At 72.2% G+C, this 53,189-nt stretch carries 63 protein-coding genes and 1 pseudogene (1 of these 64 running past the window's edge); 35 read left to right on the top strand and 29 right to left on the bottom strand.

What is annotated here, in order from left to right; translation table 11 throughout:
• Together QSK26_RS09860 and QSK26_RS09855 are read right to left on the bottom strand one after the other, a co-directional pair.
• Positions 1–169 carry the 5' portion of a hypothetical protein gene (locus QSK26_RS09860; protein WP_285774731.1) on the bottom strand. Its footprint begins 221 nt before the window's first position, so 169 of the gene's 390 nt are visible here — the first part of the coding sequence; the start codon lies at positions 167–169; its stop codon lies beyond the left edge, outside the window.
• The gene (locus QSK26_RS09855; protein WP_285774730.1) at positions 154–708 is read right to left on the bottom strand and encodes a DUF4158 domain-containing protein; all 555 of its coding nucleotides are present in this window, start codon (positions 706–708) and stop codon (positions 154–156) included. Before QSK26_RS09855 ends, QSK26_RS09860 begins: the two co-directional genes overlap by 16 nt.
• A 267-nt stretch (positions 709–975) precedes the next feature.
• Here QSK26_RS09855 and QSK26_RS09850 point away from each other — a divergent pair, with 267 nt between their 5' ends.
• A complete protein-coding gene (locus tag QSK26_RS09850) occupies positions 976–1,302 on the top strand; it encodes an ArsR/SmtB family transcription factor (RefSeq protein WP_285774729.1) in 327 nt (108 codons plus the stop codon).
• Between the two features lie 3 nt (positions 1,303–1,305).
• Here the strand turns inward: QSK26_RS09850 and QSK26_RS09845 are convergent, their stop codons facing one another.
• The 4 genes from QSK26_RS09845 to QSK26_RS09830 all read right to left on the bottom strand — a co-directional run bounded on the left by QSK26_RS09845 (position 1,306) and on the right by QSK26_RS09830 (position 5,208).
• Entirely contained in the window at positions 1,306–2,526 is a 1,221-nt protein-coding gene (locus QSK26_RS09845; protein WP_285774728.1) for a cytochrome P450, read from the bottom strand.
• Complete coding sequence (locus tag QSK26_RS09840; protein ID WP_285774727.1) at positions 2,523–3,308, bottom strand: tRNA-dependent cyclodipeptide synthase; 786 nt, start codon at positions 3,306–3,308, stop codon at positions 2,523–2,525. Before QSK26_RS09840 ends, QSK26_RS09845 begins: the two co-directional genes overlap by 4 nt.
• Positions 3,309–3,443: 135 nt before the next feature.
• Positions 3,444–3,800 (bottom strand): ArsR/SmtB family transcription factor, encoded by a 357-nt coding sequence (locus tag QSK26_RS09835; RefSeq protein WP_285774726.1) that lies wholly within the window; start codon positions 3,798–3,800, stop codon positions 3,444–3,446.
• A gap of 34 nt (positions 3,801–3,834) precedes the next feature.
• Positions 3,835–5,208, bottom strand: coding sequence for an MFS transporter (locus tag QSK26_RS09830; protein ID WP_285774725.1), 1,374 nt, complete (start codon positions 5,206–5,208; stop codon positions 3,835–3,837).
• A gap of 14 nt (positions 5,209–5,222) precedes the next feature.
• Between QSK26_RS09830 and QSK26_RS09825 the strand changes: the two genes are divergently transcribed.
• Entirely contained in the window at positions 5,223–5,693 is a 471-nt protein-coding gene (locus QSK26_RS09825; RefSeq protein ID WP_285774724.1) for a LysR family transcriptional regulator substrate-binding protein, read from the top strand.
• A gap of 27 nt (positions 5,694–5,720) precedes the next feature.
• Here QSK26_RS09825 and QSK26_RS09820 read toward each other — a convergent pair whose 3' ends face one another.
• The 4 genes from QSK26_RS09820 to QSK26_RS09805 form a co-directional block, all read right to left on the bottom strand.
• Positions 5,721–6,383: a response regulator transcription factor gene (locus tag QSK26_RS09820; RefSeq protein ID WP_285774723.1), complete on the bottom strand. Its 663-nt coding sequence runs from the start codon at positions 6,381–6,383 to the stop codon at positions 5,721–5,723.
• Positions 6,380–7,480 carry a sensor histidine kinase gene (locus tag QSK26_RS09815; RefSeq protein ID WP_285774722.1) on the bottom strand — a complete coding sequence of 367 codons (1,101 nt, stop codon included), beginning with the start codon at positions 7,478–7,480 and terminating at the stop codon, positions 6,380–6,382. The genes QSK26_RS09820 and QSK26_RS09815 overlap by 4 nt, the downstream gene beginning before the upstream one ends.
• Positions 7,481–7,549: 69 nt before the next feature.
• A complete protein-coding gene (locus QSK26_RS09810; RefSeq protein WP_285774721.1) occupies positions 7,550–8,026 on the bottom strand; it encodes a hypothetical protein in 477 nt (158 codons plus the stop codon).
• 120 nt (positions 8,027–8,146) lie between these two features.
• Entirely contained in the window at positions 8,147–9,133 is a 987-nt protein-coding gene (locus QSK26_RS09805) for a helix-turn-helix transcriptional regulator (RefSeq protein ID WP_285774720.1), read from the bottom strand.
• An 89-nt stretch (positions 9,134–9,222) separates the two neighbouring features.
• On the opposite strand from QSK26_RS09805, the gene QSK26_RS09800 reads away from it, so the two are divergent.
• Positions 9,223–9,639 (top strand): VOC family protein, encoded by a 417-nt coding sequence (locus QSK26_RS09800; RefSeq protein WP_285774719.1) that lies wholly within the window; start codon positions 9,223–9,225, stop codon positions 9,637–9,639.
• A gap of 48 nt (positions 9,640–9,687) precedes the next feature.
• Here the strand turns inward: QSK26_RS09800 and QSK26_RS09795 are convergent, their stop codons facing one another.
• Positions 9,688–10,644: a LysR family transcriptional regulator gene (locus QSK26_RS09795; protein ID WP_285774718.1), complete on the bottom strand. Its 957-nt coding sequence runs from the start codon at positions 10,642–10,644 to the stop codon at positions 9,688–9,690.
• Positions 10,645–10,790: 146 nt separating this feature from the next.
• Between QSK26_RS09795 and dnaE the strand changes: the two genes are divergently transcribed.
• The 5 genes from dnaE (at position 10,791) to QSK26_RS09770 (ending at position 17,379) form a co-directional block, all read left to right on the top strand.
• Positions 10,791–14,027, top strand: coding sequence for a DNA polymerase III subunit alpha (dnaE, locus tag QSK26_RS09790; RefSeq protein WP_502888692.1), 3,237 nt, complete (start codon positions 10,791–10,793; stop codon positions 14,025–14,027).
• 25 nt (positions 14,028–14,052) lie between these two features.
• Entirely contained in the window at positions 14,053–14,958 is a 906-nt protein-coding gene (locus QSK26_RS09785) for an NADP-dependent oxidoreductase (protein ID WP_285774716.1), read from the top strand.
• 73 nt (positions 14,959–15,031) lie between these two features.
• Entirely contained in the window at positions 15,032–16,057 is a 1,026-nt protein-coding gene (locus QSK26_RS09780; RefSeq protein ID WP_285774715.1) for an RNA polymerase subunit sigma-70, read from the top strand.
• An 87-nt stretch (positions 16,058–16,144) separates the two neighbouring features.
• Positions 16,145–16,660 (top strand): pyridoxamine 5'-phosphate oxidase family protein, encoded by a 516-nt coding sequence (locus tag QSK26_RS09775; RefSeq protein ID WP_285774714.1) that lies wholly within the window; start codon positions 16,145–16,147, stop codon positions 16,658–16,660.
• Positions 16,657–17,379 (top strand): alpha/beta hydrolase, encoded by a 723-nt coding sequence (locus QSK26_RS09770; RefSeq protein WP_285774713.1) that lies wholly within the window; start codon positions 16,657–16,659, stop codon positions 17,377–17,379. The genes QSK26_RS09775 and QSK26_RS09770 overlap by 4 nt, the downstream gene beginning before the upstream one ends.
• On the opposite strand, the gene QSK26_RS09765 is transcribed toward QSK26_RS09770, so the two are convergent.
• Positions 17,359–18,390 carry an aldo/keto reductase gene (locus tag QSK26_RS09765; RefSeq protein WP_285774712.1) on the bottom strand — a complete coding sequence of 344 codons (1,032 nt, stop codon included), beginning with the start codon at positions 18,388–18,390 and terminating at the stop codon, positions 17,359–17,361. The genes QSK26_RS09770 and QSK26_RS09765 overlap by 21 nt on opposite strands.
• Positions 18,391–18,422: 32 nt before the next feature.
• Positions 18,423–18,857, bottom strand: a complete 435-nt coding sequence (locus QSK26_RS09760; protein ID WP_285774711.1) for a PPOX class F420-dependent oxidoreductase — start codon at positions 18,855–18,857, stop codon at positions 18,423–18,425.
• A 108-nt stretch (positions 18,858–18,965) separates the two neighbouring features.
• Here QSK26_RS09760 and QSK26_RS09755 point away from each other — a divergent pair, with 108 nt between their 5' ends.
• From QSK26_RS09755 to QSK26_RS09745, 3 genes and pseudogenes are all read left to right on the top strand, one after another.
• Positions 18,966–19,817, top strand: coding sequence for a helix-turn-helix domain-containing protein (locus QSK26_RS09755; protein ID WP_285774710.1), 852 nt, complete (start codon positions 18,966–18,968; stop codon positions 19,815–19,817).
• Between the two features lie 60 nt (positions 19,818–19,877).
• Positions 19,878–20,099, top strand: a pseudogene (locus QSK26_RS09750) (dihydrofolate reductase family protein); the annotation flags it as partial.
• Positions 20,100–20,216: 117 nt separating this feature from the next.
• Positions 20,217–20,771: a hemerythrin domain-containing protein gene (locus QSK26_RS09745; protein WP_285774709.1), complete on the top strand. Its 555-nt coding sequence runs from the start codon at positions 20,217–20,219 to the stop codon at positions 20,769–20,771.
• Between the two features lie 55 nt (positions 20,772–20,826).
• On the opposite strand, the gene QSK26_RS09740 is transcribed toward QSK26_RS09745, so the two are convergent.
• Positions 20,827–21,690 carry a haloalkane dehalogenase gene (locus QSK26_RS09740; RefSeq protein ID WP_285774708.1) on the bottom strand — a complete coding sequence of 288 codons (864 nt, stop codon included), beginning with the start codon at positions 21,688–21,690 and terminating at the stop codon, positions 20,827–20,829.
• Between the two features lie 22 nt (positions 21,691–21,712).
• A complete protein-coding gene (locus QSK26_RS09735; protein ID WP_285774707.1) occupies positions 21,713–22,108 on the bottom strand; it encodes a pyridoxamine 5'-phosphate oxidase family protein in 396 nt (131 codons plus the stop codon).
• Between the two features lie 112 nt (positions 22,109–22,220).
• Between QSK26_RS09735 and QSK26_RS09730 the strand changes: the two genes are divergently transcribed.
• Entirely contained in the window at positions 22,221–22,613 is a 393-nt protein-coding gene (locus QSK26_RS09730) for a winged helix-turn-helix transcriptional regulator (RefSeq protein ID WP_285774706.1), read from the top strand.
• Positions 22,614–22,678: 65 nt separating this feature from the next.
• On the opposite strand, the gene QSK26_RS09725 is transcribed toward QSK26_RS09730, so the two are convergent.
• A complete protein-coding gene (locus QSK26_RS09725; protein WP_285774705.1) occupies positions 22,679–23,599 on the bottom strand; it encodes an MFS transporter in 921 nt (306 codons plus the stop codon).
• 83 nt (positions 23,600–23,682) lie between these two features.
• Between QSK26_RS09725 and QSK26_RS09720 the strand changes: the two genes are divergently transcribed.
• From QSK26_RS09720 to QSK26_RS09700, 5 genes are all read left to right on the top strand, one after another.
• Positions 23,683–24,162, top strand: a complete 480-nt coding sequence (locus tag QSK26_RS09720) for a MarR family winged helix-turn-helix transcriptional regulator (protein WP_285774704.1) — start codon at positions 23,683–23,685, stop codon at positions 24,160–24,162.
• 309 nt (positions 24,163–24,471) lie between these two features.
• The gene (locus tag QSK26_RS09715; protein WP_285774703.1) at positions 24,472–24,795 is read left to right on the top strand and encodes a PadR family transcriptional regulator; all 324 of its coding nucleotides are present in this window, start codon (positions 24,472–24,474) and stop codon (positions 24,793–24,795) included.
• Positions 24,792–25,745, top strand: coding sequence for a hypothetical protein (locus QSK26_RS09710; RefSeq protein ID WP_285774702.1), 954 nt, complete (start codon positions 24,792–24,794; stop codon positions 25,743–25,745). The genes QSK26_RS09715 and QSK26_RS09710 overlap by 4 nt, the downstream gene beginning before the upstream one ends.
• Before the next feature lie 164 nt (positions 25,746–25,909).
• Complete coding sequence (locus QSK26_RS09705; protein WP_285774701.1) at positions 25,910–26,329, top strand: ArsR/SmtB family transcription factor; 420 nt, start codon at positions 25,910–25,912, stop codon at positions 26,327–26,329.
• Positions 26,326–27,036 (top strand): cation efflux transmembrane domain-containing protein, encoded by a 711-nt coding sequence (locus QSK26_RS09700; protein WP_285774700.1) that lies wholly within the window; start codon positions 26,326–26,328, stop codon positions 27,034–27,036. The genes QSK26_RS09705 and QSK26_RS09700 overlap by 4 nt, the downstream gene beginning before the upstream one ends.
• Before the next feature lie 115 nt (positions 27,037–27,151).
• Here QSK26_RS09700 and sigJ read toward each other — a convergent pair whose 3' ends face one another.
• Positions 27,152–28,021 (bottom strand): RNA polymerase sigma factor SigJ, encoded by an 870-nt coding sequence (gene sigJ / locus QSK26_RS09695; protein ID WP_285774699.1) that lies wholly within the window; start codon positions 28,019–28,021, stop codon positions 27,152–27,154.
• A gap of 116 nt (positions 28,022–28,137) precedes the next feature.
• Between sigJ and QSK26_RS09690 the strand changes: the two genes are divergently transcribed.
• Positions 28,138–28,806 carry an NAD(P)-dependent oxidoreductase gene (locus QSK26_RS09690; RefSeq protein WP_285774698.1) on the top strand — a complete coding sequence of 223 codons (669 nt, stop codon included), beginning with the start codon at positions 28,138–28,140 and terminating at the stop codon, positions 28,804–28,806.
• A 178-nt stretch (positions 28,807–28,984) separates the two neighbouring features.
• On the opposite strand, the gene QSK26_RS09685 is transcribed toward QSK26_RS09690, so the two are convergent.
• Genes QSK26_RS09685 through QSK26_RS09675 form a run of 3 tightly spaced genes read right to left on the bottom strand, consistent with a single transcriptional unit; the run spans position 28,985 to position 32,252 of the window.
• Complete coding sequence (locus tag QSK26_RS09685; RefSeq protein WP_285774697.1) at positions 28,985–29,761, bottom strand: ABC transporter permease; 777 nt, start codon at positions 29,759–29,761, stop codon at positions 28,985–28,987.
• Positions 29,758–31,323: a DUF1349 domain-containing protein gene (locus QSK26_RS09680; protein WP_285774696.1), complete on the bottom strand. Its 1,566-nt coding sequence runs from the start codon at positions 31,321–31,323 to the stop codon at positions 29,758–29,760. Before QSK26_RS09680 ends, QSK26_RS09685 begins: the two co-directional genes overlap by 4 nt.
• Positions 31,320–32,252: an ATP-binding cassette domain-containing protein gene (locus tag QSK26_RS09675; protein ID WP_285774695.1), complete on the bottom strand. Its 933-nt coding sequence runs from the start codon at positions 32,250–32,252 to the stop codon at positions 31,320–31,322. Before QSK26_RS09675 ends, QSK26_RS09680 begins: the two co-directional genes overlap by 4 nt.
• Before the next feature lie 135 nt (positions 32,253–32,387).
• On the opposite strand from QSK26_RS09675, the gene QSK26_RS09670 reads away from it, so the two are divergent.
• From QSK26_RS09670 to QSK26_RS09650, 5 genes are all read left to right on the top strand, one after another.
• A complete protein-coding gene (locus tag QSK26_RS09670; protein WP_285774694.1) occupies positions 32,388–33,707 on the top strand; it encodes a sensor histidine kinase in 1,320 nt (439 codons plus the stop codon).
• Positions 33,704–34,396: a response regulator gene (locus tag QSK26_RS09665; protein ID WP_285774693.1), complete on the top strand. Its 693-nt coding sequence runs from the start codon at positions 33,704–33,706 to the stop codon at positions 34,394–34,396. The genes QSK26_RS09670 and QSK26_RS09665 overlap by 4 nt, the downstream gene beginning before the upstream one ends.
• 266 nt (positions 34,397–34,662) lie before the next feature.
• Positions 34,663–35,406: a dienelactone hydrolase family protein gene (locus QSK26_RS09660; RefSeq protein WP_285774692.1), complete on the top strand. Its 744-nt coding sequence runs from the start codon at positions 34,663–34,665 to the stop codon at positions 35,404–35,406.
• 463 nt (positions 35,407–35,869) lie between these two features.
• A complete protein-coding gene (locus QSK26_RS09655; protein ID WP_285774691.1) occupies positions 35,870–37,192 on the top strand; it encodes a sensor histidine kinase in 1,323 nt (440 codons plus the stop codon).
• Entirely contained in the window at positions 37,189–37,830 is a 642-nt protein-coding gene (locus QSK26_RS09650) for a response regulator (RefSeq protein ID WP_285774690.1), read from the top strand. Before QSK26_RS09655 ends, QSK26_RS09650 begins: the two co-directional genes overlap by 4 nt.
• Positions 37,831–37,846: 16 nt before the next feature.
• Here the strand turns inward: QSK26_RS09650 and QSK26_RS09645 are convergent, their stop codons facing one another.
• Complete coding sequence (locus tag QSK26_RS09645) at positions 37,847–38,818, bottom strand: helix-turn-helix domain-containing protein (RefSeq protein WP_285774689.1); 972 nt, start codon at positions 38,816–38,818, stop codon at positions 37,847–37,849.
• A 116-nt stretch (positions 38,819–38,934) separates the two neighbouring features.
• Positions 38,935–39,837: an NAD(P)-dependent oxidoreductase gene (locus QSK26_RS09640; protein WP_285774688.1), complete on the bottom strand. Its 903-nt coding sequence runs from the start codon at positions 39,835–39,837 to the stop codon at positions 38,935–38,937.
• An 84-nt stretch (positions 39,838–39,921) separates the two neighbouring features.
• Between QSK26_RS09640 and QSK26_RS09635 the strand changes: the two genes are divergently transcribed.
• Complete coding sequence (locus tag QSK26_RS09635) at positions 39,922–40,515, top strand: TetR/AcrR family transcriptional regulator (RefSeq protein ID WP_285774687.1); 594 nt, start codon at positions 39,922–39,924, stop codon at positions 40,513–40,515.
• Between the two features lie 83 nt (positions 40,516–40,598).
• Here QSK26_RS09635 and QSK26_RS09630 read toward each other — a convergent pair whose 3' ends face one another.
• Positions 40,599–41,165, bottom strand: coding sequence for a hypothetical protein (locus QSK26_RS09630; RefSeq protein WP_285774686.1), 567 nt, complete (start codon positions 41,163–41,165; stop codon positions 40,599–40,601).
• Between QSK26_RS09630 and QSK26_RS09625 the strand changes: the two genes are divergently transcribed.
• Together QSK26_RS09625 and QSK26_RS09620 are read left to right on the top strand one after the other, a co-directional pair.
• Positions 41,164–41,628, top strand: coding sequence for a hypothetical protein (locus QSK26_RS09625; protein ID WP_285774685.1), 465 nt, complete (start codon positions 41,164–41,166; stop codon positions 41,626–41,628). The genes QSK26_RS09630 and QSK26_RS09625 overlap by 2 nt on opposite strands.
• A 34-nt stretch (positions 41,629–41,662) precedes the next feature.
• A complete protein-coding gene (locus QSK26_RS09620) occupies positions 41,663–41,800 on the top strand; it encodes a hypothetical protein (protein ID WP_285774684.1) in 138 nt (45 codons plus the stop codon).
• 255 nt (positions 41,801–42,055) lie between these two features.
• Here QSK26_RS09620 and QSK26_RS09615 read toward each other — a convergent pair whose 3' ends face one another.
• Complete coding sequence (locus QSK26_RS09615) at positions 42,056–42,544, bottom strand: ArsI/CadI family heavy metal resistance metalloenzyme (RefSeq protein WP_285774683.1); 489 nt, start codon at positions 42,542–42,544, stop codon at positions 42,056–42,058.
• Positions 42,545–42,631: 87 nt separating this feature from the next.
• Here QSK26_RS09615 and QSK26_RS09610 point away from each other — a divergent pair, with 87 nt between their 5' ends.
• From QSK26_RS09610 to QSK26_RS09595, 4 genes are read left to right on the top strand one after another with little or no spacing between them, the layout of a single operon-like run.
• The gene (locus QSK26_RS09610; RefSeq protein WP_285774682.1) at positions 42,632–43,021 is read left to right on the top strand and encodes an ArsR/SmtB family transcription factor; all 390 of its coding nucleotides are present in this window, start codon (positions 42,632–42,634) and stop codon (positions 43,019–43,021) included.
• Positions 43,018–43,785, top strand: a complete 768-nt coding sequence (locus QSK26_RS09605) for an aquaporin (RefSeq protein WP_285774681.1) — start codon at positions 43,018–43,020, stop codon at positions 43,783–43,785. The genes QSK26_RS09610 and QSK26_RS09605 overlap by 4 nt, the downstream gene beginning before the upstream one ends.
• Positions 43,782–44,201: an arsenate reductase ArsC gene (locus tag QSK26_RS09600; RefSeq protein ID WP_285774680.1), complete on the top strand. Its 420-nt coding sequence runs from the start codon at positions 43,782–43,784 to the stop codon at positions 44,199–44,201. Before QSK26_RS09605 ends, QSK26_RS09600 begins: the two co-directional genes overlap by 4 nt.
• On the top strand, positions 44,198–44,698 hold the full coding sequence (locus QSK26_RS09595) for a GNAT family N-acetyltransferase (protein ID WP_285774679.1): 501 nt from the start codon (positions 44,198–44,200) through the stop codon (positions 44,696–44,698). Before QSK26_RS09600 ends, QSK26_RS09595 begins: the two co-directional genes overlap by 4 nt.
• Before the next feature lie 56 nt (positions 44,699–44,754).
• Here the strand turns inward: QSK26_RS09595 and chrA are convergent, their stop codons facing one another.
• From chrA to QSK26_RS09580, 3 genes are read right to left on the bottom strand one after another with little or no spacing between them, the layout of a single operon-like run.
• The gene (gene chrA, locus QSK26_RS09590) at positions 44,755–46,134 is read right to left on the bottom strand and encodes a chromate efflux transporter (protein WP_285774678.1); all 1,380 of its coding nucleotides are present in this window, start codon (positions 46,132–46,134) and stop codon (positions 44,755–44,757) included.
• A 14-nt stretch (positions 46,135–46,148) separates the two neighbouring features.
• On the bottom strand, positions 46,149–46,580 hold the full coding sequence (locus QSK26_RS09585) for a chromate resistance protein ChrB domain-containing protein (RefSeq protein ID WP_285774677.1): 432 nt from the start codon (positions 46,578–46,580) through the stop codon (positions 46,149–46,151).
• Complete coding sequence (locus QSK26_RS09580; protein WP_285774676.1) at positions 46,577–47,152, bottom strand: Chromate resistance protein ChrB; 576 nt, start codon at positions 47,150–47,152, stop codon at positions 46,577–46,579. Before QSK26_RS09580 ends, QSK26_RS09585 begins: the two co-directional genes overlap by 4 nt.
• Positions 47,153–47,289: 137 nt before the next feature.
• Between QSK26_RS09580 and QSK26_RS09575 the strand changes: the two genes are divergently transcribed.
• Together QSK26_RS09575 and QSK26_RS09570 are read left to right on the top strand one after the other, a co-directional pair.
• On the top strand, positions 47,290–47,967 hold the full coding sequence (locus tag QSK26_RS09575; protein WP_285774675.1) for an ABC transporter ATP-binding protein: 678 nt from the start codon (positions 47,290–47,292) through the stop codon (positions 47,965–47,967).
• Complete coding sequence (locus QSK26_RS09570) at positions 47,964–48,749, top strand: ABC transporter permease (RefSeq protein ID WP_285774674.1); 786 nt, start codon at positions 47,964–47,966, stop codon at positions 48,747–48,749. Before QSK26_RS09575 ends, QSK26_RS09570 begins: the two co-directional genes overlap by 4 nt.
• A 54-nt stretch (positions 48,750–48,803) precedes the next feature.
• Here QSK26_RS09570 and QSK26_RS09565 read toward each other — a convergent pair whose 3' ends face one another.
• Complete coding sequence (locus QSK26_RS09565) at positions 48,804–49,079, bottom strand: tyrosine-type recombinase/integrase (RefSeq protein ID WP_285774673.1); 276 nt, start codon at positions 49,077–49,079, stop codon at positions 48,804–48,806.
• 247 nt (positions 49,080–49,326) lie between these two features.
• On the opposite strand from QSK26_RS09565, the gene QSK26_RS09560 reads away from it, so the two are divergent.
• Positions 49,327–49,647 (top strand): Rv3488 family transcriptional regulator, encoded by a 321-nt coding sequence (locus tag QSK26_RS09560; RefSeq protein ID WP_285774672.1) that lies wholly within the window; start codon positions 49,327–49,329, stop codon positions 49,645–49,647.
• 172 nt (positions 49,648–49,819) lie between these two features.
• On the opposite strand, the gene QSK26_RS09555 is transcribed toward QSK26_RS09560, so the two are convergent.
• Positions 49,820–50,056 (bottom strand): hypothetical protein, encoded by a 237-nt coding sequence (locus tag QSK26_RS09555; RefSeq protein ID WP_285774671.1) that lies wholly within the window; start codon positions 50,054–50,056, stop codon positions 49,820–49,822.
• Positions 50,057–50,405: 349 nt separating this feature from the next.
• Between QSK26_RS09555 and QSK26_RS09550 the strand changes: the two genes are divergently transcribed.
• Positions 50,406–51,671: an acyltransferase family protein gene (locus tag QSK26_RS09550; RefSeq protein WP_285774670.1), complete on the top strand. Its 1,266-nt coding sequence runs from the start codon at positions 50,406–50,408 to the stop codon at positions 51,669–51,671.
• Between the two features lie 689 nt (positions 51,672–52,360).
• On the top strand, positions 52,361–52,693 hold the full coding sequence (locus QSK26_RS09545) for a hypothetical protein (RefSeq protein ID WP_285774669.1): 333 nt from the start codon (positions 52,361–52,363) through the stop codon (positions 52,691–52,693).
• Positions 52,694–53,189: the final 496 nt, after the last annotated feature.

Genomic DNA, 53,189 nt, shown 5'->3' with positions numbered 1-53,189 from the left:
CGAGCGCGGCGATCTCGGCCACCCGCGCCAGCGCCCGCTCCATCTGCGGGCCCGACGCCTTCACCACCGGGCGGCGCAGCCGCTCCAGCGTGGAGACTCTCGCCCCAGCCGGCACCTCCACCAGCTCGGCCAGCACCCGGCGCTGCTCGTCATTCAGCAGGTCATGCAAGGTGTCCCACAACCGTTTGGTGGCCTTCTCCCGTTCCCGAGCCGCGCCAGCCGATGCATCTTCGGCATCAGCACCGGGCGGGTGCGCAACTCGGCCACCGCCGCATCGAACAGCGCCTTGGGGCCCTCGCCCGTGGTGAACGCCCGCGCCGCGATCCACCGGGCCAGTTCCAGTTCGACCTGGGCGAAGTCGATCCATCCGCCGACCTTCTCGATCTCCCCGGCGTGGGTGCGCGCGGTCCCGTCACGCTGGCCGTACAGCTTGATGCACGAGGGGTCAGCGATGCCCAACTGCTCAGCGAGGTAGTCCACGACCTCGGCAGGGACCTGACGAGGGTCAGGGAGAAACCGCCGCAAGAACCGGACCACGCCAAGCTGGACACTGAACCCGAGCCGATTGTGATCTCTGCGCTTGGCATCGATCACCTCATGATCGGTGTCATCCAGGAAGAAGTACTTCTCCAGCTGAGCACGCGAAGGCGGCCCCTGAAACGAGGCGAACCGCTCAGCCTGCTCATCGGACAAGAACTCGACCGGCACCCTGAACCTCCTACAGGTCTACGACAAGACCCTCGAAGGGTTCCGGTAGCGATCACCGGCGGTCAAACCGATGCTCACCAGGACAAACGTTTAGCGCACGATCCAGTTCCAATGTTCCTCAGACCCCGTCCACTACAGGGAGTCGAAGTCGCGGAGGATCCGTCCGACGTGCGAGGGTCGCCACGTCGTCACCGGCGTCGTCGAGGGCGCCGCGTCATGGCAGGGGAGCCGCCGTACATGCGGTTGCTTTTATATAGCTGGTACCGTATGTTCGGTTATGTGCTCGCCCCCTTCGACGTGCTCGCCGAGCCGACCAGGCGGGCCATCCTCGACCTGCTCCTTGAGCGTCCCCGGCCGGTGTCCGAGATCACCGACCGGCTCGGGCTGAGCCAGCCAGGCACCTCCAAGCACCTGCGGGTGCTGCGCGAGGCCGGGCTGGTGCGGGTCCGCCGTGACGCCCAGCGCCGCTGGTACGAGCTGAGCCCCGAACCCCTGGCCGAGATCGACGCCTGGCTGACCCCCTACCGGCTGCTGTGGTCGGGCCACCTGGACGCGCTGGAACGGCACCTGGACGCCATGCCCGAGGAGCCGTAGGGCTCACCAGCGGGCCGGGATCGCCTCGGGATGGCGGAAGGCCACGCCCGGCCGCCATGCCAGCTCCTCCACCGGCACGGCCAGCCGCAGCGCGGGCAGCCTGGCGGGCAGGCAGCGCAGCAAGGTCTCGAGCTGCAGCCGGGCCAGCCGGTTGCCCGGGCAGTGGTGCCTGCCATGGCCCAGCCCGAGATGCGCCGGAGTGCCGCGGCCGGGCAGGAACCGCTCCGGGGCGAACGCCTCGGGGGCGGCGAAGGCCCGCGGGTCGCGGTTGGCCGACTCCAGGGAGACCAGCACGCACTCCCCCGCCCCGATCGTCATCCCCCCGAGCTCGACGTCGCGGGTCGCCACCCGCTTGGCCCCGCCGGTCGACATCGGGGTGTACCGCAGCAGCTCCTCCACGGCCGCCGGGACCAGCGCGGGGTCCCGGCCGACGGCGGCCAGCACGCCGGGATGGCGCAGCAGCGTGACCAGCGCGTTGCCCAGGAAGCTCGCCGAGGTGCGGTATCCGGCGACCAGGAACAGGCTGGCCGCCTCGGCCAGCTCGCCCTCGGTCAGCCGCCCGCCCGGGCCGCGTGCCCGCGCCAGCGACCGCACCAGGTGGCAGCCCTGGCCGGCGACCATCTCCGGCAGGCGGCGCAGGAAGAAGCCGTAGATCTCGCCGACGGCGGCGTTCATCTCCCCGGCGTCGTGACCGGTGAAGGTGAGCACGATGTCGCACCAGGCGTCCAGCTCCCGCCGGTCCCCTTCGCCGTGCTCGCCCAGCAGCACCCGCCCGGCCGTCGCGAACGCCAGCGGCAGCGCCAGCCCGTCGTACAGGTCGGCGACCGGTCCCCCGCGGACCAGGCCGTCGATCAGCGCCCCGGCCGTCCGGTACGCCCACGGCCGGTGCCGGCGCATCGCCCGCGGCCCCAGCGCGTCGCGCATCACCCGGGTCAGGCCCCTGTCGCGCAGCGTGGCCAGCACGTCGCCGCGCGCGCCGTCGGTGCGCAGCAGGATCGGCTCCTGGCGCGGCGCCCCGGGGGCCATCGCGGCCGACAGGCTCATCCGCGGGTCGGCGAGGACGCGCCGCGCCACGTCGTACCTGCCGGCCAGCCAGACCCGGTCGCCGGTGACGGTGACGACGCGGCGGGCCGGGGCGGGATCGTCGCGGATCCGCCGGTAACGGGGGGAGATCTCACAAGACCAGTCCTGGAAGGGGAAGGGCGGCGGGGCCTCCTCGCTCATCGGCCCGCCTCGCCCGCGGCCGGGACCAGGCGCAGATCCCGGGCCGGGCGCGGCCCGGCGGGGACGGCTTCGGGGACGGCTTCGGGGACGGCGGGCCGGACGAGGGCGAACGCCTGCCCGGGTGAGACGTACAGGGCGCGGGAGGCGAACAGCAGGGAGATGGCCGGGATGACCTGGTGGTAGACGTTCACCGAGGTGGGCACGCCGAGGATGCCGGGGGTGTCGGTGCACAGCGGCATCTCCGCCACCAGGTAGTTCATCGCCTCCTCGACCTGGTGCGCGGCCGGCTCCGCGCCTTTCAGCCGGGTCCGCAGCGCGGCGGCGCCGGCGTGCCGGAACACCTCGCGCACGGCGGCGTCGCGGCGGACCGCCTCCTCCGCGTCCCGGCGCAGCGCCCGGTAGGTGGGGTGGTCGGTGAACTCCGACAGCAGGTGGACGCGCTGCTCGCGCGGTGGCACGCCGATCGCCTGCCAGGCCCGCTCGACGCGCCGCCGGGTGCGGGCCGACTCGGCGGCCGCCTTGCGCAGGGCGCGCTCGGGCGGCTCGCCCAGCGCCCGGTGGGTGTGCACCAGGGAGGCGTCGGGGATGATCGCGTCGACCCGGTCGAAGGCCGTGCCCGCCCAGCGCAGCAGGTGAGACAGCCGCTCCTCGCTGAAATAGCCGTTGCCCGGGCTCACCCCGACCAGGGCGTGCCCGCCCTCGGCGCAGATTCTGCGGCAGTTGTCGGTGTGCGGTTCGATCGTGAAGCCGGCCGGGAACCCTCTTCCGGCGATCTCGTACATGCTTCTCCAGTGATGCCGTGCCCGGGAGGCAGGCGCGCCAGGCAGTGAATGTCGCTCTATGCGTTCCCTTGGTGGCGCAGAGTTAACACCGCTAGGCGCGGCACGGGGAAGGGCGTGACCCGGTGTGGTGGGCCGCTAAGAGTGGTCGGCGGGCGTGTCCTCCGCGCGGCGGCGCTCGCGCCTGCCCCGGGCCAGTTCGGTGCCCAGGGCGTCGAGGCGCTGGGTCCAGAAGCCGCGGTAGCGGTCCAGCCACCGGTCGATCTCGCGCAGCGGCGCGGGGTCGACGGTGTAGAGGCGGCGGGTGCCCTCGGCGCGCACCTTGGTGAAACCGTGGTCGCGCAGCACCCGCAGATGCTGGGAGACGCCCGGCTGGGAGATGCCGAACTCCTCCTGGACGATGGCGCCGATCTCACCGGCCGCCCGCTCACCGTCGGAGAGCAGCTCCAGGATCCGCCGCCGGACCGGGTCGCCGAGAACATCGAACGCGTGCACGTCCACCAGTTTGGCAGCAGGATCCTTATATAAGTCAACTCTTAAGCCCGTGAGAATCGGCTGTCCTCCCGCCGTGGAGCAGGACGCCCGCGGCGGCGGCACAGACCGCGGCGGCGGTCAGCGGCGCCCAGGCGGTGCGATCTCCGGTGCCGGCGGGACCGGCGGTGACGAAGATCCCCATGATGGCGACCCCGAAGGTGGCCCCGGCCTGGCGGACGGCGTTCAGCAGCCCGCCGGCCGCGCCCGCGGCTCCTTCGGGGGCGGCGGCGACGACCATGGTGACCAGCGCGGGCAGGGCGAAGGAGACGCCGAACCCGGTGCACAGCAGCCCGGCGAGCAGGGCCGGGTAGGACGGCCCGGCGGCGATGGCCGCGCCGTACACCAGGCCGCCCGCGACCAGCAGGACCAGCCCGGCCGTCACCGGGAGCCGCGCTCCCCTGCGGGCGACGACGCGGCCGGTGAGCAGCGGGTTGACCGCGAAGGGCAGCGTCATCGGCAGGAAGGCCAGCCCGGTGTCCAGCGGGGTGAGCCGCAGATCCCGCTGGAAGACCAGTGGCAGCACGAACAGCACCCCGGTCATGGTGAAGTTGACCGCGGCGCCGGCCAGCAGCGCCGCGCGCATCCCCGGCGCCCGCACCGCCTCCCGAGGTATCACCGGCGCCGGGCCGCGCCGGTTCAGTGCCGCGAACAGCGCGCCGGCGGCGGTCGCGCCCGCCGCCGAGCAGCCGGCGTGCGCGGCGGCGCCGGAGCCGAGCGCGATGATCGCGTCGGTGGCCAGTCCCAGCACGGCGCACATGGCGAGCTGGGCGGCCCAGGCGACGCCGCGGTCGCCGCGCGGGCAGCGGACGGCGGGGCCGGCGGTCAGCGCCAGGGTCAGGACGGCGAGCGGGACGTTGATCAGGAAGATCGCCCGCCAGCCGGCCAGGCCGACGAGCAGGCCGCCGGCGATCGGCCCCGCGGCCAGCGCGGCCCCGCTGGTGGCCGCCCACACCGCGACCGCCCGGGCCCGCGCGGCGGGTTCGGGGTGCAGCCGGGCGATCATCGCCATCGAGGCGGGCACGCACGCCGCCGCGGCCACGCCCAGCAGCGCACGCAGCGCGACCAGCGTCCACAGGTCCGGTGCGAGGGCGCTGAGCAGCGACCCGAGGCCGAAGACGGCGATGCCGGCCCGGAAGACCCGGTGTGCCCCGTACCGGTCGGCGACCGCGCCGGCCGACAGGAGCAGCGCGCCGAAGGCGACGGTGTAGCCGGTGACGGCCCACTGCAACCCGGCCACGGGGGTGTCCAGCGAGCGGGCGAGGTCCGGTTCGGCCACCGACAGCACGGTGGTGTCCAGCAGGATCATGAAGTAACCCAGGGAGATGCCCGGCAGCGCGAGCACGGCCCGGCGAGAGGTGGCGGAAGACATGTGGCGGTACTCCGGTGGAGGCGGCCCTGCTGCTGGACGGCGACGGCGGCCTCGGCGAGCTGGGATTCCGCCCGCCGCCCGAGCCGCTGGCCTACGCCGACGTGGAGCCGGTGCCGCTGGCGCTGGTCGCCGCCCCCGGCCATCCGCTCGCCGCCGCGCCCCGCCTGGGTCCCGGGGATCTGCACGGCCGGCGGCTGCTGGTCAACGCGCCGGGCTGCTCCTTCCGGATGGCCGGGGAACGACTGTTCGGCCCGGGCGTCCGGCGTGTCGAGGCCGGCGGGGTGCCGGTGATGAGGGCGTGGGCCGAGCAGGGGCTGGGCGTCACCCTGCTGCCGGAGTTCGCCGTGGCCGGCCAGCTCGCCGCCGGGACGCTGGTCAGGCTGGCCCTGGACGTCCCGGCCCTCGTGCTGCGCCTGGTCTGGCGGGCCGACCGGGAGGAGTCGCCCGGCATGCGGGAGATCCTCTACGCCGCCGCAGCCGCCTGATCGCCGCTCCCGTGTGATGGCCGCCGGTCAGGAGTCGGCGAGGCCGTGGCGGTAGGCGTAGGTGACGGCCTGGGCGCGGTCCCGTACGCCGGTCTTGGCGAACAGGTTGTTGATGTGGGTCTTGACCGTCGCCTCGCCGATGAACAGGTCGGCGGAGATCTCGGCGTTGGAACGCCCCCGCGCGATGAGCCGCAGCACCTCCGCCTCCCGCCTGGTCAGCCCGTCGGGCAGCTCGGCGCGCGGCGGCGGCCCGGCCGGCGGGGACGGCGGCGGGGTCATCGTCTCCAGCAGGCGGCGCTGGACGGCGGGGTCGAGCTGGGCGTCGCCGCGCATCACGGTGGCGACGGCGCGGGAGATCTCCTCGGCGTCGGCGCTCTTGGTGAGGAAGCCCCTGGCGCCGGCCTGAAGCGCGGCGAAGACCGACTCGTCGTCGGAGTAGGTGGTCAGGACGACCACCTGGGTGCCCGGGTGGGCCGCCCGGATCCGGCGGGTGGCCTCGACGCCGTCCATCCGGGGCATGCGCAGGTCCATCAGCACCACGTCGGGCCGTTCCCGCTCCACCAGCCGCACGGCCGCCTCGCCGTCGCCCGCCGAGCCGACCACCTCGATGCCGGGCAGCAGCCCGAGCAGGAGCGTGAGCCCTTCGCGGACCACCGTCTGGTCGTCGACGACGACCACGCGTGCCGTCATCGGGACCGCCCGCTCTCCGCCACCGGCAGGCTCAGCCGTACCTGGAAGCCCTCCGACGCGGGGCCGGCCTCCAGGGTCCCGTTCAGCAGCGCCGCGCGTTCCCGCATGCCCATGAGCCCGTATCCCGTCCCGGGGTCGGCCGGGCCGCCTGCGGCGGGGTTGGTCACCGCGAGCTCGCAGGCGTCGTCGGTGAAGCCGAGCCGCACCTCGGCGGGTGCACCCGGGGCGTGCCTGCGGATGTTGGTGAGGGCCTCCTGGGCGGTGCGGATCATGGCGAGCTCGGCTTCGGGTGCGAGGCGGCGTTCGGTGCCGGTGACGGTGAGGGTGCAGGTCAGGCCGGTCGCATCGTGGAACTCCCCGGCCAGTTCGGCGAGCGCGGCGGGCAGCGGCACCCGGTCCTCGCGCAGGGCGGACACGGCCCGGCGGGCTTCCTCCAGGCCGGTCTTGGCGAGGTCTCTGGCCCGTTCGACCCTGGTGAGCGCCTCCTGCGCCCGGTCGCCGCGCAGCAGCAGCCGGGCGCCTTCCAGGTGCACGATCTGCGCCGAGAGGGAGTGAGCCAGGATGTCGTGGATCTCGCGGGCGATGCGGGCCCGTTCGGCGAGTACGGCTTCGCGTTCCTCGGCCATCCTGGTCGCCCTGCGCTGCTGGACGGCGTAGGAGGCGAGGAAGGCGACGCAGCTGCCGACCGCGACGCTGATCTCGGTGTCCCAGTCGTGGTCGGTCAGGCCGAGCGTCACCAGGCCGGCCAGGATGAGCGACTCCACCACCAGGGCGCGGGCCAGCGGATACCGGATGGGGGCGACCCAGGCGGCGACGACGAGGATGACGATGGCGGGGCTGTTCGGCGCGAGGGCGAGGAGGGCGATCGAGGCCAGGACGGTGATGGCGAGCCGGACCGGGATGCCCGCGACGGTCAGGGGCCGGCGGCGGGTTCCGGGCAGCGGGGCGGCGACCAGGGTCGCCGCGACGACCACGGACAGTCCGACGGGCAGCAGCCCGCTGCCCGGCGGGACGAGGCCGCTCTGTCCCACCTGCGCCGCCACGAACAGCGCGATCATCACGAGCCGCAGGGCGACCAGGGCACCGTGCTCCCCCACACTCCACCCTCCAAACCTGGTCACATCAGGACAATATCGACATAACAGGCTTGAGTGCGCCCAACGCGATCACACGGAGACCCGTACGGCACGGGCCGGCAGGGCGCGGGCCCGGCGGGCGACGAGCAGCGCCTGGGCCCCGATGGTCATGCCGACGAAGAGCAGGATGGAGGTGGGAGCGGTGACCAGGCCGAGAACGTGGGCCACCCCGAGCAGGGCCAGCCGGGTGAGGAACGACCCCGCCCAGCCCGCCAGCGTCCAGGCGGTGCCCTGCGACCACAGCACCCCGGCCTCGTCCCGCCAGATCCGGATCGTCGCCGCCCGCACCGCGCCGAAGCCCACCGCCGCCACGCACTCCACGGCCAGCAGCACCACGCTGAGCGCCACATGGGCCGGATCGATCACCCCACCGGAGGTCAGGCCGATCGCGATCATGGCCAGGGCGACGACGCGCATGCCCGGCGCGTTGACGGTGCGGACCCGCATCTGCCGGTAGAGGACGAAGACGACCGCGGCCAGGACCAGGACGATGTTCGTTGCTGTCATGACGCTGAACGCTAGAAGAGCGGGACCCGCGCGCGGATCGGCGCGGCGGTGGAGATCCCGGTCTCCACCCGTGGGTGGAGACGGCCCTCCCCCTCCCCTCCCCCTACGCCGGGCCGTCGGTCACGTCCCGTAGCGGCCGGCGAGTTCGGCGCCGATCCTGGCCAGCTCGTCCCGCACCGATCGCGGTTCCACCACCTCGATCAGCGCGCCCCAGCCGGCTAGGTTCCGGGCGAGGTCCAGCGGGGTCGGCGCGGCGAGGCGGACCCGGACCCGCCCGTCGCCGAGATCATCGCCGGTGTGGCAGTGCCGCCCGAACCGGTCGCGCAGCACCGGAACGAACCTGGCCGCCACGAGCACGGTCGCCCAGGTGCGCGAGCGCCGCTCCTCCACCTCGCCGACGACCTGCCGCCACGCGGCGGCGAGCGCGAAGTCGTCCGGGCGCTCCGCGGGCAGGTCGGTCGGCTCGGCCTCGGCGATCCTGTCGACCCGGAAGGTGCGCTGCCCGCGCCCGGTCCCGGCGATCAGGTACCAGACCTCGTCCTTGTCGACCAGGCCCCACGGGTCCACCAGCCGCTCGGTACGCTCCCGGGAGCGGCCGGTGTAGGTCAGGCGGACGCGCCGCCTGCGGATCACGGCCGACTGGAGCAGGTCCACCAGAGCGGGCCGGCCGCGGTCACGCTCGCCCCACCGGGTGGGGTCGATCACCGTCGCGCCGGCGGCGGCCTCGGCGTCGGCCCGGAAGGTCTGCGGCAGCGCCCGCAGCAGCTTGCGCAACGCCGCCCTGGCCGCGCCCGACACCCCCTCCGGCACCCCTTCGCCCGGCACCGCCTCGCCCGACAGGGCCGCGGCCGGGCCGAGGAGCAGGAACAACGCCTGCGCCTCGGTGGCCGACAGGCCGCTGAGGTCGGTGCGGGCGCCGCCGACGAGCGACCAGCCGCCGCCGCGTCCCGGCTGCGGATACACCGGTACGCCGGCCGCGGACAACGCCTCCAGGTCCCGGCGGGCGGTGGCCACGGACACCTCCAGCTCATCGGCCAGTTCGGCGGCGGTCACCCGGCCACGGGCCTGCATGAGCAGCAGGACGGCGATGAGACGGTCAGCGCGCATGCCCCCAGCTTCGCCCGGAAAGTGCGCAAAAGGTGAGCACTTTGGCGCGGAGGATGGTCTTTGTCACCACCCGGAGAAAGGGACCACCGATGTTGCGAGGACTCACCACCGTCACCCTCTACGCCGACGACCTCATGGCCGCCAGAGACTGGTACGCCGAACTGCTCGGCCTCGAGCCGTACTTCGTGCGCCCGATCGGCGGGACGCCCGCCTACGTCGAGTTCCGCATCGGCGACTACCAGCACGAACTCGGCATCATCGACAGCCGGTTCGCCGGGCGCGAGCGGCGCGAAGGGACCGCGGGGCCGGTGACCTACTGGCACGTGGACGACGTCGAGGGCGGCTTCGCGCGGCTGGTGGCCATGGGCGCCGCGGTGCGCGAGGAGCCGGTCGAGCACGGCCCCGGATTCGTCACCGCCTCCGTGACCGACCCCTTCGGGAACGTGCTCGGCGTCATGTACAACGAGCACTACCTGGAGATCCTCGGCTCGCGGGCCGGGGCGTGACGTGGCGCCCGTGCCCGGCGGCCCGCGCGAGGCCGGCACCGGCCGGGGTTACGGCGGGGGGCGGTGGAAGGCGGCGCGGTCGGGGGCCGGCAGCCATTGGCGTCTCGGGTCGTAGGGCCGGAAGTCGCCCTCGACGAAGCGGGTGAGCGCGGCCAGCACCGGGTGCCGGTTCTGCCGGTGGCGCAGCAGCGAACACGGGTACATGGGCGCGGGGTCCACGATCGGGATCTGGACGGTGCGCGGATGGCTGGGCAGGCGGCACCACTCGCCCGCGAGCCCGACGCGTTCGCCCGAGCCGATCTCCTCCACGAAATGCTCCCAGCCGAAGTTCGGGCCGGTGACGTCGATCCGGATGTCGAAGGCGGCGCCGAAGAGGTCCCAGAACTCGGCCCACTCGCTGCCGGCGACGTTGCCGGGCATCCACGCGGTCATCCCGGACAGCCGCGCCGCCTCCACCTGGGGCAGGCCGGCCAGCGGGTGGTCGCGCGCCACCAGCAGGTGCGCCTGTTCCAGGTAGGCCGGTACGGACACCAGGTCGTCCTCCAGCGTCCCGCTGACCCGGGCGAAGGCCGCGTCGATCGACCCGTGGGCGAGTGCGCCGCGCGCGGATCTGAGCCCGTCGGAAGTGATGATCTCGACCTCCATGTCCTCGACGGTCCGGTGGAAGGCCCGGACCACGTCGAGGGCCGCCAGCCGGGTGTCCAGCACGTCGACGCGCAGTGACCGGCGCCGCGCGTGCAGCATCTCCAGTGCCTGGTCGGCGATGCCGACGAGGGCGCGCGCGTGGTGCAGGAACGCCCCGCCGTCCCTGGTGAGCTCGGCCCCGGTGCGCGTACGGGAGAACAGCCGCACGCCGAGGTCGGACTCCAGCTTCGCGATCCGCTTGGAGACGGCCTGCTGGGTGATGCCCAGCGTGGCCGCGGCCTCGCTGAAGTAGCGGTCCTCGGTCACGGCGACGAAGGCCCGAACTGCGGCGAGGTCCAGGTCGGCCGGTTGCACCACCACTGGTTGTGGATGGTGGGCGTGTCGGTTGTTGGACAACCATGCCTGCTCTCGGGTCGAATGCTCGGGTTCGCGGCCGAGCCTACAACCAGGGGGCGTGGTTTCCGGTGGGATCCTTCGTGCATCTCCACGTGCACACCGAGTACAGCATGCTCGACGGGGCGGCCAAGGTCGGCCTGCTGATGGAGGAGGTGGCACGGCTGGGCATGCCGGCCGTGGCGATGAGCGACCACGGCAACGTGCACGGGGCGTACGAGTTCTACCGGACGGCGCGCAGGGCGGGGATCAAGCCGATCATCGGCATCGAGAGTTACCTCGCCCCCGCCTCGCGGCACCACCGCCGGCCGGTGTTCTACAGCGACAACCTCGCGTTGCGCCGGTCCGACGACGCCACCGGCGAGGGTGGTGACGTCTCCGGGCGCGGCCTGTACACGCACCTGACGATGTGGGCGGCCGACGCTCGGGGCCTGCGCAACCTCTTCCGCCTCCAGTCGCGGGCCTGGCTCGAAGGACATGTCCAGAAATATCCACGTATGGATGATGAACTGCTTGCCGAGCACGGCCAGGGGATCATCGCCACGACCGGCTGCCCGTCCGGGGAGGTGCAGACCAGGCTGCGGCTGGGCCAGTACGCCCAGGCCGTCGAGGCCGCCGCGCGCTACCGCGACATCTTCGGCAGGGACAACTACTTCCTGGAGCTGATGGACCACGGTCTCGCGATCGAACGCCGGGTCCGCGAGGAGCTGCTCAGGCTGGGCAGGGAACTCGGCCTGCCGCCGCTGGCCACCAACGACTCCCACTACGTCACCGAGAACCAGGCCGGGGCGCACGACGCGCTGCTGTGCGTCGGCACCGGCAGGCGGCTCGCCGACACCGACCGCTTCCGTTTCGGCGGCACCGGCTACTACATCAAGACCGCCGAGGAGATGCGCGCCCTGTGGGACGCCGAGGTCCCCGGCGCGTGCGACAACACGCTGCTGATCGCCGACCGGATCGGCGACTACGACGAGGTGTTCGCCCACCGGGACCTGACGCCGCGCTTCCCCGTCCCCGACGGCGAGAGCGAGTCGAGCTGGCTGCGCAAGGAGACCCTGGACGGCGCGCGCCGCCGCTACGGCGGCCACCCGCCCCAGGAGGTGCTGGACCGCATCGACTACGAGCTGTCGGTCATCGACGCCATGGGCTTTCCCGGCTACTTCCTGGTGGTCGCCGACATCTGCCGGTACGCCAGGGAGAACGGCATCGGCCTGGGCCCCGGCCGCGGCTCGGCCACCGGGTCGGTCGTCGCCTACCACACGGGGATCACCCAGCTCGACCCGATCGAGCACAAGCTCATCTTCGAACGCTTCCTCAACCCCGAACGCGTCACCATGCCCGACGTCGACCTCGACTTCGACGACCGGCGGCGCGACGAGATGATCGACTACGTCACCCGCAGGTACGGCGAGGACCGGGTCTGCCAGATCGTCACGTTCGGCACCATCAAGGCCAAGGCCGCCGTCAAGGACTCCTGCCGGGTGCTCGGCCTGCCGTACGCGCTCGGAGACCGCATCACCAAGGCGTTCCCCGCGGCGGCGGGCGGCAGGGAGATCCCGCTCGCCGCCATCCACGACACCGGCCACCCACGGCACGGTGAGGCGGCCGAGCTGCGCCAGATGTACGGGCAGGACCCCGACGTCAAACGGGTGATCGACACCGCGGCGGGCATCGAGGGGCTGACCCGCGGCACCGGCGTGCACGCCGCGGGCGTGATCCTGTCCAGGGAACCGCTGATCGACGTGATCCCGCTGGTCAAGCCCAAGGCCGCCGGGCCGGTCATCACCGGCTTCCCGTTCACCCAGGCCGAGGACATGGGCCTGCTGAAGATGGACTTCCTCGGCCTGCGCAACCTCACCGTCATCGGCGACGCCATCGCGGGCGTCCGCGCCAACAAGGGGATCGACATCGACATCCTCGACGTGCCGCTGGACGACGCCACCACGTACGAGCTGCTGGCGCGCGGCGACACGCTCGGGGTGTTCCAGCTCGACGGCGGCGGCATGCGGGTGCTGTTGCGGCTCATGCAGCCCACCACGTTCACCGACATCGCCGCGGTGAACGCGCTGTACCGGCCCGGCCCGATGGAGATGAACGCGCACACCAACTACGCGCTGCGCAAGACGGGCAGGCAGCCGGTCGAGCCGATCCACCCCGAGCTCGCCGAGGCCCTGGAACCCATCCTCGGCGACACCTACCACCTGGTCGTCTTCCAGGAGCAGGTCATGGCCATCGCCCAGCAGCTCGCCGGGTACTCCCTCGGCGCCGCCGACATGCTGCGCCGGGCCATGGGCAAGAAGAAGAAGGAAGTCCTGGACGCCGAATGGGACAGGTTCTCGGCGGGCATGCGTGGCCGCGGCTTCTCCGAGGAGGCCGTCAAGGCGGTCTGGGACGTCCTGGTCCCCTTCAGCGGCTACGGCTTCAACAAGTCGCACACCGCCGGATACGGGCTGGTCTCCTACTGGACCGCCTACCTCAAGGCCAACCACCCCCACGAGTACCTCGCCGCCCTGCTCACCTCCGTCGGCGACGACAAGGACAAGATGGCCGTCTACCTGGCCGACTGCCGGCGCCTGGGCATCAGGGTGCTGCCCCCCGACGTCAACGCCAGCCGGCTGGACTTCGCCGCCGTCGGGTCCGACATCCGCTTCGGCCTGGGCGCGGTGCGCAACGTGGGAGCAGGTGTCGTCGAGGCGATCGTCGCCACCCGGGAGGCCCGCGGCCGGTACACCGACTTCGACGACTTCCTGGCCAAGGTCCCGTCCGTGGTGTGCAACAAGCGGGTCATCGAGTCCCTGGCGAAGGCCGGCGCCTTCGACAGCCTGGGACACCACAGGAAAGCCCTGGTCGCGGTGCACGAAGCCGCCGTGGACGCGGTCATCGACGTCAAACGCAACGAGGCCCACGGCCAGGACTCGCTGTTCGGCGAACCCGGCCGGACCGGCGCGTTCTCGGTCGTGGTCCCCGAAGGCGAGTGGGACAAGGCCACCCTGCTCGCCTTCGAACGCGAGATGCTCGGCCTGTACGTCTCCAGCCACCCGCTCGACGGCGCCGGCCGCGTCCTGGACGCCGGCCGCGACACCACCATCGCCGCCCTGCTGGCCTCCGGACGCCGGGACGGGCCGGCCCGGATCAGCGCCTCGCCTCCTTCGCCGTGCACGGGTCCGCGCAGCCGGAGACCGTGGTCCAGCTCGCGTGGTATCTGCTCGGCTGGATCCGGGCGCGGGCTGCGCGGCAGCCGGACGAGAACGCGCTGGCCGCCGAGGCCGAGGCCTGGTACCGCGGCGAGCTGTGAAGGACCGGGAGACCGGAATGAGGGTGCCGCCCGGGAGGTTGTCCGATGTCAGTGACGATCAAACTGAGGAGAGCCTTTTCATGCGTGCTGTGCGGATCGATCGGTTCGGCGGGCCCGAGGTGCTGCGGATCGAGGAGGTCCCCGACGCCGAGCCGCGGGACGGTGAGGTGCTCATCCAGGTGATCGCCACCGGTGTCAACCCGGTGGACGACAAGACCCGGGCGGGCGCGATCGGCGAGGGGACGCCGCCGCTGCCGATGACCCTGGGATGGGAGCTGGCGGGCGTGGTGCTGGACGGCGGCGGCACCGGCCGCAGGCCCGGGGAGCGGGTCGTCGCGATGTCGCACCAGCTCGGCACCCGCCGGGGAACGTGGGCGGACCGGGTGGCGATCCCCGCTGGCTCGGTCGCCTCCGCGCCGGCGACGGTGAGCCTGGCCGAGGCGGCCACCCTGCCGCTGCCCGGCTCGACCGCCCTGCAGACGCTGGACTGGCTCGCCGTGTCGGCCGGGACCCGGCTGCTCGTCGCCGGTGCCGCCGGCGCGGTCGGCGGCCTGGCCCTGCAACTCGCCAAGGCCCGGGGAGCGCAGGTGGACGCGCTGGTCTCGCGTGACTCCCACCTCGCCTTCGCCCGCGACCACGGCGCCGGTTTCGCCACCACCGACCCGGCCGCGCTGCCGGACCGCGGCTACGACGCGGTGTTCGACACCTTCGGAGCCTTCGTCACCGACGCCGTCGCCGACGGCGGCCGGTACGCCTCGATCGCCACCCAGGCGGGCCCGGTCCCCGACCTGTCGGCCAGGCAGGTGGCGACCACGATCCACCAGGTCCGCGAGGACGGCGCCGGCCTGGCCGAACTGACCGCGCTGGTCGACCGGGGCGCTCTTCGGCCGCGGGTGGACTCCACCTTCGGCCTGCACGAGATCCGCGCCGCGCACGAGCGCTTCGCCCGGGGCGCCCTGAACGGCAAGGTTGTGGTGATTTTCTGACCGGTGGTGACACCTTTTCCGTCGTCCGGTCGTCCCAATCTGGAAGGGCGGGACGACGGACTTCGGGGGGATCATGAGCGTCGTGGAGATCGAGGCGGCACGGGTCGCCGCCGCCGTGGCGGGTGACGAGGGCGCGTTCGGGGAGCTCGTCGAGCGGCACCGGCGGGAGGTGCGGGTGCACTGCTACCGGATGCTCGGCTCCTTCGAGGAGTCGGAGGACCTGGCGCAGGAGACGTTCCTGCGGGCCTGGCGCGCCCGCGAGACCTTCCAGGGGCGGTCCACCTTCCGCGCGTGGCTCTACCGGATCGCCACGAACGCCTGCCTCGACTTCCTCGAACGGCAGCCACGCCGCCCGCTACCCGCGGAGACGGTCGCCGACGCGGCCCAGGACGAGGTCCACTGGCTCCAGCCCTACCCGGACCGGCTGCTGGAACCGGACGCGGGCACCGAGCCGGACGCCGCCGCGGTGAGCAGGGAGACCATCGAGCTGGCGTTCCTCACCGCCCTGCAACACCTGCCGCCCAGGCAGCGGGCCGTGCTGATCCTGCGCGACGTGCTCGGCTGGCCCGCCAGGGAGACCGCCGACCAGCTCGGCGCCAGCGTCGACTCGGTCAAGAGCGCCCTGAAACGGGCCCGTTCGACTTTGCGGGCCCACCTGCCGGAACGGCGGGTCGACTGGGCGCCGCCCGCGGCTCCCACCAGCGGGGAGCGGGAACTGCTGCGGCGTTTCATGGCCGCCCACGACAAGGCCGACCCCGCCGCCCTCGCCGAACTGCTCAGCGAGGACGTGCGGATGACGATGCCCCCGTTGCCGCACCGGTTCACCGGCCGTGCCGCCGTCGAGGCGTTCGCCGCGCACGCGTTCGGACCCGCTTCGCCGTTGCACGGGGCGCGGTGGCGGAGCGTGCCCACCCGGGCGAACCGGCAGCCGGCGGTGGCGGGGTACGTCCGGCTGCCGGGCGGGGCCGAATACCGCGCCCAGGTGCTCAACGTGCTGTCGATCGAGGCCGGGCTGATCACCGGGATCACCGTCTTCGAGCCGCGCCTGCTGGCCGCCTTCGACCTGCCGCCGGTGCTGCCCCCGCCCCCGTCCGGCTGAGCCGACGGCGCGGGACCGGGCCGCGACCCCTTTCCCGCCGCTCTCCCGTCTCAACAGGGGACAGAGCACCGTTGAGGAGAAGGACCCATGACGATCGACGACGATGTGATGACGCTGCCGCAGGGTGACGTCCGGCTGCTGGGCAGTGACGTGGCGCAACGCCTGCTGGTGTCGAAGGAACTCGCCCGGATGGCTTACGTGGCGGCCGACGGCACGCCGCGGGTGTTCCCGATGTTGTTCCACTGGACCGGCACCGAGGTCGTCTTCGGGACGTTCCCCGGCACGAGGAAGATCGCCGCGTTGCGGGCCAGGCCCGACGTCGCCCTCACCATCGACGCCGCCTCGACGCCGCCGGAGATGCTCCTCATCCGCGGCCGGGCGTCGGTCACCGATGTCGAGGGGGTCGTGCCGGAGTACGCGCTGGCCCAGTACCGGTATGCCGGGGCCGAACAGGGCGCCGCCAACGTGGCCGCCGTGGACCATCCCGGCACGAGGATGGTCCGCATCGCCGTCCGGCCTGCCTGGGTGGGCGTGCTCGACTTCCGGACCCGCATGCCCGGCGACGCCAGCCGCGAGGACTTCGAGCGCCGGGGCCGGCTGTGACGCCGGACGCAGCGGGCACCTTCGTGCTCGTCCCCGGCGCCGCGGCCGACTCGTGGTACTGGGGCCCGCTGGCCGCCGAGCTGCGCGCACGCGGCCACGACGTGATCACGCCCGACCTGCCCTGCGACGACGACTCGGCCGGGCTGCGCGAGTACGCGGACGCGGTCGTGGACGCCGTCGTGGACGCCGTCGGCGGTCGTACCGGGCTGGTCGTGGTGGCCCACTCCTTCGGCGGGTTCACCGCTCCGCTGGTGTGTGAGCGGGTGCCCGCCGGGCGTCTCGTGCTGCTGTCGGCGATGGTCCCGGCGCCGGGTGAGACGCCGGGCGAGTGGTGGGGCGCCACCGGCTGGGAGCAGGCCAGGCGCGAACAGGACGAACGCGACGGCAGGGCGCCCGGCGACGACACCGCCCTGTTCTTCCACGACGTGCCGCCGGAGCTCGCCGCCCAGGCGGTGAGCAGGGCCCGTGCCCAGTCGGCCACCCCTTTCGCCGAGCCGTGGCCGCTCGCCGCCTGGCCCGCGGTGCCCACGACGTACCTGTTGTGCCGCGATGACCGGTTCCTCCCGGCCGGTTTCGTGCGCCGCCTCGTCGGGGAACGGCTGGGCCTGGTCCCCGACGAGATCGACGGCGGGCACAACGTCGCCCTCAGCAGGCCGGGGGAACTCGCCGACCGGCTGGCCGCGTACGGTGGGCCGGGGTCACCGCGCGCCGCCCGGTGACCGGGCGAGGATCTTCGCCTCGCCGAACACCCACGGGTCGGCCTCGCACTCGGCGATGAAGTCGCCGGGGTATCCCACCTTGAAGTCCGCCGCCGCCGAGAGCCGGCGCACCGCCTCCTCCGGCAGGACGACGCCGGCCGCGCCCAGGTTCTCCACGAGCTGCTCGACGCCGCTCGCGCCGATGATCGGGTGCACGGCGGTGGACCTCGCCCACGTCCAGGCGATCGCCACCTGGGCGGCGGTGACGCCCAGGTCGCCCGCCACCTCCCGCACGGCGCGCGCGACCGTGTGATCCCTGGAGGTGAGGGAACCGGGGTCCACCCTGGTGACCGGGCCCGTGCCGCCCTGGCCGCTGTCGCCCTGGCCGGTGTACCGCCCGGACAGCACGCCGCGGGCGAGCGTCCCCCACGCGGCCACGCTCAGCCCGAGCGCCTCGGCCATCGGCAGCAGCTCACGCTCGATGTCGCGCCGGAGCAGGCTGTAGGGCACCTGCACGCCCGCGAACGGCGTCCAGCCGTGCCATTCCGCCACGATGTCGGCGCGGCCGACCAGCCAGGCCGGAGCGTTGGAGATGCCCACGTAGAGGATCTTCCCGGCGCGCACGGCGTCGTCCAGCGCCCGCAGCGTCTCCTCCACCGGGGTGTGCCGGTCCCACATGTGCACCCAGTACAGGTCGATGTAGTCGGTACGCAGCCGGCGCAGGCTCGCCTCCAGGGACAGGGCGAGGTTCTTGCGGTGGTTGCCGGCGGCGTTGGGGTCGTCGCGGTCGCGGGAGAGCGTGTACTTGGTGGAGACGACGAGGCGGTCACGGCGGCCGGCGAGGATCTCGCCGAGGATCGCCTCGCTCTCGCCGTACGCCGAGGCGGTGTCCACGACGTTGCCTCCGGCGTCGGCGTACGCGTCGATCATGGCGCGGTACTCCTGCGTCCGGGAGCGGTCGTGGAAGGTCATCGCGCCGAAGAACAGCTCGGACACCCGCAGTCCCGTCCGGCCCAGCAGTCGGTAACGCAAAGAAGGTCCTTTCCAGATGTGTCGTGGGCGGGTCAGGTCACGTCGCGTGCGGTCGTCTCGAAGGAGTCGCCGTCGATGCCCCAGGACAGGATGCGCCGGGGCCGGATCAGGATCCACGCGGGCTCGAACGGGAACGGCGCGCCCAGGCGCTCGCCCACCTGCTCGCCGTCCTCGGTGAACGTCTCGGCCCGGCCACGGATCTCGATTCCGCGCGGGGTCCACGGGTCGGTGGCCGCCAGGTCGTCGATGACGAACGACACGTCCGGGTGCCGCCGGGCGTCGCGGAACTTCTTGCTGCCCGCCATGTTCGAACCGGCCACCCCGCCGATCACGATCGCGTCGGCCTCGGCGTCGTAGATGACCCCCACCGGCCTGACCGTCGGCCTGCCGTCGGAGCCGACCGTGGCCAGGCGTCCGAGCTGCTGGCCGGTCAGGTAGGCGACTTCGCCGTCAGTGAATGCGCTCATGGCGCCGAGCCTGCCAAGCGGGACGCCGCCGAGGGAGACCGCGGTGAGACTGGCCCCGGCAGGGCCATGATCTCGGCGAACGGGGGCTTGACGAATAGACTGCCGCTCATGGGAGACAACGAGCTCGGCGCGTTCCTCCGCGCCCGGCGCGAAGCCGTCACGCCCGCCGAGGTCGGGCTTCCCGAAGGGCCGCGCCGCCGTACCCCGGGGCTGCGCCGTGCCGAGCTGGCCACGCTCGCCGGGGTCAGCGTGGAGTACCTCACGCGCCTGGAGCAGGGGCGCGACCGTCGTCCCTCCGGGGCGATCCTCGCCGCGCTCGCCGACGCGCTGGGCCTGTCCGCCGACGAGCGGATCTACCTGCACCGCCTGCTCAAGGCGATGGCCGGCGGCGTCTGCCAGGCGGGCGAGCCGCCGGCCCGCTCGGTGCGCCCCACGGTGCGGGCGCTGCTCGACCGGCTGGAACCGGCTCCGGCGATCGTGTTGAACCAGCTCAGCGAGGTGCTCGCCTGGACGGAGGGGTTCGAACGGCTGGCCGGCCCGGTCGGCCTGCTGGACGCCCGGCCCGTCAATCTGGCCCGGTTCGTGTTCACCGATCCCCGCGCGCGGTCCGCTTTCCCCGACTGGGACCGCGTCGCCGACGAGCGGGCCGCCGACCTGCGGGCCGCGGCGTCCCTCGGCGACCCGCACGCCTCGGTCCTGGCCGAGGAACTGACCGTCACCGCCGGCGCCCGGTTCGGCGACCGGTTCGGGAGCTCGGCCGCTCTCCCGGGGCGCACGGGCCTGGAACGGTGGGCGCATCCGGTGGCCGGAGAGCTGCGGCTGACCTTCGAGAGCCTCGGCCTTCCCGACGCCGACGAGCAGCGCCTGATCGTCTACCTCCCGGCCGACGAGGCCGCCTCGGCCGCCCTGGACCTCCTCACCGCGCAGCGCCGCGGGTCCGTGACCACGCTGGCCGGCTGACTTCCATCCGCCGCCGCTGGGCGACGGCGGCGAGGCGGTGCACCGGCGGCCGGCGGCAAGGACGTGCGGATCTCCGGCGGCGCGGACACCCTGCGGCAGTACCTCGCGGCCGGGCTGGTGGACGAGTTGCACATCCACGTGTCGCCGGTCCTGCTCGGCGACGGGACCCGGTTGTTCGGCCGTACCGGGCTGGGGCACGTCTGGCTGGGGCACGTCTGGCTGGGGCCCGCCGAGGTGGTCGCCTCCCCGGAGGTCACGCATCTCCGGTATCACCTGCGCTGAGCGGCCGAGTCGGTTCCTGGCCAAGAAGTGCGGAAACGGGTTTCGGCACGTCAACGGGCGGCAAATGGTGATGGGAAGGGGGTAACTATGACAAAACGACGCACTGTGCCGGAACTGATGGAAGAGAACGACGTCATCGATCTCCTCATCCACCAGCACAATATGATCAAGGACCTGTTCGACGAGGTGGAACGGGCGTCGATGAGCGAGCGGCCGGAGGCGTTCCGGCGGCTCGTGCGGATGCTCGCCGTACACGAGACGGCCGAGGAGGAGATCGTCCATCCCTACGCCCGGCGCAAGCTGGAGGGCGGCAAGGAGATCGTGGACGACCGGCTGACCGAGGAGAACGAGGCCAAGCAGATGCTTGAGCACATGGACGAATCCGGGGTGAACGACCCCGAGTTCATGTCGAACCTCGCGCACCTGCGCACCTCCGTGCTCGCACACGCCCAGAACGAGGAGCGTTACGAGTTCGCCCAGCTTCGCGAGCACACCAGCGAGGCCGAGCGCCGCACGATGGCGGCGGCGGTGAAGGCGGCCGAGGCGATCGCCCCGACCCATCCGCACCCGGGGGTGGAGTCGGCCACCAAGAACGTGCTGCTGGGCACGCCCGCCGCGATCATGGACAGGGTCCGCGACGGCATCCGCCGCGCCAGGGGCGACAAGTCCTGAGCCGAACGCCGGCCGGTGTCCTCATCTGCCACCCCCGAGCAGATGAGGACACCGGTCAGCGAGCGGACCGCAGACCGTGCCGGTCGGCCCAGCCGGCGACGGCCGCGGCGATCGCGTCCGGCTGGTCCTCCGGCGTGTGGTGACCGGCCGGCCCGTGCCCGGAGATCTCCAGGCCGGCGATGTGGGCCGCGCACCACTCGACGATCTCCGGGCTCATCATCGTCCCGGGGGCGAAGGTGAGCAGCAGCTTGGGCACCTCGGCGCTGGCCGCCAGCCACCTGTCGTAGGACTCGACCCTGGCCACCACGTCGGCGGGCTCCCCGCCCAGCGGCATCGACCGCGCCCACCGCAGCAGCGGCAGCCGGCTCTCCCTGGTCGGGTACGGCCTGCGGTAGACGTCGAGGTCCTCAGGGCTGAGGCCGCCGGCGACCGTGCCCGGCAGTTCCTGCTCGATGAAGGCGTTGTCGTCGAGGATCATGCTCTCCCCGAGTCCGGGTGTCTTGATCGCCCGGAACACCGCCCGGCCGCCCTCGGGGAACTCCTCCCAGGCCATCGGCTTCACGATCGTCTCGGTGAAGGCGACACCGCGCACCCGGCCGGGATGCCGGGCGGCCCAGTCGAAGGCCAGGGCGCCGCCCCAGTCGTGCCCGACCAGCACCACCCCTTCCAGGCCGAGCGCGTCGAACCAGGCGTCCAGGTAGCGGGCGTGGTCGTCGAAGGTGTAGGCGATGTCGGGTTTGCCGGAGTCTCCCATCCCGATCAGGTCGGGGGCGAGCCGCCGGCCCGGGTCGCCGACGGCCGGCATGATGCGCCGCCACAGGTGGGACGACGTCGGGTTGCCGTGCAGGAAGACGATCGGGGTGCCGGTGCCGATCTCCCGGTAGAAGATCGTCGAGTCGAGGACTTGTTGGGTGAGCATGGTGTTTCCCCCTGTTTCGCAGTCAGATGTTGAGGCGCATCACGTGGTCCACCGCGATCTCGACCACCACGCGGCCGGGCGGATCGGGCGGCTGCGACCGGTAGCGCCGGGTGTAGCGGCGTGCCCCCTCGGTCACCCGTGCCGGGTCGCCGGACACCGTGGCGGTCCCTTCGAGGGTGATCCAGCGGAAGCCGGCCGCCTGGCAGAGCGCCACGCGGCTCCCCGGCGCGGCCACCAGGTTGCGGGCCTTGCGCGAGGAGGCGACCGTCATGACCCGGGCCAGCCCCGCGTCGCCGTCCCAGGTGAAACGCACGGCCACCACATGCGGGGAGCCGTCGGGCCGGAGGGTGGTCAGCGTGGCCAGGTGCGGCTCTGCCAGGAACGCCTCCGCCGAGGCGGTTAGGACTGAAACGGCCATCGTGCTCCCGTTCGCCGTGGTCGCGACCGCCGCGGATCGCGGCGACCCGGCGAAGCTAGCATCCTGGGTATAGTAGGTACCTAGAGGAAAGTGGCTATCCCGGAGGGGCGACATGCGCGAGACGATGGCCGGAAAGCCGCCTGAGCAGGCCTGCCCGATCGGCCCGGTGGTCGACATCGTCTTCAGTCGCTGGACCACGCCCATCCTCTGGGCGCTGCACGAGTACGGCCGGCAGCGTTTCGTGGAGCTGGAGCGCCGCATCACCACGATCACCCCCAAGGTCCTCACCCAGCGGCTGCGTCAACTGGAGCGCGACGGGCTCGTCATCCGCACCTACCACCCCGAGGTCCCGCCCCGGGTGGAGTACGAGATCAGCGAGCTGGGCCGCACACTGGCGCCGCTGTTCGCCACCCTCGCCGAGTGGTCGGCCGCCAACCTGGACAAGGTGGAGGCGGCCCGCCTGACCTACGACGACGCCACCCGGCTACCGGCACGCCACTCCTGACCGGACACATCGCCACGGATTCCTGCGGGAGGAGTACGGCGAGGCACCGGCCGCCGCCGGGAGACCTACCGCGAGCGGCGGGGACCGGCCAGGCGGGCGACCGCCAGCCCGGCGAGCACGAGCCCGGCGGCGGCGAGATGGACCGCGGCGAGGCCGGACCGTTGGAGGATCAGCCCGCCCGCGGCCGAACCCACGGCGATGCCGATGTTGAACACCGAGATGTTGGACGCCGCGGCGACACCGCCGTCCTCCCCGGCCCGCACCGCCACCTCGCTCTGCGCCACGGTGCTGAACGCCGCGAAGGCCGCTGCCCAAACCAGGACGACCGGCCAGGTCAGGACCGCGACCCGGCTGACCGCCGGGACCGCGCACAGGCAGCAGGCCACGATCGCCGCCGCTGCGGCGAGGGCACGCCGGGGCGCGCGGTCGGCCGCCACTCCCCCGGCCGCGTTGCCGATGGTGCCCGCGACTCCGCCGCACAGCAGCAGGGCGCCGACCTCGGCCGTGCTCAGGCCGGTCCGCCCGGTCAGCGACACGACGAGATAGGTGAAGGCCGTGTAGTGGCCCGCCGTGACCAGGGCGTTCACGGCGAACGGCAGGCCGTACCGCGCCGGACCGGTCAGCGCCACGGCGGTGGTCACGGCGATCGCCGCGTACGCCGCCGCGGCGGCGCCGGTGAGCGCGCGGGCGGCCAGCAGTTCGGGAAGACGCGGCGCGGCGGCGGTGACCGCGTTGCCCACCGCGAGCGCCGCCAGCGCCGCGGTCAGCCCGGTACGGCGGGGCAGCCGCCCGAGCACGGCGGCCAGCGGCGGCCCGGCCAGCGCGACCGCCACCGCGTACACCGTCACCAGGGAGCCCGTGGCCCCTGGGGACAGCCCCAGGTCGCCGCTGATCGCAGGGAGCAGCCCGACGACGCCCAGCTCGCTGGTGCCCAGCACGAGGGTGCCGAGCGCCAGCACGGACAGGACCACCGGTACACGGTTCATGGCGACTTCCTCCGAGGCATGCGAAGACGCCAACGGCAGCGGCTTCACGGGTTCCTTCGACGGTTGTTGGCTAACCTCTCCCCATGGCCACCACAGCCGACAGCCGCACACCCGCCAGGTTGCGTTCCACGCCCAGCTGGCTCCTCACCCACGTCGCCACGCACGCCAACCGCCTGGTGGGAGAGGCGTTCCATGCCTCCTATCCGCGGCGGTACCACTTCTCCCTGCTCGCGGCGCTGGAGGAGTTCGGGCCCGCCAGCCAGGCCGAGCTCGGGCGGCGCTGCGAGATCGACCGCAGCTACATCGTCGAGACGGTCAACGATCTCGCCGACCGGGATTTCGTCGTCCGCGCCCCGGACCCGGCCGACCGCCGCCGCAACACCATCACGATCACCGAGGCCGGCGTGCGCGAGCTGCACCGGATCGCGCAGCAGCTGGACGTCATCCAGGACGCGCTGCTCGCCCCCCTCACCACCGAGGAGCGCGGCCAGCTGACCGCCCTCCTCGGCCGCCTGCTCGACCACCACGCCCACCAGCGCGAAGAAGGCCCCTCCTGGCCCTGACCCCACCGGCTGCCGCCTGCCGGGGTTGGGCCGGTCAGGCGCCGCCGAAGGCTGGCCGACTGGGTATCAGCGCCAAGCGCTGAGCCGCAGGTCGGGGATCCTGGCGGTCGGTCAGTCCTTTGTCTGCGTCGTCGCTGCGGCGGTCGCTTCGTCGTGTTCGCGCAGCATGCGCAGGACGGTCGCGGCCGAGGGGGGCGACGGAAGGGGTTGCCGATCGGGGCCGGCGCCGACAGCGGGTGCCGGGGTCTTGTCGATCAGGGGCCACCACCCATATAAAGATCATCGATATATGATGATCGAATGAGATCGATGCAGGAACCCACATTCCTGATCCTCACCGCGCTCGTCGCCGGTCCTCAACACGGGTACGGCGTCATCAGCGACGTCGAACAGATCTCCGCGGGCCGGGTACGGTTGCGCGCCGGAACCCTCTACGCCGCCTTCGACCGGCTGCAGGAAGAGGGCCTCATCGTCGAGGATCGCGAGGAGATCGTGGACGGCAGGGTCCGGCGGTACTACAAGCTGACCGATGACGGGGCGACCCGGCTGGCGGCGGAGGCCGAGCGGATGCGCCGTCACGCGCGAGCGGCTTCCGCGCGGCTGCGCGCCGCCGGCCTTGGAGGAATGGCGTGAGCTCCCTCGAAGCCCGATACCGGCGGCTCCTGGCCTGCTATCCCTATGATCACCGCACGCGGCACGAGGAAGACATGATCGGCGTACTGCTGGCCGGTTCACGGCCCGGCCAGACCCGCCCGCACCTCGCAGACATGGCCGATCTGCTGGCAGGCGCGGTTCGCATGCACTACCGGCGGTCCTTCGGCACGGTGTCGGCGCCCGCCTGGCGGGACGCCGTGGCCGTGGGCATGGCGCTGTGGCCTGTTCTCATCCTGACCGACACGCTGGCCCGCCAGGTCCTGTCGCTGGCACAGAGCGGCCCTGGCCTGCTGCACTACTGGATGCAGGAGCCATGGTCGCTCCTGCGCTGGGCCGAACCGATCATCGTCTTCGCCCTGCCCGTGCTCGCGGTCGCGCTCCGCCGCCGGTGGATCGCCACACTGGGCGCGCTTGCTTTCATGCTGTATCTGTCGGACAGCCTGCACTTCACCCTGGCCCTTGGCGAACCGGACAGACTGTTGATGCCGAACGTCGGCCTGCCTCTCCTGTCGCAGGTGGTGGCGGTCGCCGTCGCTTTCACCCGTCCGGCCCGCACCGGGATGTCGCTCGTCTCCCGGCGCACACTCATGCTCTGGATGCCGTTCGGCCTGATCGGGTTGGCCGCCGGCAAGGTCGGCAGGCACGTGCTCGATGCGGCTACCAACCATGAGATCGCACTCTGGAAACCTGTGCCCTGGCTCATCATCATGGCAGCGGCAGCGGGATACGCGGCAGGATCCGCGGTGGGACGGCGCGCGGCACTGCTGCTGTTGCTGCCCGTAGCGGCGCTGGGTGACCTCGGAAAACTCCCTTCCCTGCCCGCCTCCGCGGCCCTTGTGCAGATCGGCTGCGTGCTCGGCGCTTTCGCCATGGGGACGATGCTCGCGCGCCGGCCGGTCGGACGTGATCCTGCCGCTCGTAGGCACTGACCTTGTGATCGATGAACGAGATGCCGGGCTCGTGGACGGTGGCCGGGCGCGATGAAGGACAGCAGTTCCGACGATCTGCCTGCCGCTCACGAGCTGGTAGGTCTTCGACTCTCCGCCCGCCGGCGGCCTGGCTATCCATCACGATTTCCAGCTATCATCGTGATATGGCGATCAATCAGGGCGGTGGGTCGTGTGTCGGCGCCGGCATCGCGGCCGGGCTGCCGCCGGCGGCGGCGCTGTTCCACTCGCTGGCCGACGAGACCCGGCTGCGCATCGTGGCCCGGCTGGCGCGGGGAGAGGCGCGGGTGGTGGATCTGACCGGCGAGCTCGGCCTGGCCCAGTCCACGGTGTCCAAGCACCTGGCGTGCCTGCGTGACTGCGGGCTCATCGACTACCGCGCCGAGGGGCGGCAGTCCTTCTACGCGCTGACCCGGCCCGAGCTGATGGACCTGCTGGGCGCGGCCGAACAGCTGCTGGCCGCCACCGGGCACACCGTCGCGCTGTGCCCGTCCCCTCGCCCGCTTCCCCGTCCGGACGACGTCGAGCCCGCCGCTCTGCCGGCCGAAGGCGGTGTGAGCGTATGACCGCGCTGAACCTGCCCGGCCTCGGGCCCGCCCCGGCCCGGCGTGCCGTACTGCGGCGCCGTATCCGGCTGCTGGTCGGTGCGACCATCGCCTACAACGTGATCGAGGCCGCCGTGGCCATCACCGCCGGGACCATGGCCTCCTCCGCCGCGCTGATCGGCTTCGGCCTGGACTCCATCGTCGAAGTCGCCTCGGCCGCCGCGGTCGCCTGGCAGTTCTCCGCCACCGACCACGAACGCCGGGAGAAGACCGCGCTGCGCGTCATCGCGATCTCGTTCTTCGCACTGGCCGCCTACGTGAGCTTCGACGCCGTACGCGCGCTGCTCGGTACCGGGGAGGCCGAGCATTCCACTCCCGGGCTCATCCTGGCCGCCCTCTCCCTGATGATCATGCCCATCCTGTCGGCCGCCCAGCGCCGCGCCGGCCGCGAACTCGGCTCCGCCTCCGCGGTCGCCGACTCCCGGCAGACGCTACTGTGCACCTATTTGTCCGGCGTGCTGCTGGTGGGCCTGGCGCTCAACAGCCTGTTCGGCTGGTCGTGGGCCGACCCGATCGCCGCCCTGGTCATCGCCGCGGTAGCGGTCAAGGAAGGCCGCGACGCCTGGCGCGGCGACACCTGCTGCACCATCCCCGGCGTCGGCGAACCGGGCACCTCGACCGCGTGTTCGGACGGCTGCTGCACCGCCGACGAGAACGACAAAAGGTGATCGGCCGCCCGATGCCCGCCGCCGCGCGGGTCGCCTACCGGGACCCACCCTCGGGCCAGGGCTTGGGCACGCACACCGAACCTGCCGGGCCCGGCGATCCGCGGGAGTGACCCGGTCAATCGTCGAGCATGGTCAGGTCGAGCCGTTCCAGGCGCTCGGGGTCGGCGAGGACGTCGATCTCGGCGATCATCCCGTCCTTGACGGTGAACCCCATGACCGCCATCGCCCTGCCCTGCGGAGCCGTGACCAGCCCGGCCGCCCCGTTCACCAGCGCCGGACGGCCGAACCGGGCGAACTGCGAGAAGTTCAGCGCCCGCCTGGCCACCGCCCGCGCACCGCGGATCTCCCGCACGGTGCCGTAGTCGGCCCGCAGCACCACGTCCGGGTCGAGCACCGAGACGAGCAGGTCGAAGTCGCCGTCGCGGGCCGCGGCGAGGAAGGCGTCGACGACCTCGCGCTGACGGCCGAGATCGGCCTCGGGCACGGGAGCCGTCCCCCGCACCCGGCGGCGGGCCCGGCTGGCGAGCTGCCGCGTCGCGGCCGGCGTACGGTCCACGATGGGGGCGATCTCCTCGAACGGCATCGCGAACATGTCGTGCAGGACGAACGCGAGCCGTTCGGCGGGGCCCAGCGTCTGCAGGACCACCAGCAGCGCCAGCCCGACCGAGTCGGCCAGCAGCGCCTGGTGCTCGGGGTCCACGCCGTCATGACGGCTGACGATCGGGTCGGGTATGTGCGTGCCCAGCGACTCCTCGCGCCGCGACGTCCGCGAACGCAGCATGTCCAGGCACACCCGTCCGACCACCGTCGTCAGCCACCCGCTCAGGTTCTCCACGGCGGCGGTGTCGGTACGGCTGAGCCGGAGCCACGCCTCCTGCACCGCGTCGTCGGCCTCGCTGAGCGAGCCGAGCATCCGGTAGGCCACCGCTCGCAGGTGCGTCCGGTTCTCCTCGAACCGCTCGGCCAGGAATTCGCTCTCGTTCATCGGTCACATTCTCCCGTCGCGTTCCGTCATAGCCGTGACGTAGCGGAACCGGACAATGTGACAGGGACTCGGCCGTACGTTATGGGCCTCACGCAACGACACCTGGGGAGCGACATATGAAGCTCACGATCTTCGCAGCGACCGGCGGCATCGGCCGGCACCTCCTCGAACAGTCCCTGGCCGCGGGCCACGATGTCACCGCGGTGGTGCGAAACCCTGGCAAACTGCCGCCCACCGCGGCGCGGGTCGTCACGGCCGACCTGGCGGACGCCGAGCCCGCGACGCTCCGGGCGGCGGTCGAGGGGGCCGACGCGGTACTTTCCGGTCTCGGCGCCCGGGTGAAGACCGAGGCCGGGGTCGCCTGGCGCGGCACCCAGGCCATCGTCTCGGCGATGAAGGTGGCCGCCGTGCGGCGCATCGTCGTCGTGAGCGCCGCGCCGATCGGCACGGTCCCCTCGCCCGCCCGGCCGAAGCCGCCGCGGCACGACCCCGGCGACAACTTCGTCATGCGCTACCTGGCCGGCCCCATCATCAAGGCGGCGCTGCGCGAGCACTACGCCGACCTCGCCCGGATGGAGGACGTCCTGCGCGACAGCGGCCTGGACTGGACCGTCGTGCGGCCGCCCCGCCTGACCGACAAGCCGGTGAGCGGCAGCTACCGTACCGCCCTGGGACAGAACCTGCCCGGCGGCATGTTCGCCTCCCGCGCCGACGTCGCCCACTGCATGCTCCGCGCCGTCGGCGAACCCGAAACGATCAAGCACACGGTCGGCCTCGCCAACTGACCCCCTCGACGATCCGGCGTCGGTACCGGGCGGTCAGGGCCCGCCGGCGTGCCTCCGGTCGCCCACATCGACGATCATCAAGGGGGCAGGGAGCGCGAGATGCGCGGCGCCCGACATCGCGCACAGGAACAGCAACGGCATCGGCCACCGGCGCCGCCGGTGCGCCGGCAAGGGTGGATCAGGCGTCGCGCAGCCGGAGCAGGAGGCCGCCGGTCAGCAGTGCCGCGGCGGCCCAGGCGGCGACCACGGCGAGGCCCGCCCCCGGGCTGAGGGGCAGCGGGGTGGTGGACTGGATGGCGAGCCCGGCGTTCAGCGGCGAGACCTGCCACAGCCGCAGTTGCCAGGCGGGATCGGACACCATGAGGATGACGAGCGGGAAGACGTAGAGCAGGCCGAGCACGGTCCCGATGGCCGCCGCGGCATCCCGTACGGCGGCGGCGACGCCGAGGCTGAGCAGGGCGACCAGCACGAGGTAGAGGACCGAGCCGAGGGCGGCGCGCAGCGTCGGCCCGTCGGCCGGTGACAGCGGCGGGAATCCGTGCGCGGGGACGAAGCCGCCGCCGGGCAGGATGAGCCGCCCGGCCAGTACCGACCCGAGCACGGCGACGGTTCCCACGGCCAGCGTCCCACCGGCGAGGACGGCCGCCTTCGCGGACAGCGCGACGGCCCGGCGCGGCATGGCGGTGAACGTGGTGCGGATCATGCCGGTGCCGTACTCGCCGCCGATCGCGAGGACGGCCAGCATGGCGACGGCCGCCTGCCCCAGGTGGACCCCGGTGAGGCTGAGTCTCACCGGGTCCTGGTCGCAGCCGATCGCCGGGCAGGTCACGGCGGCGCTCGCCGCGGCGCTCAGCGCGACCGTCAGCACGACGGTGAGCACGGCGGCGAGCGGCAGCCGACCGGAGCCGGACATGGTGCGGAGTTTCGTCCACTCCGCGTGCAGTTCCCGTTTCACCCGTCCCTCCGGCGCAGCAGCACGACGGCCAGGCCGAGCGCGAGCGCGGTGTACGCGGAGAGCACGGCGAGGCCCGCCCATGGTGCCAGCGGGAAGTAGCCGGCGGCCGGTACGTAGTGGCCGAGCACGTGCGCGTACTCCGGGATGCTCTGCTGGATGGCGAATCCGGCGGCCGGGGTCAGCCGCAGCAGCCACTGCGCCGCGCCGTCGGGCAGGACGGAGGCGGTCGCGAGGATGTAGGGGACGACGATCAGCGCGATGGCGGTGATGACCGCCGCGACGGCGCGCCGGAACAGCGTGCCGAGGGCGAGGGCGAAGACGGCGGCGAGCGCGGCCAGCACCCCGGTGCCGGCGATGACCCGCACTTCGGTGAAGGTGGACACGGGGAGCACGTAGTTGCCGTTGGCCTGCAGGATCGGCCGCCCGGCCAGGACCGCGACCGCGGCGGCGGCCAGTCCGGCGGCGAAGGAGACCGCGCCGATGACGACGGCCTTGGCCGCGAGCGTCCGGCCGCGCCGCGGGTCGGCGAGCAGGGTGGTGCGGATCAGTCCGCGCCGGTACTCGGCGGTCATGGACGTCACCGCCACCACGACCATCACGATCAGCCCGATGAGGACGCCGGTGAGCGGCCGCTCGATGGGCTGGCCGTCCGTCTGCGGGGCGATGTCGCCGTGCCCGGTCACGGTGAACGTGCCGCCGGACTCCTGGACCCCGGTCGCCTGGTGGTGACGTTCCCAGTCGGTGGTGCCGGCGTTGCCCACGTTGCCGCCGCTCCACTCGCCGGGGGCGGTCCCCTGCACGCTGACATGGTCGAAGACGCCGGTGGCCTGGGTGAACCTGGCCTGCTCGATCGTCCCGCCGAGATCGGACCGCTTCACCGTCAGATCACTCGGAGAGGTGACGAAGAACCCGATCCGCACCGTGGCCGCCAGTCCGTCCAGCCGGGCCGTGCCGACCTTCGCCCACTGCCTGCCGTCCGCCGACTCGTACCCGGTGAGCGTGTCCCCGGTGCGGGTGAGCCGCAGCCAGCGCGGGGAGGCCGCCGACACCCGGCCCGGCCGTCCGGCGATGTCGTGCGTGTAGTCGTACTGCATCCGCACGCCGTGCCCGGCGGTGACCATCAGGGCGGCGTACGCCGAGCCGGGCCGGGTGTTCTCCTTGACGATGATCCCGGCCTTCGCCCACGGCACCAGACCGGGGACGATCTTGTCGTGGTCGGGGGGCGGGTAGGTGATGATGCCGGTCAGCGAGGTCAGCCGGACGGTGATGCCGCCTTCCGCGGGAAGCGGCCGGTGCACGAAGAAGAACCCGTCGGTCACCGCCTCGCCGTCCGGCCCGACCGGGGGCGCCGGGCAGGCGACCTCGACCGGCCCCTGACCGCACGTGGAGCGGTTGCCCGACGCGTAGGACAGCCCGAGGGCCACGATGATCAGCGAGGCGGCCGTCATGGCGATGACCCAGCCGCGGACCGTCCGGAACTTCGTCCACTCCGCGCGCACCAGTTGCGCGAAACCGTCCCGCCCGGCCCGCAGGCCCGAGCGGTACACGGTGGCGACGCTCACCGGGCCGCCTCCCGTCCCGTGGCGGCGCGGAACTCCGCCACGTCCCTGGTGAGGTCCATGTGTGCCTCCTCCAGCGTCGCCCGGTGCGCCGCGACCTCGGAGAACGGCACGGCACGCGCGTTGAGGAGTGAGACGACGCGCTCGGCCGCCAGTCCGGAGACGGTGAGCGCGTCGGGGCCGGTGGCGGCCACGGTGGCGCCGGCGCCGGCCAGCGCGGTCATCGCCTCCGCCCGGGCCGGGGTGCGCAGCGCGATCCGGCCGCCGGACGCGGCGGCGATCAGGTCGGCCACGGCGGCGTCCGCGACGACCCGGCCGCGGCCGGCGACCACGAGATGGCCGGCGGTGTCCTGGAGTTCGCTCATCAGATGGCTGGACACCAGGACGGCGCGGCCCTCGGCGGCCAGCGACCGCAGGAATCCGCGCATCCACACGATCCCCTCCGGATCCAGGCCGTTGAACGGCTCGTCGAGCATGAGCACCGGCGGGTCGCCGAGGAGCGCCGCGGCGATCCCGAGCCGCTGCCGCATGCCCAGGGAGAAGCCGCCCGCCCTGCGTCGCGCCGCGCTCCCCAGCCCCACCTGCTCGATCACCTCGCCGACCCGTCCGGCCCCCAGGCCCTGGGAGTGCGCCAGCCACAGCAGGTGATCACGGGCGGTGCGGCTCGGCTGCAGCGCCCCGGCGTCCAGCAGCGCCCCGACGTGGCTGAGCGGGCGCCGCAGGCTCCGGTACGGCCGCCCGCCGACCAGGGCATGGCCCTCGTCGGCCGAGTCCAGGCCGAGGATCACCCGCATCGTCGTCGACTTGCCCGCCCCGTTGGGGCCGACGAAGCCGGTGACCTGCCCCGGCGTCACGGTGAAGGACATCCCGTCCAGCGCCGTGATCTGGCCGAACCGCTTGCGCAGCCCGGCCACTTCGATCGTTGCTTCCATACCGACGCAGACTAGGAAGCGGCGCGGACGCGGTCGTCACGCCGGGGTGCCATCTTCGCCGTCGCTGACACAAGGGACGTCCCATCCCTCACGTGAGGGATGCCAGAACATCCGGCGACCGCGACAATGACCTGCGTGAACCGAGCGTGGGACGGGCGGACGGAGGGCCGTGGCAGAGGGGTCGCCAGGTGGCGACGTGTCACCGCGGCTCGGTACGCGCCCGGGGTCGCCAGGTGGCGACGTGTCACCGCGGCTCGGTACGCGCCCGTCGTGGCGGGGGCGCTGCCGGCGCTGTTCGCGCTGGTGGAGGCGGTCGTCCGCGCGCGGGGGACGCCGCTGCCATACGTGTTCAGGTCCGGTGTGCCGGGCGGGCCGCTCGGCCCGGGCGGGTTCGTGCCGCCGGCCGGGGGCGTCGTGGTGCCCGGTCTGCTGGGCCTGGCCACCACGCTGCCGGTCGCGCTGCTGTGGACGCAGCCGGCTGTGGCCGCCGTGGTCGTCTCCGCGGCGACCCTGCTGTCCCTCACCGCCTTCCAGACGCTGACCGTGGCGGGCGCGGGCGCCCAGCTGATCGCCGGGTACCGGCTCGGCCGGCACGGCTCGCCGGGACTGGCCGTCGGCCTCGCCGTACCGTTCCCCGTGCTGGCGCTGGCCGGTACGGCGGGCGGCGAGACCCGGCTCCTCACCTTGCTGCTGGCCTCGCTCGCCCCGGCCGCGGCCCTGGCCGGGATCGCCCGGCGGGCGCGCCAGGAGGCGGCGGAGACCGCGGCCGCGCGACGGATCGCCGCCGACACCCTGCTGGAGCACACGGCGCGCGGCGAACGCGCCCGCATCGCCCGCGAGTTGCACGACGTCGTCGCGCACCACATCTCCATGGTCGCCGTGCAGGCCGAGACGGCCCGGCTGGCCACGCCGGGGATGCCGGCCGCGGGCGCGGAGCGGCTGTCGGCGATAGGCGACACCGCGCGGGCCGCGCTGACGGAGATGCGCCGGCTGCTCGGCGTGCTGCGCGAGGACGCGCAGACCGGCGCCGCGGGCCCGGCGGAGCGGCGGCCCCAGCCCGGCCTGAGCCTGGCCGAGCTGAACGAGCTGCTCGACGGCTCGCGGGACGCCTCGGGGACGGGCACCCGGCTGATCCTGCGCGGCTCCCCGGTGACGCTCGACCCGGGTGTCGAGCTGGCCGCCTACCGCATCGTGCAGGAGGCGCTCACCAATGCCCGCCGGCACGCGCCGGGCGCCGCCGTCGACGTGGAACTGCACTACACCGGCGACACGCTGCGCCTCCTCGTCCGCGACAACGGGCCCGGCCCGCCCGCGTCGCCCGCCACCGGCCACGGACTGTCCGGCATGCGGGAACGCGCCGCCGCGGTCGGCGGCGAGCTGCGCACCGGCCCGGCCGCGGGCGGCGGCTTCCTCGTCGAGGCCCGCCTGCCCGGGACGAGGGAGAGGGCCGCGTGAACGCCGTCGGGCCCGCGGTGCGGATCGTGGTCGCCGACGACCACCTGGTGGTCCGCACCGGCTTCGCCGAACTGCTCGGCACCCAGCCGGACTTCGCCGTCGTCGGCACCGCCGCCGACGGAGCCGAGGCGGTGCGGCTCGGCCGCGAGCTCTCCCCCGACGTCGTCCTCATGGACGTCCGGATGCCGGGCATGGACGGCATCGAAGCCACCAGGCGGCTGGCCGGCTCCACGTCCTGCGGCCCGCGCGTCCTCATCCTGACCACCTTCGACCTCGACGAGTACGTCTTCGACGCCCTGCGCGCCGGAGCCAGCGGCTTCCTGCTGAAAGACGTCACCGCCGAACGCCTCTTCGACGCGGTGCGCGTCGTCGCCGCCGGCGAGGCGCTCCTGGCCCCGGCGGTCACCCGCCGCCTCATCGACGAGTTCGCCCGGCTGCGTCCCCGGCCGGACGTCTCGGCCGACGCCGCGCTCGCCGCCCTCACCCCCCGGGAGACCCAGGTCCTGCGGCTCATCGCCGAGGGCCTGTCCAACCCGGAGATCGCGACCCGGCTCACGGTCACCGAGGAGACGGTGAAGACGCACGTGAGCCGGGTCCTCGGCAAACTGGGCCTGCGTGACAGAACCCAGGCGGTCGTCACCGCCTACGAGACCGGCCTGGTCGTGCCGCGCTCCCAGGGTTCCCGGTAGAGCAGAACTCGCAGAGACCGGCCGCCGGCGCCTTCTCACCACGGGGGCTGGGAGACGGCCGGTGGTGCTGTCGTCCGGTGGGACTATGCTGTGCGGCGATGACTACCGGGACGGCGTTGCGCCACACACGGATTGGTGACCCGGTGCTCTTCTGAGCGCCGTACGGGCCGGTGCGGGCCCGCCGTTCGACGGATCCTGCGCTGCCGCGCGGGCTCCGCCTCCGTCGTGTTGATCACAGGCTCACATCGACCACGACCGGAGAAGTCATGCCCACCAGGACTCTGCAGATTCCCACCACGGACGGCCAGGCCGACGCTTTCGCCGCCTTCCCCGACGATGACGAACGGCACCCGGGGGTGCTGCTGTACACGGACGCCTTCGGCGTGCGGCCCGTGCTGAAGGAGATGGCCCGCGAACTGGCCGGACACGGGTACTACGTGCTCGTCCCCAACCTCTACTACCGGCACGGCCCGGCACCGGTGATCGAACTCCCCGAGTACATCGGAGAAGAGATCCGGCCCGCGGTCGTCGCCCAGTTGATGCCCTTGCTCAAGGACACCGCCGAACGGGTCCCGCACGACGCCGACGCCTACCTCAGGTTCCTCACCACCCGGTCCGAGGTCAGCGCCGGACCGGTCGCCGTGATCGGCTACTGCATCGGCGCCGCCCTGGCGCTGCGCACCGCAGCGGCCTACCCCGGCCAGGTGGCCGCCGTCGCCGGATTCCACCCGGGCTTCGTGGTGACCGACGCGCCCCACAGCCCGCACCTCCTCATCCCCCAGCTCACCGCCCAAGTCCACCTCGGCCTCTCCGACGACATTCCGTCCGAGGCCATCACCGAGCTCAACCAAGCCCTGGACGCCGCGGGGCTCGGCCACACCACCGAGATCTACCCCGGCACCGTCCACGGCTTCACCATGTCCGACACCGAAGCCTTCAACCCCTCGGCACTACAGCGCCACTGGGACCGTCTGCTCCCCCTCCTCGACCGCACCCTGGCCGACAGCTGAGGCTCCGGCCCGGAAACCGAACCCGACGGTCCCAGCCAGGACGCCGACCGCGAAGTAGCGGCCGGCGTCCGGCAGGCCCGCCCCCCGGCGACGGCCAATGCGCCCAGCACCAGCACACTCCACGCGATGGTCATCCTCAGACCTGCGCCGTTGCACCCGGCCTGTGAGCGGGGCGACGGTCTGCTCGCCTGCAGAAGTAGGCCTTTCGGCAGATGTGGCAGTGGGGTGGTGCCGCCTAGCGTGTGAGGGCATCAGCGGCGCTTGCCGAGAACCCTTGCTGTGAGGATCTCCGATGACCCGGCCAAGACCGGAATCCGCGCGGCGGGCAGAGCGGCGAACACCTCCCCCTGACATCGTGCGCGACGGGACCCGCCCTCGCCGCTCCCGCGGACCGCAACGAGTACGAGCCGGCCGTCAGGCCCAGCACCACTTGCCCGGCAGGGCCGGCGTGATACTGGTCGCTGTGACAAGAGCACCGGCCCTGTGGTCCTTGCCCTTCCGGAGCCCGGCCGCCTCCTGGCGGCGGATCCCGGCCACGGGCCGCGACGCCCTGCTCGCAGGCATCGCGGCGGCCCTCACGCTGCTGGTCTCGGCATTGGAGGGATGGGCACGCGGGTACCCGCCAGAGATCACCGACGCGGGCGCGGTGGCAACGTGGGCGGTCCCGATCTTCGCCGCGTGCGCCCCGCTGGCCGTGCGCCGGCGACTGCCGCTGACCGCGGTCGCCGCCTCGGCGGCGGTGGTGCTGGCGGCAAGCCTGGCGCTCGAAAGCGAGGACGGGATCTGGGTACTGGGCCTGACCGTCGCGTCGGCCGCCTATCATCGCCACCGGCTGCGGTCGGCTCTTCTGGCCGGCTCCATCGCCTGGGCTGCGGCGCTGGGACTTCAGAGCGGGGCCACCCCGGGCCTGGCGGCCGTGTCCGTCTACGCGGTGGCCGGGGCGGCGCCGGTCGCGGCCGGGTACGCCCTGCGGTTGCGGGCCGACCGAGCCGCGCAGGCCCGGCGACTGCAACGCGCCCGGGAGGAGCGGGCGCGTGCGCAGGAGGCGGCGCGGATCGCCCGGGACGTCCACGACATCGTCGGCCACCACCTCAGTGCGATTCGGTTGCAGGCGGTCGGCGCGCGACGGGCGCTGGGCGGTCGCGATGCCGAAGCGGACCGCGCGCTGGACGGGATCGCCGGCCTGTCGGCCGAGGCGCTGGCCGAGATCCGGGCGATGCTGGCGACACTGGTGCGGTCGGACACGGAGAACGAGGTGCAAGGGCCAGGAATCGCCGACCTGGCCACCCTCGCAGCGCGCAGCGGCGGGCCGGAACTGGCGGTCGCCCTCGACATCGACCCATACCTCGACAGCACCCTCAGCGCCGAGACCGAACTCTGTGTCTACCGGATCGTCCAGGAGGCGCTGACCAACACGGCGAGGCATTCCGCGGCCGGCTCGGCCACGGTCAAGGTCCGCGCGGCGGGTGGGCGGATCGCCGTCACCGTCGAGGATCCCGGTCCGCCTCGGGTCCCGCCCGGCCACGACACGGGCCACGGCCGCATGCACAGGGAGGGCCGCGGCCTGGCGGGGATGCGCGAACGCGTGAAGGCGTTCGGCGGACGTTGCCACGCCGGCCCGAACGGGAAAGGCGGCTGGAGGGTACGCGTCGACCTGCCCCCAGGCTCGCCGGACCCGTCGGAGGAATGGCCCATGGCGGCGCGGGCGGGGAAGTCCCGCAGCGGCGAGGCCGCCTCCCAGGCTGCTCTCGTGGACCACCGTCCCGCCTCCCGGGCGACCCGATGATCCGCCTCCTGATCGCCGACGACCAGCATCTCGCCCGGGAGGGCCTGCGACTGCTCCTCAGCGATGATCCCGAGATCGCGTTCCTCGGCGCCGCGCGCGACGGAGCCGAGCTGGTCGACATGGCGCGCGAGCTTCGACCGGATGTGATCCTCACCGACATCCGGATGCCAGGAACCGACGGAATCACCGCGATCCGCCGGTTACTGTCCTGCGCCCCGAACGTGCCCGTCATCGCGCTGACCACGTTCGACACCGACGAGTACCTGTTCGGGGCGCTAGAGGCGGGCGCGGTGGGCTTCCTGCTGAAGGACGGTGACACCGACCTCTACCTCACGGCCGTCCGTGCGGCCCACCGTGGCCAAGGACTGATCGACCCGCAGGTCACGCGCAGGCTGGTGCGTCGCTTCGCCACCCCACCGGTACGGGGCGATGCTCCGGAGCTGACGGTCCGGGAAACGGAGGTCCTCCGCCTGGTCGCGTTGGGCCGGTCCAACGCGGAGATCGCCGGGGAACTGCGCATCGCCGCCGGCACGGTCAAGATCCACGTGTCGCGCGTCCTGTCCAAGATCGGCGTGCGTACCCGTGTCCAAGCCGCGATCCATGCCTACCGCTCAGGATTGGTGTCCTCCGATGAGTAGCGGCGCGGCCCGGTTCTCAGGTGCGCAGCGCCTCACGCCGGAACTCCCGGGGCGGAAAGCCGAACGCGTTGCGGAACGCACGGCTGAACTCGGCCGCCTGGGAGAAGCCCCACTTGGCGGCGATGCTGTGGATGGGAACATCGCGCAGCGCGGGATCGGCCAGGTCGCGGCGGGCGCGGTGGAGACGCTCGGCCCGGACGTAACCCGAGACGGTGGTGTCCTGGTCCTGGAAGAGCCGGTGCAGGTAGCTCGTGGAGATGTTGTGCTCGACGGCGAGCGCACGGGGAGTCAGGTCCGGTTCGCGCAGGTGCTGCTGAATGAACGCCTTGATGCGCAGTGTCAGTGCCTCCCGGTGGGTTGGCACTTTGCAGGAGTCGTCGACTGTCCGGGCGACCAGCGCGGAGATCAGGTCCAGGAGCACCATGCCCAGGCGCGGGCCGTCGGAGGGCCGGTAGGCGTCCGGCGTGCGGGCGAGGTTGGTGACGAAGCCGGCGAGCAGGGCGCCCACTCCCTCGCAGGCCGCAATACGGTTGCCGAGCATCCGATCGATGTGCCCGCCGGGCAGCGGGAGCAAAGATCTCGGGACCGTGACGAGCGCCGTCCGGAAGTCGGTGCCGAGATCTCGTGTCCGGAACTCGCACGCCACCAGTCGCGACATGTCGTGCACGACCAGACTGCCGACACCCGAGGTGGCCTGCCTGTCGTCCCACAGGGCGTTCAGCGTTCCCGCCAGGGGCACCAGGAGTTGGTAGGTCTCGCGGTCCTCGGGCATCGCGGGGTTCTCCGAAGCTCGCCAGAGCCGCAGCGGCTGGAAACTCCTCATCGCCACGCGCAGGGGACCGAACTGCGTCTCACGCTCATAGGAGGCGAGAGCGAGCCCGTGGTCGTCGTCCCCCGCGAAGCCCGTGTCACCGATTTCGTGCCGGCCCCCTGCAATGGCCTCCGCTTGAGGGGCGATCAGGTTGTGCCGTAAGTCGACCTCGTTCACCCTGCCCCTCGCCTCCGGCTCCCGAACCGATCGGCCACGAATGCAACAGCTGACACGGAACGAGCCTATAGCGGTGCCCACCCGGTGAACGAGCGCCACAGGGTGGGCACGGACTGCTAGCCCGCCTTCTTCATCAGTTGAACCAGGCTGGAGAAGCTGTCGGCTGCGTGTCCGGCGTCCATGCCGCGCCGGAACAGGTCCACGACGACGGCGGGAAGTGCGGTGTCGACGCCCGAGTCGGCGATCGTGTGCAGGACGTGCTCAACGCTGGCCAGGCCCATCGCCAGCCGGTCCACGTCGCCGCCGTGCTCGCCGGAGTCGATACGTGCCGCGTAGAACGACAGGAAGTTGGGCATCGACGCCATGGTCTCGGTGGCGTGCGGAAGGATCTCCGCGGCGGTGAGGCCGTGGGCATCGGCCAGGGCGATGGCTTGCCAGTAGCTGAGCATGGACGTCCAGAACATGACCATGCCGATCTGGTAGAACAGTGCGGCCAGCCCGGGGTCCTCGCCCCGGAAGTCCGTGCTGGTCAGGGCTTCGAGGGTGGGCTGGTGCGTCTCAAACGGCTCGCGGGGGCCGCTGTAGAAGGTGTACGACTCGGGTTTTCCGATGCCCGACGGCGGCACGGTGACGCCACCGGTGAGGTGAACCCCGCCATGCTCGACGATCCACCGGGCACCCGCGCGGGTCTTGTCCGGGGTGTCGGAGCTGAGGTTGACCAGCACACGGCCGGAAAGGGCATGCGCTGCCGGTTCCAGCACGGCGTACATCGCCTCGTAGTCGGTGAGACTCAAGATCACCAGTTCGTTGGCCGTCAGCGCCTCCTCGACGCTGCCCGCGAGCACGGCGCCACGCTCGACCAGTGCGTCGGCGCGGGAAGGGGTGCGGTTCCAGACGGTGACCCGGTGGCCCTTGTCGAGGAAGGCGCCGGCCATCGCCTGCCCCATGGGGCCGAGGCCGATGACGGTCACAGGCTGCCTGCTGTTCACGATGGAGACCTCCACGGTGGATGCGCTCAATGACTAAAACGAGCGCTCTATTTAGAGCGCGGGTAGACCGTAGCACATCTCTAAAACGAACGTTCAAACCACTATGCTGAGCGCATGGGCCAGACCAGCACCCGGGATCGGATCGTCATCGCCGCCGCACGTCTCCTGCAGCGCCAGGGGTACGTCGGCACGGGCATCAAACAGATCGCCAAGGAGGCGCAGGCCACCCTGGGCTCGGTCTACCACTTCTTTCCCGACGGCAAGGAGGCCGTCGCGGTCGCCGCCATCAAGCACGGCGACCAGGAGTTCGCGGCCATCCTCCGCGAGGCGCTGAACAGCCGGCAGGACCCGGGTGCCGCCGTGGAGGCCTGCGCCCGGCAGCTCGCCGGCTCATTGCGCGAGTCCGGCTGGACCGACGGCTGCCCGATCACCGCGGCGGCGCTGGAGACGCTAGGCACCGACTCGGAGATCCAGCAGGTGTGCGCGGCAGCGCTACGCAGCTGGGAGGGACTGGTCCACGACAAGCTGCTACGCTCAGGCCTGCGCGCCGAGGACGCGCGGGACCTCGCGACCACGATCATCAGCACCCTGGAAGGCGCCGAGGTGACGGCCCAGGTCAGACGCAGCGAAGAACCCCTGCGAGCGGCGGGCCGACAGCTGGCCCGCCTGGTCAGCTCATACGAAGTCGCCCCGTCCGTGGCCGATTAGGCACTCGGCCGGACACGACGTCCTGCATCCCGGGTCGTCACCGGCCGGTCGCGGACGTGGCCGGCGAGGGCCAGGATGGCGGCCTAATCCGGGACACTATTCCGCCGCCATCTTTCTTTCACCGGCTTGGTGATGCTGCCGGCCTCCGGGTCCAGGGCCTTGAGCGCCTCGACGATCTCATCTGGGTCCAGGCTCGCCACCACTTCTTGCGCCGTTCGCGTCTGCTCACTCGTCGCCGGCTGGATGGTGAGCTGTTCGACCTGTTCTCGCAGGCGCTCGTTCTCGGCCCACAGCTGCTCGTTCTCGGCTCGCAGCCGGTGCAGCTCGCCCGCCTCGCCGGCGGCTCGGGTCTGCTCGACCTCGGCCAGGCGCTGCCAGGCATGATCCCACGGCTCGTGCTCCTGTTCGGCCAGGCCCAGCGCGTCCAGCAGGGCCGCCAGCCCGGCCCGCCGGGGGAACCGGTTTCCGGCCAGCACGTCCCCGATGGTGGACTTCGACACCCGTCCACCGGTCCGCCGTTCCAGTGTGCGCAGGGCCGGGGCGTCGGCCCGGGCGTGCACGGCCCGCAGCAGCGCGGCCAGGTCCTCCCGCGTCCGCACCGCGTCGAGGTCCAGATCGCCGGTGAACGGCGCTCGTACCGTCCCGTCCATGCCAGTGCCCCTCGCGCCGGTGTCCACGGGTGTCCGCCTGTGTCCCGCCGATGTCCTGACGTGTCCTGAAGCGTACGCCCGCAATCGCTTCGGCGCAGATGAGTCCAGCAAGGACCGGCTCGCGTCCCCCCACGGCGGCGCTCTGGCCGAAGTGGGTGGTCAAATCGTCCAGGCCCCTGCTGGACAGCCCACCCGGCGCGGTGTGCTGAAGGCGTGCCACCCGCACCCGGCGAACGGCACAGGCGACCCGGCCCCCTTGTCCACGGCCATGCCCTGCATCCGTGCGGAGGACGAGCGGCTCGTCCCCGCCTGCCCCGACCTGGTCGCCCAACTGCAGCAGGAACGCCAACGCATCACCATGGCCATCCAAGAGCTGCAGACGTCGCGCAACATGCTGGACGTCGTCACCACCGCTGCACCACACCAGCCGGAGAGGCAACGGGACACTCCCCTTCCTGGTTGAGCTCTCCGATGACGCTCGTGCTCCCCAGCGACAGGTGCTGAGCCTCACCGAAGCCGGCCGCGACGGGTTGCTGCGGCGACTACGTCTGGGCGACGCCTTCGACGTGGCGTCGAGCTGCACCCGCACGTCGCCGAGCGCCCTGGCCACCGGCGGATGGTACGCCGTGGTGTGATGGAACAGCCTGTACATCGACGCCGCCGTGAGGCACCTGCGCGGTCAGGGATTCCCGGCCATCCGAGGACATGTGCGCCCGGCTGTCACCGATTCCGTACGAGCACATCAACTTCCCGGGCCGCTACGCCTTCGCCCGCGCCGACCCCGCTGCGGGCCTGCGCCCCTTTCATGACGGCGTCCCGAAGGAGAGCGGCAGCAGGCTGCAGGCAGGCCCCCGCCGCGGCGTGCGGCGGGGGTCTGGTCGGCTCGGAGGTCAGCAGCAGCCCGCATTCGGTCCCGCAGCGACCGGCACGCCCTGGCCGGCGGCCTGCTCCCCAGTGGGGCCGCACACGCACGGCGCGGCCAGGTCGGTGGTGGCGGACTTGCCGAGGGTGTCGGCGTCGGCCTTGACCACGTAGACCTCCCACAGTTCGGCACCGGGGCCGGTGACCCACACCTTGTCCTGCAGGGCGTAACAGCAGGAGGTGTCGTTCTCCTCGAACGTCGCCAGCCCGGCCTCCTTCAGCCGACGGGTGGCCGCGGTGACCTGGTCGCCGTCTTCGACCTCGACGCCGAGGTGGTCCATGCGGGTGTCCTGGCCTTCTTCGCCTTCCAGCAGGACCAGTTTCAGCGGGGGCTCGGCGATGGCGAAGTTGGCGTAGCCGGGACGGCGCTTGGCCGGCTCGGTGCCGAAGAGTTTAGAGTAGAAGGCGATCGAGCCTTCCAGGTCGCTGACGCGCAGCGCGAGTTGAACACGGGACATGGTGGTCTCCCCTTGGAAGTCTTGCATCGACAGACGTCGATACAAGGGAGGTTGCCCTCCTGATTCGACATCTGTCAACATAGATGTATGTCGAAGCAGATGCTGCCGGTGTTCCCGGCCGCCGAGGCGTGCTGCACGCCGATGGCCCGCGAGCCGCTGGGCGAGGCGGACGCGGCCGAGCTGGCGCGGATGTTCAAGGCCCTGGCCGACCCGGTCCGGCTGCGGCTGCTGTCGCTGATCGCCTCCTACGAGGGCGGTGAGGCGTGCGTGTGCGACCTGACCGGTCCGTTCGACGTCTCCCAGCCGACCATCTCCCACCACCTGAAGGTGCTGCGCGAGGCCGGCCTGGTCGGGTCGGAACGGCGGGGGACGTGGGTGTACTACTGGGTGATCCCGGCCGCGTTGAACCGCCTGTCGAGCCTGCTCCAGGTCCCCGGGCAGATCTCCGTCCCGGCCCTCGCCGGCGGCGGTGCATGAGCCACCTGCCTTTGGGGCGGCGCCTGGCCGCTGAGGCGACCGGTACCGGCGCCCTGGTGGCCGTAGTGGTCGGCTCGGGTATCCAGGCCGATCGGCTCAGCTCCGACGGCGGTGTGGCGCTGCTGGCCAACTCGCTGGCCACGGTCTTCGGCCTGGGCGTGCTCATCATCCTGCTGGGGCCGGTCTCGGGGGCGCACTTCAATCCGGTGGTCTCCCTGGCCGCCTGGTGGCACGGACGCCGCGGCGGAGAGGGCCTGCCTCTGGGTGAGGCGGCCGCCTACACCGGCGCGCAGAGCGCCGGGGCGATCGCCGGGGCGGTGCTGGCCAACGCGATGTTCGGCCTGCCGGCGGTGTCCTGGTCAGGGCAGGAGCGCTTCGGCACCCATCTGTGGCTGTCCGAAGCGGTGGCCACCACCGGGCTGGTCGCGCTCGTCTTCGGCCTCCTGCGCACCGGCCGGGCCCACTTCGCCGCACCCGCGGTGGCCTCCTACATCGGCGCGGCCTACTGGTTCACCTCCTCCACCAGCTTCGCCAACCCGGCGGTGACCATCGGCCGGGCCTTCACCGGCACCTACGCGGGCATCACCCCCGGCTCGGCCGGTCCGTTCATCGCCGCCCAGCTGGCAGGCGGCCTGGTCGGTGTGGCCCTGGTCACGGCGCTGTTCCCCTCATCCGTCGGCGAGGACACCGGTCTCGGAGCATCCGACGCCGCCACCGCCGCTGACGCCTCACCCTTCGCCGAGCAAGGAAGTCCACGCCCGTGAGCACCCAAGTTCCGTCCGTGCTGTTCGTCTGCGTCCACAACGCGGGCCGTTCCCAGATGGCCGCCGCGTTCCTCACCCACCTGGCTGAAGGCGCCATCGAGGTCCGCTCGGCCGGGTCCGCCCCGGCCGATGAGGTGAACCCGGCCGTGGTCGAGGCGATGAAGGAAGTCGGCATCGACATCTCCGCCGAGATTCCGAAAGTCCTCACCACCGAAGCCGTCCAGGCCGGCGACGTCGTCATCACCATGGGATGCGGGGACGCCTGCCCCATCTTCCCCGGCAAACGCTATGAGGACTGGCAACTGGCCGACCCGGCCGGGCAGGGCCTCACGGCCATCCGCCCGATCCGGGACGAGATCGAAACCCGGGTCCGCGCCCTGATCAGCGACCTCACCGCCGACCGGGACCCGGCATGACGGGCACGACCGTGCGCATCACCGCCATGACGCCGGAGCATGCCTCTGAGGTGCTGGCCATCTACCAGCTCGGCATCGAAGAAGGACAGGCCACCTTCGAGACCGCCGCCCCGGACTGGGACCACTTCGACGCCGCCAAGCTCCCCGCACACCGGCACATCGCCGTAGAGGAGGCCGGCCGGGTCCTGGGCTGGGTCGCGGCGGTGGCGATATCAGACCGGTGCGCGTACGCCGGAGTGGTCGAGCACTCCGTCTACGTCCATCCCGCCGCCCGCCGCCGGGGTGTCGGCGCCGCCCTGCTGGCCGCCCTGATCGCCTCGACCGAGGCCGCCGGGATCTGGACGATCCAGTCCGGGATCTTCCCGGAGAACGCCGCCAGCCTCGCCCTGCACGCCCGGGCCGGGTTCCGGGTGATCGGCACCCGCGAGCGCATCGGCCGCCACCACGGTGCCTGGCGCGACGTCGTGCTGATCGAACGGCGCAGCCCGGCCATCTGAGGAACTTCGAAAGCCGGATTGTGAGTCTTGTCCGCGCGCGTTAGCGCTGTGCCGTGTCAGGGCAGCAGCAGGGAGGCGATGCCCAGCAGCGCGCAGATGCCCAGGATGCGGAACATCGGCCAGCGCAGCACGAACGTCATGACCAGCGCGGCTGTGGTGATGACCAGGGCCAGAACGTTGAGGGTGGCCGGTTCGGGCAGCTGGACCTGCAAGGGGCCCCAGGTGTGGACGCGGGTGGCGGCGAACAGGGTGTGCTGGGCGAAGTACACGGCGAGGTTGGCGATGACGCCCACGACGGCGGCGGTGATGCCGGTGAGTGCGGCGCTGATCGCGGTGTTGGCACGCAGGCGTTCGACGTAGGGGGCGCCGAGGAAGATGAACAGGAAGCAGGGGACGAAGGTGACCCAGGTGGTCAGCAGCGCTCCGAGCAGCGCGCCGGCCCACGGGTCGAGGGTGCCGGGGTCGCGGTAGGCGCCGAGGAAGGCGACGAACTGCACCACCATGATCAGCGGGCCGGGGGTGGTCTCGGCCAGGGCCAGGCCGCGTACCATCTCGCCGGGGGTGAGCCAGCCGTAGGTCTGGACGGCCTGCTGGGCGACGAAGGCCAGTACCGCGTAGGCGCCGCCGAAGGTGACCAGGGCGGTGCCGGAGAAGAACAGGCCCTGGGTGGTGAAGACGCTGCCGGTGCCGAACAGCAGGGCGACGGCGGCCACCGGCAGCCACCAGGCGACCAGGCCGATGGCAAGGATCCGGCTCGCCGAGCGCCAGGACGGCCGGGCGTGGTGCAGGACGTCGTCGGGGATCAGCGGTGCCGAGCCGCCGTCGCCGCCATGTCCGTTGCCGCGGGTGAAGATGTCGGGCCGCAGTTTGTGCACCGCCCAGCCGACGGCGGCGGCCACCGCGATGACGAGGGGGAACGGTGCCGCGAACAGCACCAGCGCGGCGAAGGCGGCCACGGCCAGGGCGATCAGGATCGGATGGGTGAGGGAGCGTTTGGCGACCCGGATGACGGCCTGGGCGACGATGGCCAGCACGGCGGGGCCGATGCCGGCGAACAGGGCGCTCACCACCGTGGTGTCCTGCCACAGGATGTACACCGCGGACAGGGCCAGCAGCGCGAGCATGCCGGGCAGCACGAACAGGGTGCCGGCGACCAGGCCGCCGCGGGTGCCGTTCAGCAGCCAGCCGACGTAGATCGCCAGTTGCTGGGCTTCGGGGCCGGGGAGCAGCATGCAGTAGTTGAGGGCGTGGTTGAAGCGCTGCTGGCCGATCCAGCGTTTCTCCTCCACCAGGGTGCGCTGCATGACCGCGATCTGCCCGGCCGGGCCGCCGAAGGTCTGCAGCGCGATGCCGGACCAGGCTCGTACGGCCTGGCGGAAGGGGATCACGTCGCCTGAGGCCGGGGCGTGGCCGGTAGCGGTCTGCGGCTGGCTCATCGGGTGCCTCCGGGTCAGGCGGGTGGGCGGCCGAGCAGGAACGCCCGCCGGTAGTACTCGTACAGGCCGTCGAACAGCGGCCCGGACAGGTCCAGGACACGTTCGTCGTCGCACGTCATCGACAGGCCGCGCAGGATGACGTCCAGGCCGGGGGCTTCGGGGGCGTCGTAGCGTTCGTCGTCGATGTCGGCCTCGTGCACGATCTCGGCGATCTTCCACAGCACCTGGTCGTCCAGCTCGTAGCGGCGCAGGATCGTCTCGAAGCTGCAGTCGGCGCCGTGGTGGGACAGTTCGGCTCCGCGCATGTCGAACGGGGTCGCGTCCGCGGGGACCAGGGCCGGGTCGTCGACGAAGACGAAGACGGCGCCGGGGTCGAGGTGGCGGCGGATCAGCCAGGCGCACGCCGCCCGGTCGATGTGCACGCCCGCCCGGGTCGCCCACCTCATCGCGTCTTCCCCTTGCGTGATGCCGCCGTCTGCCCGGTGGCGGAGGCCGGGGCGGACACGCGGTCCTCATCGGCCGGGCCGGGCGCTTGTTCGGGCTCGGTCAGCGCGCGGACGGCCTGGTGGGCCGCATCGCGTTCGGCGGGCGGGAAGAAGTCCCGGCGGGCGATGCGGCGCAGCTCGGCGCGCAACCGGCCCGCCGCGCGGGAACGCTCACCCGGCCTGGCGGTCTGCGCGGCGTGGGCGGCGACGATGACCTTCCGGTATTCGACCCGGCGGTCGGCCTGCATCTGCTCGGCGATCGCCCGTTCTTGGACCAGGCTGCCGGGGACGGCCAGCCATACCGTGGCGGTGCCCTCACCGGTGACGATCTCCTCGGCGATCCAGTCCAGTTGTTCCCGGGTACGCGCGTCGGCGGGCAGCGCCACCAGCCCGTCACCCAGCCGGGCCACGCCGAGGCGGTCCAGTTTGCGCCAGACCGCGATACGCGGGGCCGAGGGCCGGCTCGGCATCCGGTAGGCCAGCAGCACCCACTGCCCGGCCTGGCCGGGTGTGGCCAGTGGCTCCTCACCCACGAAGCACCTCCCAAATCTTGTAACGACCGTCACTGTAACCTACGTTACAATGATAGGGAAGCGAGACGGCGTACCGGCAGGTGCCCCACCCGCCGCGGACACGCCCCGCCGGCGACCCGGCGCGAGAGGGGAGGCACATGCTCCCGCAGGAAGGATTCGCACTGGAGCAGGTCAGCCTGCGCCGCGGCGGCGCGCTGGTACTCCACGACGTCTCCGCGCACCTGCCACGAGGCTGCTGCACGCTGGTGACCGGGCCGAGCGGGGCGGGGAAATCCAGCCTGCTACGGCTGCTCAACCGGCTCGCCGACCCCGCGAGCGGACAGATCGCCCTGGACGGCCGGCCACTGACCGGCTACGACCCGCTGCGCCTGCGCCGCCGGATCGCCCTGGTCGCGCAGCACACCGTGCTGCTGACCGGGACGGTGGCCGGTGAACTGGCCGTCGGACGCCCCGGCCTGGAGACCGCTCAGGCCAGAGAGCTGCTGGAGCGGGTGGGACTGGGCGGCGCGTTCCTCTCCCGCCCCACCGCGGGCCTGTCCGGCGGGCAGGCCCAGCGGCTGGGCATCGCCCGCGCCCTGACCACCGGCCCGGAGGTCCTGCTGCTGGATGAGCCCACCTCCGCGCTGGACGCCGCCGCGACCGGCCTCATCGACGACCTCGTGGCCTCCTTCATCGCCGACGGGGGCAGCGTGGTCCTGGTCAGCCACCGCACCACAGGCGTCCAGCGGCTCGCCGGCCACGCACTCGTGCTGCGGGACGGACGCCTGATCGAAGCCGGCGACCCGGCACACCTGACCTACCCGGCGGCGCCATGACCGCCCCCGCGATCCCCGGCTGGCCCGCCGTGGCCGCCTCCGCCGTGCTCGTGGCGCTGGCCGCCCTCATCGCCGCCCGTGCCCGGCTCGGCCTGGCCGCCGACGTGCTCATCGCCGCCGCCCGCGCACTCGGCCAGCTCATCGCGGTCGCCGCCGTCCTAGCCGTGATCTTCGACTGGGGCGGCCTGGCCGGATCGTGCGCCTGGATCGCGATCATGGTGCTCATCGCCGGCCGGGTCGCCGCCCGCCGCGCCCGCGGCCTGCCCCGGGCCCCCGCCGTGGCCACCCTCGCCGTCGCCGCCGGCACGGCCGGCACCCTGGCCGTCCTGGTCGCCTTCACGGTGATCGACACCCGGCCGCACGTGCTCGTCCCCGTCGCAGGGATGGTGGTCGCCGGCGCCATGCAGGCCACCGCTTTGACCCTCACCCGGCTGCGCGAGGAGATCGAAACGGCCCGCCCGCAGATCGAGGCCCGCCTCAGCCTCGGCCTGGACGCCGCGGCCGCCTTCGCTCCACACGCGCGTACCGCGCTGCGCACCGCGGTCATGCCCGCCATCGACTCCACCAAGGTCGTCGGCCTGATCAGCCTGCCCGGCGCGATGACCGGCCTCATCCTCGCCGGGATCGACCCGCTCACCGCCATCCGCTACCAGATCGTGGTGATGTACATGCTGCTCGCCGCCGCCACCCTGGCCGCCCTGGTCGCCGCCCGCCTGGCTCGCACCGTCCTGTTCGACGACGCCCACCGGCTCCACGACCTCGCCACCCCCTTTCCCCGCTGAACCGGACAGCGTCCCTTGCGGGAGGAGGGCAGGCCATCCCGCCGCCCGCCGTGATCACCTACGTCGGGCGGCCGGATCCCGGCCTTCCTGCCGGCGGGCCAGAGCCTCCGGTGAGACGCGGGCGTAGCGTGCCAGGGAGGCGACCGAGATGTGCCCGGAGTAGGCCAGCAGGGTGGAGGTGTTCGCGCCGTCCTCGGCGGCGTGCGTCAGCGCGCTGTGCCGGAGTTGGTGCAGCGTCCACGGCCCGCCCGGCGACTCGGCGGTGGCCTGCTCGAAGCAACCGGCGGCGCGCCGGTAGGACAGCCGGGCCCGGCTGCCGGTCAGGAACACCGGCCCGGACCGTCGCCCTCCAGCAGCCGGGGCAGCAGCCGGGCGGCGGCCCATACGCCGTCCAAGCACTCGGCTAAAGGGTTCGGCTCCTTCGTCCGCCCGTGACAGTGCGGTGTGGTGCATTCGAGACGAACGAGGGGCGGCCTGTACCGGCGTCTCGGGAGAGGGGGTGACATCGGCGGCCGATATCGGTTTCGTCATATGCTGAGGGTCGGCATGGCGATCAAAGGACTGGCGGTGAAGGCTGATGCGGGAGTTCCTGCGTGGGGCGGTGCGGCTGCATATCTTGCATCATGCTGCCGAGCAGGACGTTCACGGGGCGTGGATGACCGAGGAGCTCAAGCGGCACGGCTATGCGATCAGTCCCGGCACGTTGTATCCCACGCTGCATCGGCTGGAGGCCGATGGGTTGTTGTCCTCGCGGCAGGAGGTGGTCGAGGGGCGGGTGCGGCGGGTCTATCGGGCCACCGAGGCGGGCGTGGCGGCGCTGGTGGAGGACCGCAGGGCGTTGCTGGAGTTGGCGCGCGAGGTGCTGCCAGAGGCGAATCGGCCACCGGGGACTGTCTGAGCCCTTGGGGAACTCCCCGACGTGCCGGGGAAACCGACCCTCAAGCTCGAAGAACTTCAGCATCAAGCTGAGGCCCAGCCGCGTCGTGCGCGGGGTGATTGCTTCGGTGCGTCCGTGTCCGGGGCGTCCTGGGTCGTCGTCGTTCGCCTTCGTTGTTCGACCCCGGGGGGCGTCATACGCGGGGTGTGAACTGGTTCAGGTCGTAGATCCCGAGTGTCTTTTCGATGTCGGCCACCTGCCCGACGATGCCGGTGAAGCCGGCCGCGCCGAAACGGCGGTGTTCCTCGTCTTCGAAGGTCTCGGCCATCTTGGTGAACTCCTTGGGCGGGATGACGTCCCTCATGGCGGGGAAGACGACGGTGTCCTCGCGGGCTTCGTGTGGCTCATACATGCGGATGAAGGCGGCCATGTTGGCGATCAGGTCGCGATCCCGCGGGGAAGTCCTGCGGCATCCGGCCGCCGGGCGGGTCGAGCGGGTCCCCGGGAACGTACTTGGCCAGGCCCATCTCCCGGTCGAGCGGGGCGGCGCGGCCCAGGCCGGTGACGGCCGCTGCTGCGCCCAGTGATTGAGTAATTCGAGCGCAAGCCCTTGCACGGTCAAGCACACCTGGAGGCAGGTGCCGCCAGCTCAGGACGCTGTCTCCTCCGGTCATGCTCGCTGGGCACGCCCTCCCGCATGGCCAGCTGCGTCACGAGTGGGGGCAGGTCAGTACCCGCACGCCAGGGTTGCAAATGATGTTTCTTACTACGATGTCCGGATGGTTTCTGCCCCCCTCACTGCCGTCGACTCGGCTCCGCCGCATGCCCGCCGTCTGGCCTGGTTAGACGCGCTGCGCGGACTGGCTGCGATGGTGGTGGTTTTCGAGCATGCGCTCAAGCCGCTGTGGCCGGAGGCGCGGTTGCCGATCAAGGCTGTCTTCGATCCCGGTTGGTACGGCGTATTGGTGTTCTTCCTGGTCAGCGGCTACATCGTGCCGGCGTCGCTGGAGCGCCGGGGCAGCGTGCGGGCCTTTTGGGTCTCGCGGTTCTTCCGGCTGTGGCCGCTGTTCACCGTGTGCGTCCTCGGTATGGCGCTGCTGGCGGCGGTCGGCTGGGACAGCTTGCACACCTGGTGGGGCAGTCGGCCGGTGGCGCTGGCCCTGGCGCACGCCAGCATGCTGCAGAACCTGATGTACGTGCCGAACCTGGCCAATGTGCTGTGGACCCTGTCCTACGAGATGGCCTTCTACCTGCTGCTGACGGCGATGTTCACCCTGGGTGTACACCGGCGCAGCACCGCAGCCGCGCTCGCGTTCGCGGCGGTCGCTGTGCTGGGCGCAGGGCTGCTGCCGGTGACACTCCTGTCGGCCGGCGGGGCGGGGCGTATGCTCACGGTCGTGGTCGTCGTGACCGCCGTGCTGGCTGCCGGACTGGCCGCGGTGCTGCGCGGCGGCAGGCGGCTACAGCAGGTGGGCGCTGTGGCCATCGCGGGCACGGTCCTCCTGCTGCTGGCGGTCAACCAGAGTTACCCCGGACCGTGGCAGGGGCTGTTCATCTTGGCGACCATGTTCGCCGGCACCGCGCTGTACCGTGTCGAGACAGGCCAATTCGGTCATCGGCACATCGCCTGGGTGGCACTGGTACCGCTGGCGGGGTTGTGGCTCGCGCGCGCCGATTTGGGAGTGCAACTGGCGATCGCAGCGGCCTGGCTGACGTTCACCGCCGGGATGACGCTGCGCCACCGCACGATGCCATCGTGGCTGACATGGTTGGGCCTGGTGTCCTACTCGATTTACCTGTTGCACCCGCTGCTGTTGGAGAGCGTGGAGTACCTTCTGCCGAATCCGCAGGCCGTACCAGTGGCAGTACGCCCGACGCTGCTGGTGGCGGTGTACGCGGTGCTGCTTGGGCTGTGTGCGCTGACCTGGCGATGGGTGGAGATGCCGGCGCAGCGGCTGGGCAGGCGCCTGATCAGCCAGGCCGAACCCCGTCGGGCAGAGTCCAGGAGGTCGACCGGCTTGGCCGCAATCTCCTCGAAGGACTGATCGTCCTCAACGACCTGTTCCAACGGGGCATCGGCGTCAAGGTGCTGGAGGGTATCGGCGCCGGCGAGCACACCGAACGCTCCTTCATCCTCGACCGTCGCCGGCGCGGGGCATCCATCCGTACCATCGCCGCCGGAGTGAAGGTCTCTGTCGGCGTCGTCCACAAACCCTCGCAGCCGCTGCCGAGGGCAACCCCACCGACCAGCCCCCGACTCCCTGAGGCCGTAAGGGCCGGTGCCAGACCAGCCCACCCGGCCGCCACCAGGGAGACAGGACCCAGCGAAGCCGCCCTGACCACCTGGACCAAGGCGGTCACCTGCCCCCTCCAGAGGTCGGGACCGGATCAAACACACCGTGGTCGCCGTGATGGAACCCTCTGGCGAGTGCGCCCACGACATTGCCGGCGACCTGGAGGGCCACGTCTTGGCCGCAGGCGATGATGCTGCGGCCAAGGACTGAACGCGTGTGGGGCAGATGATGACTTGGAGCGGCTTGGACCGCGGGCCTGAACGAGCACAGCGACGATGGGGCAGACCCGCGGTCCAGCTCAGCCGGGGGTTGTTGCGGTGAGATGGTGGCGGACGGCTTGGGCGGCGGCTTCGGCCTCGGCTGGGTCGCTGTGCTGGGGGGGCGGCCAGGAAGTCGGTGCCACGCAGGGGGTGGGCGGCGGGGCGTGGGTAGAGCCAGGCGTGGAAGTGCTGGACGCGGTCGCGGGTCGAGACGAGATGGACGCGTTCGGCGTCAGTGGTGGCGCGCAGGGCGATGTCCAGGCGGGTGAGCAGCGGACCGTAGGACGCCGCTTCGGGAGCGGTCATATTGGCGAAATCGACGAAGTGCCGCCTGGAGATGATCTTCATGGTGCCTGGCCTGGATGTCTCGGCGGGGCCGTGCTGGACCAGCCAGAACTCATCGCGATAGACCCAGCCGCCGGGAGGTTCATCGGTGGCGGCGCTCAGATGGCAGTACGTGCAGGTGTGGTTGTCGCTCATGGGGTCCTTTCAGGCAAGACGAGGTTCCAATGATCGTTGCGACGTCCCCTGGAATCCGCCCCACGGCGAACATCGCGGCCGCCTTGTCCTGGGGGTGATGTCACGGGCCGCGTGGTGGACGGATGACGCTGCCGTTGCTGGGCCTCCCGGAAGATCTCTGACTACCGCCACACGATATCGTGATCCGATATCGGGATCCGTTCAACGGGAGGTCGTCGTGGCGGGCACACCCGCCCCTACCGGTCAGGGGCTGCTGGAGCGCCGCCTGGGCCTGACCGACGCGGTCGTCATCGGGCTGGGCTCGATGATCGGCGCCGGCGTCTTCGCCGCCTTCGCGCCGGCGGCGCGCGCGGCCGCGGCGCGATCAATGGCCGCTTCTGGCTCTGCCTCGGCTGACCCATACCGGCGTGGTGGACGTGTTCCTACGATCGCTCGAACAGGCCGACCGACCAGCGGATCGGGCGGTTGGTGGATTGACCGACCATGGTGAGCTCCACGGTGACGGTGGTGGGCTCGGTCAGGTGGAGCT

This window comes from Microtetraspora sp. NBRC 13810, from assembly GCF_030268685.1.
Classification (GTDB): domain Bacteria; phylum Actinomycetota; class Actinomycetes; order Streptosporangiales; family Streptosporangiaceae; genus BSRQ01.
This window is presented reverse-complemented; position numbering and strand designations above follow the sequence as displayed.

Coding starts and splice junctions, on each gene's coding strand:
- QSK26_RS09850 (WP_285774729.1), top strand. CDS start 976: ATGTTCGGTTATGTGCTCGCCCCCTTCGACGTGCTCGCCGAGCCGACC.
- QSK26_RS09845 (WP_285774728.1), bottom strand. CDS start 2,526: ATGAGCGAGGAGGCCCCGCCGCCCTTCCCCTTCCAGGACTGGTCTTGT.
- QSK26_RS09840 (WP_285774727.1), bottom strand. CDS start 3,308: ATGTACGAGATCGCCGGAAGAGGGTTCCCGGCCGGCTTCACGATCGAA.
- QSK26_RS09830 (WP_285774725.1), bottom strand. CDS start 5,208: ATGTCTTCCGCCACCTCTCGCCGGGCCGTGCTCGCGCTGCCGGGCATC.
- QSK26_RS09820 (WP_285774723.1), bottom strand. CDS start 6,383: ATGACGGCACGCGTGGTCGTCGTCGACGACCAGACGGTGGTCCGCGAA.
- QSK26_RS09810 (WP_285774721.1), bottom strand. CDS start 8,026: ATGACAGCAACGAACATCGTCCTGGTCCTGGCCGCGGTCGTCTTCGTC.
- QSK26_RS09805 (WP_285774720.1), bottom strand. CDS start 9,133: ATGCGCGCTGACCGTCTCATCGCCGTCCTGCTGCTCATGCAGGCCCGT.
- QSK26_RS09800 (WP_285774719.1), top strand. CDS start 9,223: ATGTTGCGAGGACTCACCACCGTCACCCTCTACGCCGACGACCTCATG.
- dnaE (WP_502888692.1), top strand. CDS start 10,791: ATGCTCGACGGGGCGGCCAAGGTCGGCCTGCTGATGGAGGAGGTGGCA.
- QSK26_RS09785 (WP_285774716.1), top strand. CDS start 14,053: ATGCGTGCTGTGCGGATCGATCGGTTCGGCGGGCCCGAGGTGCTGCGG.
- QSK26_RS09780 (WP_285774715.1), top strand. CDS start 15,032: ATGAGCGTCGTGGAGATCGAGGCGGCACGGGTCGCCGCCGCCGTGGCG.
- QSK26_RS09775 (WP_285774714.1), top strand. CDS start 16,145: ATGACGATCGACGACGATGTGATGACGCTGCCGCAGGGTGACGTCCGG.
- QSK26_RS09760 (WP_285774711.1), bottom strand. CDS start 18,857: ATGAGCGCATTCACTGACGGCGAAGTCGCCTACCTGACCGGCCAGCAG.
- QSK26_RS09755 (WP_285774710.1), top strand. CDS start 18,966: ATGGGAGACAACGAGCTCGGCGCGTTCCTCCGCGCCCGGCGCGAAGCC.
- QSK26_RS09745 (WP_285774709.1), top strand. CDS start 20,217: ATGGAAGAGAACGACGTCATCGATCTCCTCATCCACCAGCACAATATG.
- QSK26_RS09740 (WP_285774708.1), bottom strand. CDS start 21,690: ATGCTCACCCAACAAGTCCTCGACTCGACGATCTTCTACCGGGAGATC.
- QSK26_RS09735 (WP_285774707.1), bottom strand. CDS start 22,108: ATGGCCGTTTCAGTCCTAACCGCCTCGGCGGAGGCGTTCCTGGCAGAG.
- QSK26_RS09730 (WP_285774706.1), top strand. CDS start 22,221: ATGCGCGAGACGATGGCCGGAAAGCCGCCTGAGCAGGCCTGCCCGATC.
- QSK26_RS09725 (WP_285774705.1), bottom strand. CDS start 23,599: ATGAACCGTGTACCGGTGGTCCTGTCCGTGCTGGCGCTCGGCACCCTC.
- QSK26_RS09720 (WP_285774704.1), top strand. CDS start 23,683: ATGGCCACCACAGCCGACAGCCGCACACCCGCCAGGTTGCGTTCCACG.
- QSK26_RS09715 (WP_285774703.1), top strand. CDS start 24,472: ATGCAGGAACCCACATTCCTGATCCTCACCGCGCTCGTCGCCGGTCCT.
- QSK26_RS09705 (WP_285774701.1), top strand. CDS start 25,910: ATGGCGATCAATCAGGGCGGTGGGTCGTGTGTCGGCGCCGGCATCGCG.
- QSK26_RS09700 (WP_285774700.1), top strand. CDS start 26,326: ATGACCGCGCTGAACCTGCCCGGCCTCGGGCCCGCCCCGGCCCGGCGT.
- sigJ (WP_285774699.1), bottom strand. CDS start 28,021: ATGAACGAGAGCGAATTCCTGGCCGAGCGGTTCGAGGAGAACCGGACG.
- QSK26_RS09690 (WP_285774698.1), top strand. CDS start 28,138: ATGAAGCTCACGATCTTCGCAGCGACCGGCGGCATCGGCCGGCACCTC.
- QSK26_RS09675 (WP_285774695.1), bottom strand. CDS start 32,252: ATGGAAGCAACGATCGAAGTGGCCGGGCTGCGCAAGCGGTTCGGCCAG.
- QSK26_RS09660 (WP_285774692.1), top strand. CDS start 34,663: ATGCCCACCAGGACTCTGCAGATTCCCACCACGGACGGCCAGGCCGAC.
- QSK26_RS09650 (WP_285774690.1), top strand. CDS start 37,189: ATGATCCGCCTCCTGATCGCCGACGACCAGCATCTCGCCCGGGAGGGC.
- QSK26_RS09635 (WP_285774687.1), top strand. CDS start 39,922: ATGGGCCAGACCAGCACCCGGGATCGGATCGTCATCGCCGCCGCACGT.
- QSK26_RS09625 (WP_285774685.1), top strand. CDS start 41,164: ATGCCAGTGCCCCTCGCGCCGGTGTCCACGGGTGTCCGCCTGTGTCCC.
- QSK26_RS09630 (WP_285774686.1), bottom strand. CDS start 41,165: ATGGACGGGACGGTACGAGCGCCGTTCACCGGCGATCTGGACCTCGAC.
- QSK26_RS09615 (WP_285774683.1), bottom strand. CDS start 42,544: ATGTCCCGTGTTCAACTCGCGCTGCGCGTCAGCGACCTGGAAGGCTCG.
- QSK26_RS09610 (WP_285774682.1), top strand. CDS start 42,632: ATGTCGAAGCAGATGCTGCCGGTGTTCCCGGCCGCCGAGGCGTGCTGC.
- QSK26_RS09605 (WP_285774681.1), top strand. CDS start 43,018: ATGAGCCACCTGCCTTTGGGGCGGCGCCTGGCCGCTGAGGCGACCGGT.
- QSK26_RS09595 (WP_285774679.1), top strand. CDS start 44,198: ATGACGGGCACGACCGTGCGCATCACCGCCATGACGCCGGAGCATGCC.
- chrA (WP_285774678.1), bottom strand. CDS start 46,134: ATGAGCCAGCCGCAGACCGCTACCGGCCACGCCCCGGCCTCAGGCGAC.
- QSK26_RS09585 (WP_285774677.1), bottom strand. CDS start 46,580: ATGAGGTGGGCGACCCGGGCGGGCGTGCACATCGACCGGGCGGCGTGC.
- QSK26_RS09575 (WP_285774675.1), top strand. CDS start 47,290: ATGCTCCCGCAGGAAGGATTCGCACTGGAGCAGGTCAGCCTGCGCCGC.
- QSK26_RS09570 (WP_285774674.1), top strand. CDS start 47,964: ATGACCGCCCCCGCGATCCCCGGCTGGCCCGCCGTGGCCGCCTCCGCC.
- QSK26_RS09560 (WP_285774672.1), top strand. CDS start 49,327: ATGCGGGAGTTCCTGCGTGGGGCGGTGCGGCTGCATATCTTGCATCAT.
- QSK26_RS09555 (WP_285774671.1), bottom strand. CDS start 50,056: ATGGCCGCCTTCATCCGCATGTATGAGCCACACGAAGCCCGCGAGGAC.
- QSK26_RS09550 (WP_285774670.1), top strand. CDS start 50,406: ATGGTTTCTGCCCCCCTCACTGCCGTCGACTCGGCTCCGCCGCATGCC.